Source organism: Streptomyces sp. NPDC050759, from assembly GCF_044456945.1.
GTDB lineage: Bacteria > Actinomycetota > Actinomycetes > Streptomycetales > Streptomycetaceae > Streptomyces.
In genome coordinates, this window is sequence record NZ_JBITGI010000010.1 from 224,994 (window position 1) to 282,664 (window position 57,671).

Annotated in this window: 40 protein-coding genes (2 of these 40 cut by a window edge); 17 read left to right on the top strand and 23 right to left on the bottom strand. The window is 71.7% G+C overall.

Features of this window, described 5'->3' with window-relative positions:
* From ACIBJB_RS28415 to ACIBJB_RS28445, 7 genes are all read right to left on the bottom strand, one after another.
* A protein-coding gene (locus tag ACIBJB_RS28415) for a carbohydrate ABC transporter permease (protein WP_398934428.1) crosses the window boundary here: on the bottom strand, window positions 1–707 show its 5' portion. It extends 232 nt beyond the left edge of the window; the window shows 707 of its 939 coding nt (coding positions 1–707); its start codon is at window positions 705–707; the stop codon falls past the left edge of the window.
* Window positions 704–1,987, bottom strand: coding sequence for an ABC transporter substrate-binding protein (locus ACIBJB_RS28420; protein WP_398934431.1), 1,284 nt, complete (start codon window positions 1,985–1,987; stop codon window positions 704–706). The genes ACIBJB_RS28415 and ACIBJB_RS28420 overlap by 4 nt, the downstream gene beginning before the upstream one ends.
* 71 nt (window positions 1,988–2,058) lie before the next feature.
* A complete protein-coding gene (locus ACIBJB_RS28425; RefSeq protein ID WP_398934433.1) occupies window positions 2,059–2,808 on the bottom strand; it encodes a cupin in 750 nt (249 codons plus the stop codon).
* Window positions 2,805–3,731, bottom strand: coding sequence for a PmoA family protein (locus ACIBJB_RS28430; protein WP_398934434.1), 927 nt, complete (start codon window positions 3,729–3,731; stop codon window positions 2,805–2,807). The genes ACIBJB_RS28425 and ACIBJB_RS28430 overlap by 4 nt, the downstream gene beginning before the upstream one ends.
* On the bottom strand, window positions 3,728–4,840 hold the full coding sequence (locus ACIBJB_RS28435) for a Gfo/Idh/MocA family protein (protein WP_398934437.1): 1,113 nt from the start codon (window positions 4,838–4,840) through the stop codon (window positions 3,728–3,730). Before ACIBJB_RS28435 ends, ACIBJB_RS28430 begins: the two co-directional genes overlap by 4 nt.
* Before the next feature lie 182 nt (window positions 4,841–5,022).
* Entirely contained in the window at window positions 5,023–5,640 is a 618-nt protein-coding gene (locus ACIBJB_RS28440) for a TOPRIM nucleotidyl transferase/hydrolase domain-containing protein (protein WP_398934439.1), read from the bottom strand.
* Between the two features lie 236 nt (window positions 5,641–5,876).
* Window positions 5,877–6,662 (bottom strand): class I SAM-dependent methyltransferase, encoded by a 786-nt coding sequence (locus tag ACIBJB_RS28445; protein ID WP_398934441.1) that lies wholly within the window; start codon window positions 6,660–6,662, stop codon window positions 5,877–5,879.
* Window positions 6,663–6,821: 159 nt separating this feature from the next.
* Between ACIBJB_RS28445 and ACIBJB_RS28450 the strand changes: the two genes are divergently transcribed.
* The 5 genes from ACIBJB_RS28450 to ACIBJB_RS28470 all read left to right on the top strand — a co-directional run bounded on the left by ACIBJB_RS28450 (window position 6,822) and on the right by ACIBJB_RS28470 (window position 12,821).
* Complete coding sequence (locus ACIBJB_RS28450; RefSeq protein ID WP_398934443.1) at window positions 6,822–8,036, top strand: sensor histidine kinase; 1,215 nt, start codon at window positions 6,822–6,824, stop codon at window positions 8,034–8,036.
* Window positions 8,033–8,680 carry a response regulator gene (locus ACIBJB_RS28455; RefSeq protein WP_398934445.1) on the top strand — a complete coding sequence of 216 codons (648 nt, stop codon included), beginning with the start codon at window positions 8,033–8,035 and terminating at the stop codon, window positions 8,678–8,680. The genes ACIBJB_RS28450 and ACIBJB_RS28455 overlap by 4 nt, the downstream gene beginning before the upstream one ends.
* A gap of 160 nt (window positions 8,681–8,840) precedes the next feature.
* Window positions 8,841–9,983 (top strand): GNAT family N-acetyltransferase, encoded by a 1,143-nt coding sequence (locus ACIBJB_RS28460; RefSeq protein WP_398934447.1) that lies wholly within the window; start codon window positions 8,841–8,843, stop codon window positions 9,981–9,983.
* 89 nt (window positions 9,984–10,072) lie between these two features.
* Entirely contained in the window at window positions 10,073–11,302 is a 1,230-nt protein-coding gene (locus ACIBJB_RS28465; RefSeq protein WP_398934449.1) for a DegT/DnrJ/EryC1/StrS family aminotransferase, read from the top strand.
* Between the two features lie 76 nt (window positions 11,303–11,378).
* Window positions 11,379–12,821 carry a glyceraldehyde-3-phosphate dehydrogenase gene (locus ACIBJB_RS28470; RefSeq protein WP_398934451.1) on the top strand — a complete coding sequence of 481 codons (1,443 nt, stop codon included), beginning with the start codon at window positions 11,379–11,381 and terminating at the stop codon, window positions 12,819–12,821.
* Between the two features lie 12 nt (window positions 12,822–12,833).
* On the opposite strand, the gene eccCb is transcribed toward ACIBJB_RS28470, so the two are convergent.
* The 6 genes from eccCb to ACIBJB_RS28500 all read right to left on the bottom strand — a co-directional run bounded on the left by eccCb (window position 12,834) and on the right by ACIBJB_RS28500 (window position 21,196).
* Entirely contained in the window at window positions 12,834–17,174 is a 4,341-nt protein-coding gene (gene eccCb / locus ACIBJB_RS28475; protein ID WP_398934453.1) for a type VII secretion protein EccCb, read from the bottom strand.
* A gap of 9 nt (window positions 17,175–17,183) precedes the next feature.
* Entirely contained in the window at window positions 17,184–17,570 is a 387-nt protein-coding gene (locus ACIBJB_RS28480) for a hypothetical protein (protein ID WP_398934455.1), read from the bottom strand.
* A 115-nt stretch (window positions 17,571–17,685) separates the two neighbouring features.
* Window positions 17,686–18,306: a DinB family protein gene (locus tag ACIBJB_RS28485; protein WP_398934457.1), complete on the bottom strand. Its 621-nt coding sequence runs from the start codon at window positions 18,304–18,306 to the stop codon at window positions 17,686–17,688.
* A 107-nt stretch (window positions 18,307–18,413) separates the two neighbouring features.
* Window positions 18,414–20,054: a thiamine pyrophosphate-binding protein gene (locus tag ACIBJB_RS28490; protein ID WP_398934459.1), complete on the bottom strand. Its 1,641-nt coding sequence runs from the start codon at window positions 20,052–20,054 to the stop codon at window positions 18,414–18,416.
* Window positions 20,051–20,839 carry a cyclase family protein gene (locus ACIBJB_RS28495; RefSeq protein ID WP_398934461.1) on the bottom strand — a complete coding sequence of 263 codons (789 nt, stop codon included), beginning with the start codon at window positions 20,837–20,839 and terminating at the stop codon, window positions 20,051–20,053. Before ACIBJB_RS28495 ends, ACIBJB_RS28490 begins: the two co-directional genes overlap by 4 nt.
* 159 nt (window positions 20,840–20,998) lie before the next feature.
* Complete coding sequence (locus ACIBJB_RS28500) at window positions 20,999–21,196, bottom strand: hypothetical protein (RefSeq protein ID WP_398934463.1); 198 nt, start codon at window positions 21,194–21,196, stop codon at window positions 20,999–21,001.
* Between the two features lie 303 nt (window positions 21,197–21,499).
* On the opposite strand from ACIBJB_RS28500, the gene ACIBJB_RS28505 reads away from it, so the two are divergent.
* Complete coding sequence (locus tag ACIBJB_RS28505) at window positions 21,500–22,525, top strand: LacI family DNA-binding transcriptional regulator (protein WP_398934465.1); 1,026 nt, start codon at window positions 21,500–21,502, stop codon at window positions 22,523–22,525.
* Here ACIBJB_RS28505 and ACIBJB_RS28510 read toward each other — a convergent pair.
* The gene (locus tag ACIBJB_RS28510) at window positions 22,508–26,437 is read right to left on the bottom strand and encodes a glycosyl hydrolase (protein WP_398934467.1); all 3,930 of its coding nucleotides are present in this window, start codon (window positions 26,435–26,437) and stop codon (window positions 22,508–22,510) included. The two genes, ACIBJB_RS28505 and ACIBJB_RS28510, sit on opposite strands and share 18 nt — an antisense overlap.
* A 240-nt stretch (window positions 26,438–26,677) precedes the next feature.
* Between ACIBJB_RS28510 and ACIBJB_RS28515 the strand changes: the two genes are divergently transcribed.
* Both ACIBJB_RS28515 and ACIBJB_RS28520 read left to right on the top strand, forming a co-directional pair.
* Window positions 26,678–27,976: an MFS transporter gene (locus tag ACIBJB_RS28515; protein ID WP_398934469.1), complete on the top strand. Its 1,299-nt coding sequence runs from the start codon at window positions 26,678–26,680 to the stop codon at window positions 27,974–27,976.
* Between the two features lie 25 nt (window positions 27,977–28,001).
* A complete protein-coding gene (locus ACIBJB_RS28520; RefSeq protein WP_398934471.1) occupies window positions 28,002–29,474 on the top strand; it encodes an arabinose isomerase in 1,473 nt (490 codons plus the stop codon).
* A gap of 6 nt (window positions 29,475–29,480) precedes the next feature.
* On the opposite strand, the gene ACIBJB_RS28525 is transcribed toward ACIBJB_RS28520, so the two are convergent.
* Entirely contained in the window at window positions 29,481–30,191 is a 711-nt protein-coding gene (locus tag ACIBJB_RS28525) for a FadR/GntR family transcriptional regulator (protein WP_398934473.1), read from the bottom strand.
* Window positions 30,192–30,479: 288 nt separating this feature from the next.
* Between ACIBJB_RS28525 and ACIBJB_RS28530 the strand changes: the two genes are divergently transcribed.
* Genes ACIBJB_RS28530 through ACIBJB_RS28555 form a run of 6 tightly spaced genes read left to right on the top strand, consistent with a single transcriptional unit; the run spans window position 30,480 to window position 37,119 of the window.
* Complete coding sequence (locus ACIBJB_RS28530; RefSeq protein WP_398934475.1) at window positions 30,480–31,376, top strand: proline iminopeptidase-family hydrolase; 897 nt, start codon at window positions 30,480–30,482, stop codon at window positions 31,374–31,376.
* A gap of 18 nt (window positions 31,377–31,394) precedes the next feature.
* The gene (locus tag ACIBJB_RS28535; RefSeq protein ID WP_398934477.1) at window positions 31,395–33,116 is read left to right on the top strand and encodes an ABC transporter substrate-binding protein; all 1,722 of its coding nucleotides are present in this window, start codon (window positions 31,395–31,397) and stop codon (window positions 33,114–33,116) included.
* Window positions 33,104–34,129 (top strand): ABC transporter permease, encoded by a 1,026-nt coding sequence (locus tag ACIBJB_RS28540; RefSeq protein WP_398934478.1) that lies wholly within the window; start codon window positions 33,104–33,106, stop codon window positions 34,127–34,129. Before ACIBJB_RS28535 ends, ACIBJB_RS28540 begins: the two co-directional genes overlap by 13 nt.
* 2 nt (window positions 34,130–34,131) lie before the next feature.
* Window positions 34,132–35,100 carry an ABC transporter permease gene (locus tag ACIBJB_RS28545; protein ID WP_398934480.1) on the top strand — a complete coding sequence of 323 codons (969 nt, stop codon included), beginning with the start codon at window positions 34,132–34,134 and terminating at the stop codon, window positions 35,098–35,100.
* Window positions 35,093–36,100, top strand: a complete 1,008-nt coding sequence (locus ACIBJB_RS28550) for an ABC transporter ATP-binding protein (protein ID WP_398934482.1) — start codon at window positions 35,093–35,095, stop codon at window positions 36,098–36,100. Before ACIBJB_RS28545 ends, ACIBJB_RS28550 begins: the two co-directional genes overlap by 8 nt.
* Window positions 36,097–37,119, top strand: coding sequence for an ABC transporter ATP-binding protein (locus ACIBJB_RS28555; protein WP_398934484.1), 1,023 nt, complete (start codon window positions 36,097–36,099; stop codon window positions 37,117–37,119). The genes ACIBJB_RS28550 and ACIBJB_RS28555 overlap by 4 nt, the downstream gene beginning before the upstream one ends.
* 72 nt (window positions 37,120–37,191) lie before the next feature.
* Here the strand turns inward: ACIBJB_RS28555 and ACIBJB_RS28560 are convergent, their stop codons facing one another.
* From ACIBJB_RS28560 to ACIBJB_RS28570, 3 genes are all read right to left on the bottom strand, one after another.
* Window positions 37,192–37,662 carry a carboxymuconolactone decarboxylase family protein gene (locus ACIBJB_RS28560; protein ID WP_398934486.1) on the bottom strand — a complete coding sequence of 157 codons (471 nt, stop codon included), beginning with the start codon at window positions 37,660–37,662 and terminating at the stop codon, window positions 37,192–37,194.
* Window positions 37,663–37,761: 99 nt separating this feature from the next.
* Window positions 37,762–38,454: a restriction endonuclease gene (locus tag ACIBJB_RS28565; protein WP_398934488.1), complete on the bottom strand. Its 693-nt coding sequence runs from the start codon at window positions 38,452–38,454 to the stop codon at window positions 37,762–37,764.
* 148 nt (window positions 38,455–38,602) lie between these two features.
* On the bottom strand, window positions 38,603–39,661 hold the full coding sequence (locus tag ACIBJB_RS28570) for a glycoside hydrolase family 5 protein (protein WP_398934490.1): 1,059 nt from the start codon (window positions 39,659–39,661) through the stop codon (window positions 38,603–38,605).
* Window positions 39,662–39,806: 145 nt separating this feature from the next.
* Between ACIBJB_RS28570 and ACIBJB_RS28575 the strand changes: the two genes are divergently transcribed.
* The 3 genes from ACIBJB_RS28575 to ACIBJB_RS28585 are packed head-to-tail and all read left to right on the top strand — an operon-like array spanning window position 39,807 to window position 42,724.
* Window positions 39,807–40,853, top strand: a complete 1,047-nt coding sequence (locus ACIBJB_RS28575) for a LacI family DNA-binding transcriptional regulator (RefSeq protein ID WP_398934492.1) — start codon at window positions 39,807–39,809, stop codon at window positions 40,851–40,853.
* A 47-nt stretch (window positions 40,854–40,900) separates the two neighbouring features.
* Window positions 40,901–41,431: an AAA family ATPase gene (locus ACIBJB_RS28580; protein ID WP_398934494.1), complete on the top strand. Its 531-nt coding sequence runs from the start codon at window positions 40,901–40,903 to the stop codon at window positions 41,429–41,431.
* A gap of 33 nt (window positions 41,432–41,464) precedes the next feature.
* A complete protein-coding gene (locus ACIBJB_RS28585) occupies window positions 41,465–42,724 on the top strand; it encodes an MFS transporter (RefSeq protein ID WP_398934496.1) in 1,260 nt (419 codons plus the stop codon).
* 3 nt (window positions 42,725–42,727) lie between these two features.
* On the opposite strand, the gene ACIBJB_RS28590 is transcribed toward ACIBJB_RS28585, so the two are convergent.
* The 5 genes in view from ACIBJB_RS28590 to ACIBJB_RS28610 are tightly spaced (at most 23 nt apart) and all read right to left on the bottom strand, a layout consistent with a single transcriptional unit that may run on beyond the window.
* On the bottom strand, window positions 42,728–43,948 hold the full coding sequence (locus ACIBJB_RS28590; RefSeq protein WP_398934498.1) for a cytochrome P450: 1,221 nt from the start codon (window positions 43,946–43,948) through the stop codon (window positions 42,728–42,730).
* A gap of 18 nt (window positions 43,949–43,966) precedes the next feature.
* A complete protein-coding gene (locus tag ACIBJB_RS28595; RefSeq protein WP_328636683.1) occupies window positions 43,967–44,179 on the bottom strand; it encodes an MbtH family protein in 213 nt (70 codons plus the stop codon).
* Window positions 44,176–48,006: an amino acid adenylation domain-containing protein gene (locus ACIBJB_RS28600; protein ID WP_398934500.1), complete on the bottom strand. Its 3,831-nt coding sequence runs from the start codon at window positions 48,004–48,006 to the stop codon at window positions 44,176–44,178. Before ACIBJB_RS28600 ends, ACIBJB_RS28595 begins: the two co-directional genes overlap by 4 nt.
* A 23-nt stretch (window positions 48,007–48,029) precedes the next feature.
* Window positions 48,030–55,676 carry an amino acid adenylation domain-containing protein gene (locus ACIBJB_RS28605; RefSeq protein WP_398934502.1) on the bottom strand — a complete coding sequence of 2,549 codons (7,647 nt, stop codon included), beginning with the start codon at window positions 55,674–55,676 and terminating at the stop codon, window positions 48,030–48,032.
* Between the two features lie 5 nt (window positions 55,677–55,681).
* Window positions 55,682–57,671: the final stretch of an amino acid adenylation domain-containing protein gene (locus ACIBJB_RS28610; protein ID WP_398934504.1), read on the bottom strand. It continues 5,660 nt past the right edge of the window; 1,990 of the gene's 7,650 nt are visible here — the last part of the coding sequence; its start codon lies off the right edge, out of view; the stop codon is at window positions 55,682–55,684.

Here is a 57,671-nt window from a genome sequence, read left to right on the forward strand (position 1 = left end):
TGGATGGTCTGGAGGACCAGGTTGAAGAAGAGCACCGGGGACAGCATGGGCACGGTGACGGACAGGAACTGCCGCCATGTCCCGGCCCCGTCGACGGCCGCCGCCTCGTAGAGCTCGGCGGGTATCTGCTGCAGACCCGCGAGGAAGATCACCATCGGCGCCCCGAACTGCCACACCGTCAGCAGCGCGACGGCCAGCAGCGCCCAGCCGGGCCTGTTGACCCAGCCGCCGGTGCCGAACAGGTTGTCCACGGTGCCGCCGTCGTTGAAGACGGCACGCCAGACGAGGGCGATGGACATGGATGCGCCGAGCAGCGAGGGGGCGTAGAACGCGGACCGGTAGAAGGCCTTGCCGCGTTTCATGGACTTCAGGGCGAGCGCGACGACCAGCGCGAGGGCCAGTTGGAGCGGCACCGCTATGACGACGTACATCAGGGTCGTCGTGACGGAACGCCAGTAGCGCGGGTCCTCGGTGAACATCTGCGTGTAATTGCGCAGGCCCACCCAGTGGGGCGGGTCGAAGAGGTTGTAGTCGGTGAAGGACAGGTACAGCGAGACGGCCATCGGCAGCAGGGTGAGGACGCAGGCGCCGAGGACCCACGGGGAGAGGAACACCCAGGCGGCGCCCTGGCGTTCACGCCTGGGGCGGCGCTTCGTGGTGGGGGCGGTGGCGCGCTTCTCCCCCGTCGGGATCGCGGTGGTGGTCATGACCTCAGCTCCGCCTTCGCCTCGGTGACGTAGTTCTCGGCCGCCTCGCGGGGCGTCATGCGCTCGTAGGACACCTGGTCGTAGTCACGCTGGAAGGTGGTCTGCAGGGCGTTGTCGCCGGAGGGCGGGGCCTGTGGCGGATCCTTCAACTTCCCTTCCAGGGACGCCTGGTAGTCGGCGACCGTCTTGTCGAAGTCCTTGAGGAGGGGTGCCGTCTCCTTGCGGATGGTCTCGTTGACGGGGATGCCGCGGGTGGCGCCGAGGATCTTCGCCGCGTCCTGGTCGTTGAGGAGGAAGTCGACGAGCTGCGCCGCCTCCTTGGCGTGGCCGGTGTTGGCGGAGATGCCAAGGAACATCGACGGCTTGAAGTACTGCCCTGGCGTGCCGTCGGAGCCGGACGGCATGGGCGCCAGCGCGATCCCGGTCGGGATGATCGCGAGGTAACCGCTCGACGGAGCATCCCAGTTGTTGTCCGCGGTGGCCTTGCCGCGGCCGAGCGGGGTGTTCTCGACGGAGCCGTCGAGCTGAGTGGTCTGCTCGGCCGGGGAGACGGCCTCTTCGCGCCTCAACTGGTCGGTGAACGTCCACCACTTGGTGAGGTCGTCGGCGGTGAAGCCCAGTCCGCCGCTCTTCGTGTAGAGGGCCTTTCCCTGTCCGCGCAGCCAGACCTCGAAGGCGTCCTCGTTCTGCCCGGGGTCGGTGGCGCCGGGTTGGCCGGTCTTCTTCTTGAGCGCGCGCATGGCGTCGGCCCAGTCGTCCCAGGTCCACCCCTGTTTCGGGAGCGGCACCCCGGAGGCCTTCCAGGTCTTGACGTCGTAGACGACGGTCTCGGTGCCCCGGCCCTGCGGGATCGCGTACTGGGTGCCGTCCACGCGGCCGGTGGCGAGCAGCCCGGAGTCGATCTCGGAGGTGCGCAGTACGGCCTTCTGCTTCGCCAGGTCGAGCAGGACCCCGCCGGAGGCGTACTGGTCGATCTGGCGGTAGTCGAGCTGCATCACGTCGGGTGCGTCGCCGCCCGTGGCCTGGACGGCGAGCTTCTGCTTGTAGGCGTCGTAACCCGAGAACGACGTCTGCACCTGTATGTTCGGGTGCTGTTTCTCGAACCGGGCGACGGCCTGCTCGGTGCGTTCCGCGCGGTCGGGGTTGCCCCACCACGTGTAGCGGAGCACGACCTTGCCGCCGCCGACCGATTCCCCGGAGCCTCCGCAACCGGCCGCCAGCGCGCAGAGCGCGAGTGCGACGGCCGAAGCGCAGAACCCCTTTGTCCTGTGTCCGGGCATGCCGAGGTCACCTCATCCCTTCCTCGGACTTTCTACGGCCCCCCTCGGAACTCCCCCCAGAACAAACGGTGTTACTCGCCGCCGTACGGCAGCGTCGTTCCCGGCAGGTTGTACTCGTCGCGTCGGCCGCACATCCCGAAGCCGCCGAGCCGGGTCGGTGCGGCCTCGTGGGCGGTCGCCTCGCCGAGGTACGACGGTTCACCGGCCGCCAGCGCGTCGAGCTGGGCGCCGGTGCGCTCCGCGGTGGCCAGGGCCCCGGTGCGCCACAGCTCGCGCCAGGTGGCCACCTTGTCCCGTACCAGGCGGGCGGCGGCCCGCTGGAACTCCCGATACGGGCCGTTGTCCCCGGCGACCAGTGCCTCGCGCAGGCCGAGGTAGCCCTCGACGGCGAGGTCCCGGCGCCGGCGGGCGGCCGCGGCCGTCTCCGGTCCCGTGCCGGGCGGGAGCCCGGCGGCCGCGGCATACCGCGCGGGGTCGGCGAGCACCTCCGGCGGGAAGGTGAAGACGGCGTCCCCGGCCTCGGGCAGACCGCTGTTCTGCATCAGCACGGTGATGCGCAGATCGCCGCCCTGGACCATGCGGTGCACGGTGCCCGGGGTGAACCAGGCGATCGAGCCCGGCTCCAGGGGGATCTCCCGGTAGCCGTCGGGGCTGAGGGTCTGCACCGCGCCCCGGCCGCCGGTGACGACGTAGGCCTCCGTGCAGACCAGGTGCAGATGAGGGCTGCCGCCGCAGACGCCGTCGGCGGCCTCCCAGTCGTAGGCGCTCAGGTGGGACAGGCCCACGGCGCCCGGCAGCGGGTGCGGAAGGCCGGGCTTCACCAGGACAGGCCTTCCAGACAGGAGGACACGCGTTCCTCGTCCCAGGCACCGTCGGCCACGACCAGCCGGTAGCGGTACGCGAAGGACTCCCCCGGCGGCAGCTCGAACTCCTCGAAGAACGCCCAGGAGAACGCGACCGTCGGGAAGGGCTCGGAGCGCACGAACCAGTGCGACTCGTGGATCGCTTTCTGCGGGTCCAGGTTCTCGGGGGCGTGCGCGAAGACGAGCGTGGAGTGGGCGTCCACGTCGTCGTGCTCGGTGGTGAAGGCGAGCCAGGGGCTCTGGCTGCCCATCAGCTTGTCCGCGTCGCCGTCCGTGTCCGGGGCGAGGACCGAGCCACCGGTGAAGTCGCGGGGGCCGCGCCACTGGAGTCCGGTGTAACCCGCCATCTCACGGCCCGCGGTGGTGGGGGAACCGAAGGCGAGCGGTTCGGCGCGCAGATTGGTGAGCCGGATCGACCAGTCGAGCGCCCAGGAGCCGGCGGCCTCGTCGACCGAGTGGACGGCCAGTCCCCGCTCTTCCCGGGCCCACTCCTCGCCGCCGTTCTCCACCCAGGTGAGCGCCTCGGTGACGTCCAGCCGGGCCTCGGAGACGGTGAACGCGGTGAAGCCGTCGTGCCGCATCGAGCCGACGCGCTCCGGCAGGGGCAGATAACCCTGCCCGTGCACATAGCAGTTGCCGCCCCAGAAGTTCTGCCCCGACAGATGGCTCGCCGTCATCTGCAGGCCCTTGTGCCAGCGGTGGTCGTTGGGACGGTAGCCGGTCACCGTGCGGCCGCCGAGGGTGCGCACCGGGTGGGCGTAGGGCTTCTGGGCCTCGAAGGCCTCGGGGTCGGGTCGGTAGACGTAGCGGAGGATCTCCGTGCCGTTCGCCGCCTCGACGGCGATGTGCTCGCCGTGGACGTGGCTGACGCGGATGCTCATGCGCGCTCCTTGGGGGCCCAGTGGGGGTGGTCGCCGTGCATGGCCGGGTAGAAGGGGTCGCCCGGCGCGATCTCGCCGGCGTGCACGGGCCGGCCCGTGAACGCGGACTTGTAGAGCGCGGCGGCGAACTCGAGGGTGGCACGGGCGTCGGCGCCGCTGCCGGGAGGCCTGACACCGTTGTCGTAGGCGTCGAGGAGCGCGCCGAGCTGGGCCGCGTGCGAGCTGGGCACGTCGGCGGCGGTCGTACGCCAGGCGTCGACGCGGTCGGCGGCCACGTGGGGGGCGGGTGTGTAGGTCCAGTCCTGGTTGCGGTGCCCGTACAGATGGGTGAGTTCGACGGTCGCGTCGGCGCAGTCGATGCGGATGCGGCTCACCTCGTCGGGTGACAGCACGCTGTTGACGACGGTGGCGAGGGCGCCGTTCTCGAACCGGACGAGGGCCGTGGAGACGTCCTCGCTCTCGGTGTCGTGGACGAGCCGGGCCGCCATCGCGCGGATCTCCGCCCACGGGCCGAGCAGGTGCAGGAGAAGGTCGTACTGGTGGATGCCGTGGCCCATGGTGGGGCCGCCGCCCTCACTGGCCCAGGTGCCGCGCCACGGTACGGCGTAGTAGGCGGCGTCCCGGTGCCAGGTGGTCTGGCAGTGCGCGACCCGGGGGGCGCCCAGCTCGCCGCTCGTGATCAGCTCGCGCGCGTGGACGGCGCCGGAGCCGTAGCGGTGCTGGAAGACCACGGAGGCGTAGGCCCCGGACGCCTCCTCGGCCGCCGCGATCTCGTCGTACTCGGCGAGCGACAGCGTCAGCGGCTTCTCGCACAGCACCCAGGCGCCCGCCTTGAGGGCGGCCACGGTCTGCTCCCGGTGCAGCGACGGCGGGGTTCCGATGAGGACCAGGTCCGGGTGTACGGCGTCCAGCATCCCGGCCATGGAGGTGTACCCGGCGACCTCACCGCCCGCGAGTTCCCGGAAGGCGTCGAGTCTGCCCTGGTCCACGTCGACGGCGGCGACCAGTTCTGTGCGCTCGGCGTGGGCCCTGAGCGCAGGCAGATGGCTGCCGCTGACGATGGCGCCGGTGCCGACCACGGCTACGCGGCGGCGGGCTGGACGGGGCATACGGTCCTCCTCGGACGTCCGGCAAGGGGACGCTGACATGCGGGGAAAGCGCTTGCTCTCCCGGAGTCGACCCTAGATCCCCGGCGATTGTCCTAACAAGACCCCGGGCGGTGATATCGGTGAACACGGCACGCACACAGCAGGTTCACTTGCCTGACTCAAGTACTTCGAGCGGCGGTGGGTCAGAGCGCCGCGAACAGGTCGTCGAGCGGGGCGGGCACGCGGTCGGGGTCGAGGGCCTCGACGAGGACGCGGCCGTAGTGGATCTTGCGGCCCGACTTCGTGCCGAAGAAGCGGCGCACCTGCTGCTCGGCGGTGCGGCCGCGCTGGGCCGGCTGGGACAGGAAGGTCTGGAGTTGCCGCAGCTCGCCCTCCTCGCGCACGAGTTCCTTCACCCGTGCCACACCCAGCGCGCGGATGAGCTCGTCCTCCAGGTCCGCCGCGCAGACGAAGTACCCGTCCGGTGCCGCGCCGGCCCGCTCCCAGCCCCGGGCGTAGAACGGCCGTTCCCGCTCGTCGCACAGTCCCGTCAGACGCAGGCCCAGGCCTGACGGACCGAGCAGGCCGGCGAAGCGGCCGACGCTCATCGCCCCGCCCATCGCCAGGACGCAGAGCCCCTCGGCGGCCAGGTTCCGGCCACGGCTCGCGGCCAGGGCGTCGACCGCCGCCACGTCGCTCGGCCCTTCGAGCAGGACGACGGTCCGGACGGACAGCCGTGCGGCCAGTTCGCGTGCCTGGTCGCCGGGGCCGCCGGCCGCCCACGCCGTGACCGCGTCCCGGAACTCCCCCATGTCAGCCATGGGAGGAGTCTGTGCCCTCACCGGCCCCGGCGACAGGCAATTTCCGCCGGCCTCACCGGCTGGCGCCGCCGTGGGCCATTCGGAATCGTGCATGAGAGGAATCTGTGCCCTGACCGTCCCCGCCGACGGGCAATTCCGCCCGCCTCACCGGCTCGCGTCGCGGTGGGCCATTCGGAATCGTGCATGAGAGGAATCTGTGCCCTGACCGTCCCCGCCGACGGGCAATTCCGCCCGCCTCACCGGATCATGTCCCCGTGGGTCACCCGGATCTTGGACTGGCCGTGCGGGAGTTCCTCCCAGTCCTCCATGAACCGGGCCCGCAGGCCGTGCTTCCCGGCCAGCCCGACGAGCGTCTCGACGCGGTAGTAGAAGTCCTCCCGGAGGACGTGGTGCTCCTCGCCCTCGGTGCGGTCGAAGGTGAAGTCGAACCAGCCGCCCGGGGCGAGCACGCGGCCGACGTTGGCCAGACACTCCTCGATCACCGGGAGCGGCGAGTGCGAGAAGACGCTGTGCGCGTGGACGACGTCGAAATGGGCGTCCGGCAGGAACCGCAGCGTCAGGTCGCGCACCGGGGTGAGGTTCGGCAGCCGCTTCTGAAGGGACATGTCGACGATCGTGTCCTGGGCGGCGAACAGGATGTCGGGCGAGATGTCGATGCCGTGGTAGTGGCCGGGCTCCAGGTGGCGGATGAACCGCCAGCCGCCGCGCAGGTTGCCGCAGCCGATCTCCAGCATGCGGTGCTCGGGGCGCAGCCCGTGGCCGAGGAGGTAGTCGAACTGCATCGCTCCGAGCGCCAGCCAGCGCTCCCGGTTGCGGCTGCCGACGGCCGCGTCCGGGTCGGTCCGGGTGTCGGAGCGCATCACGGCGCGGTAGTAGGAGATGTGGTCCGGGTGCCGGCGGCGCAGCCACAGGTCGCGGGCGGCGCGGGCCACATGGCGGGGCACACGGTCGGGGTGCCGCAGGGCGTAGCCGACGCGGTGGCCGAGGGCGGCGCGGTTGGCGGTGAGGTTCTTGGCGGGCATCGTGAGGCCTTTCGCAGGTCGTCGCTCTGCTGCCAGCCTCGATGCGGAAGCCGGGCCTCCGGCTCGGCCAACGGGCTGCCGCTGCCGAGAGGTTCGGGCGACGGGCATGTCAGCCGATCGGTTGATGCGGTCCTGCGTCCGGCACGTTAGACACGGACCATGAACCACTCCGATCCGGACGAGCGCTGGCTGGGCGCGATCGTGCACGGCGCGTTCTTCCTGCTGCTCGGCTCGTCGTTCGCCCGCTTCCTGACCCGCGACCAGGGCGGAGCGCGCACCGGCTGGGTGGTGGCGCTGTTCGCCTTCTTCTGTGTGCTGTACGTCCTCGGGCATCTGGTGGCCCCGCCGCCCCGCCCGGGACTGCCGCCCACCCGGCGTCATCTGGTCTGGCTGGGCTCGGTCACCGGGGTCTGGGTCGTCCTGCTGGTGCTCGCGCCGAGCGCCACGTGGTGTGTGATGCCCCTGTTGTTCGCCGGGCTGCACGCGTTGCCGCCGAGGATCGCGGTGCCCGCGGCGGCCGTGCTCACCGCGCTGGTCGTGGTCTCGGAGATACGGGTGGCCGACGGGCCGCTCAACCCGAACATGATCGTGGCCCCGCCGGCCGTCGCCGCGGTCGCCACCGCCGTACTGGTGCATCTGCAACGGCAGGGGGCCCGGCAACGCGTTCTGATCGATGACCTGGTGCGCACCCGGCAGGACCTCGCCGCCACCGAACGGCGGGCCGGTGTCCTGGCGGAGCGGCAGCGGCTGTCCGCGGAGATCCACGACACCCTCGCGCAGGGGCTGTCCAGTCAGCGGATGCTGCTCCAGGCCGCGGAGCTGGTGTGGGGCTCGGACAAAGATGCGGCCCGGGAACATGTCCGGGCGGCGGCGGAGATCACCTCGCACAGCCTCGCCGAGGCCCGCCGCTTCGTGCACGACCTGGCTCCCGCGGACCTCGCGGAGCGTTCCCTCGCCGAGGCCCTCGGCGCACTCGCCCGGCGCGAGAGCGGCCCGGGGCTGACCGTGGAGTTCCGGCTCGAGGGAGATCCGGGTCCGCTGCCGGAGCGGGTGGCGGCGACGCTGCTGCGGATCGCCCAGGGCGCGCTGGCCAACGTGCGGGAGCATGCGGCGGCGACCCGGGCCGCGCTCACGCTGACGTGGCTGGAGGATCAGGTCTCGCTGGACGTCGCGGACAACGGGCGGGGGTTCGAGCAGGCCGGGGCCCGGGGGTCCGGGTCGTCGACGCGTGGACACGGGCTTCCCGCCATGCGGATCCGGGCCCGCCAGGCCGGTGGCGATCTCACCGTGGAGTCCACGCCGGGAGAGGGCACCGTGGTGTCGGTCGCCGTCCCGCTCACCGTCCCGCTCGTCGTCAAGGAGGCCGCCCTGTGAGTACGTCGCCGCCCTCGTCCCCCGTCCGGCTCCTGCTCTGCGACGACCATGCCGTCGTACGTGCCGGACTGCGGGCCCTGCTCGCCGGCGCGGACGGCATCGACGTGGTCGGGGAGGCGGCCACCGGCGAGGAGGCGCTCGCCATGGCGGCCCACCTGGGCCCCGATGTCGTACTGATGGATCTTCAACTGGACGACGGCATGGACGGGGTGACGGCCATCCGGCAGTTGACGGCGGGAGGCTCTCGGAGCCCCCGCGTGCTGGTGCTCACCATGTTCGACACGGACGCCGACATCACCCGGGCCATCGAGGCGGGCGCCACCGGTTATCTCCTCAAGGCCGAGCAGCCCGAGGAGTTGTTCACGGCGATCCGCGACGCCGCGTCCGGCCGCAGCACGCTGTCCGCCCCGGTGGCCGACCGGCTGCTGACCCGGCTGCGCAGCCCGCGCCCCGCCCTGTCCGCCCGCGAGCACGAGATCCTCGCGCAACTCGCCCGTGGCCTCGGCAACCGGGAAATCGCCCGGGCCCTGTTCATCAGCGAGGCGACGGTCAAGACCCATCTGGGGCGGATCTACGCCAAGTTGGGCGTCGAGACCCGGGCGGGCGCGGTGGCCGTCGCCAAGGAACGCCGGCTGTTGCCTTGACCGGCCGCGGGAACCAGGAGAGTCCGATCCGCACTCTTCCGTTACGGCAGACACCCTTGACAGCATGCGTACTGTTTGGCGACGTTTGGTCCTTGCCGACATTTCGATCGGCGGGACGCGGACGCCGCGTCGTGGGGGGAATTGGGGGGAACGGTCGCCCATGCGATCCATGAGCAGTGACACGGACATAACGATCCACAGACCCGAAGAACTCGCCGCCTCGCTCCGCAAGGCCTGGCACCGGGCGATGGACGAGTCGCCCGAGTACGCCAACCCGTTCCTGGCACCGGAGTTCGCGGCGGGGATCGGCAGACACCGCCGCGGCGGCACCCGGGTGGCGGTGCTGCACCAGGGCGGAGAGGCCGTGGGCTTCCTCCCGTACGAACGGGGTCCCTTCGGCGTCGGCCGTGCCGTCGGACTCGGACTCTCCGACTGCCAGGGCCTCGTGCACCGCCCCGGAGTCACGTGGGACGCCAGGGCGCTGCTGAAGGCGTGCCGGCTCTCGGTGTTCGAGTTCGATCACCTGGTCGAGGAGCAGGCGCCCTTCGCCCCCTATGTCACGGGGACGTTCGCCTCCCCGGTGATCGATCTCAAGGTCGGCAGCGACAGTTACCCGGAGTGGCTGCGCGGCGCCTACCCGGGGCTCGCCAAGACGACCCTCAAGAAGGAGCGCCGGCTCACGCGCGACCTGGGTGAGATGCGGTTCGTGTTCGACGAGCGCGACCCGAAGGCGCTGCGCACCCTGATGCAGTGGAAGTCCGCCCAGTACCGCCGGACGGGCCGGATGGACCGGTTCGCCCGGCCGTGGATCGTGAACCTGGTGGAGGACCTCTTCCAGGTCCGCGAGGAGCACTTCACCGGGATCCTCTCGGTGGTGTACGCCGGTGACCGGCCGGTGGCCGCGCACTTCGGGCCGGCCTCGCGCACGGTGTTCGCGCCCTGGTTCACCGCGTACGACCCCGAGCTGCGCTACTACTCCCCCGGTCTGATCATGCATCTGCGGATGGCCGAGGCGGCGGGCCGGCGCGGGGCGCGACTCATGGACATGGGGCGCGGCGACAAGGAATGGAAGGACTGGCTCAAGACCCGTGAGCTGCGGGTGGCGGAAGGGTTCGCCACCCGTCCCCATCCGGTCGCGACGGCACACCGTCTGTGGCGCCGGCCGGTGCGGGGTCTGCGCAACACGGTCAACGCCCACCCGGCCCTGCGCGAGCCCGCCGACCGGCTCCTGAAGACCGTCGGCACGCTGCGCACTTCCGGGTACCGCTCGGACTCCGACCGCGCGGGCCCCATGGCGAGCTGAGCCCGTCCCCCCTTTCCGTGGCTTTCCCCGTGGCGAACGCGCCTTGCTCTTCCACGGCCCTTCCCTGCCCGTCGACACAAGGGGTGCCGATGCCCTATGGCTCGCGGCTGGCCGCGACGATGACCCGGCGACTGGGACGCGAGTGCGTCTACACGCCCTCGGCCCGGCTGGCCCTGTACCTGGCGCTCAGGCGCTGGTGCCGACCGGGCGCGCGGGTGCTGATGTCACCGGTGAACGACGACGTGATCCTGTTCGTGGTCCTCGCGGCCGGGCTGCGCCCCGTGCAGGCCCCCGTGTCCGTGTGGGACGGCAACATCGACCCGGCCGCCGTACCGGAGTCGACCTGGCGCAATGTGGACGCGGTCCTGACCACCAACCTGTACGGCGTGCCCGACCGGGTCCTCGAACTGCGCCGCCGTTGCGAGCAGTTGGGGATCCCGCTGTTCGAGGACGCGGCGCACGCGATCGGCAGCCATGTGGCCGGACAGCCGGTCGGGACCTTCGGCAGGGCGGCGGCGTTCAGCCTGTCCAAGCACGTGGCCGGGATGGCGGGCGGCTTTCTCGCCGTCGAGGACGCGCGCACCCGCCGGGAGCTGGAGCTGCTGCGGGACGACCTGCTGACCCCCGGCCGGCTGCGTGAGGACCTGACCACCACCCTGCGCCCGCTGGCCCGGTCCGCCGTCCGCTCGCTCCACCTGGTGCGCCCGGTGTGGCGGACCATGGAGCGCCTCGGGCTGATGGAGCGCGACGCGTTCCGGATGGACCTGCACGCACCCCGGCTCACCGCCTCCGCGCGGGAAGCACCGAGCCTGACCGCCTACGAGCGATGGGTCCGTGTCGATCTGCACGGCTACCGCTCCCGGCACGGCGCGCTGGTCCGCGGCCAGCTGAGCCTGCGGATGGCCCGGCTCGACGAGGACCTGGCCCGGCGCCGGGCCGGGGTCGCCCTGCTGGCGGGCACGCCGTGGGCCTCGCCGGCGCTCCGCGACCGGACGGCGCACGACGGGCCCCTGCCCCTCTTCCGGGTGCCGCTCCTGGTCCACGACCGCGACGCCCTCGTCCAGCGGCTGGTGCGGCACGACGTGGTCTGCGGCTACATCTACGACCCGCCGCTGGACGACTACGCGGGCGCGGAGTTCGTGGAACCCTCCCCCGATCCGGCGCCCGCCCGCTGGTTCGCCGCGCACACGCTGCCGGCCGATCCGCTGCTGGCCCGCAGGATCGTGGGCGCGTTCACCAAGGAGCGGGTGGCCGACGCGCACCCCTCGCTGCTGCGGCCGGTTCCGGACGTCACACCGCCCCGGCTGCTGGGCCAGTGAGCCGTGACACCCCGACGATCGATCAGAACATCAGGGGGTTAGCATATGAGCGCCGCCTAGCTCGAAAGAGAATTCTGTGACTGTCAAGGACGACTCGTTCACCGACTGGAAGAACCGCGAGGAGATCGCGGAATCGATGATCCCGATGATCGGGAGGCTGCACCGAGAGCGTGATGTAACGGTTCTCCTGCACAGCCGTTCCCTGGTGAACAAGTCGGTGGTCAGCATCCTCAAGACCCACCGGTTCGCCCGGCAGATCGCCGGTGAGGAGCTCTCCGTCACCGACACCCTGCCCTTCGTCCAGGCGCTCACGACGCTGGACCTCGGCCCCTCGCAGATCGACATCGGCCGGCTGGCCGAGATCTACCAGGCCGACGACCGCGGGCTGTCGGTGGCCGAGTTCACCGCCGAGGCGGTGGCCGGCGCGACGGGCGGCAACAAGATCGACCGCCGTGAGCCGCGGGACGTCGTTCTCTACGGCTTCGGCCGCATCGGCCGCCTGGTGGCCCGGCTGCTGATCGAGAAGGCGGGCTCCGGCAACGGCCTGAGGCTGCGCGCGATCGTGGTCCGCGGGGGCGGCGACCAGGACATCATCAAGCGGGCCTCGCTGCTGCGCCGGGACTCCATCCACGGCCAGTTCCAGGGCACGATCACCGTCGACGAGGCCGAGAGCGCGATCATCGCCAACGGCAACACCATCAAGGTGATCTACGCGAACGACCCGTCCGAGGTCGACTACACGGCGTACGGCATCGACAACGCGATCCTCATCGACAACACCGGCAAGTGGCGCGACCGCGAGGGCCTGGCCCAGCATCTGCGGCCCGGCATCGACAAGGTCGTCCTGACCGCGCCGGGCAAGGGCGACGTCCCCAACATCGTGCACGGGGTCAACCACGACACGATCAAGCCGGACGAGCAGATCCTGTCCTGTGCGTCCTGCACCACGAACGCGATCGTGCCGCCGCTGAAGGCGATGGCCGACGAGTACGGTGTGCTGCGCGGCCACGTGGAGACGGTCCACTCGTTCACCAACGACCAGAACCTGCTGGACAACTACCACAAGGCCGACCGCCGGGGCCGTTCGGCGCCGCTCAACATGGTCATCACGGAGACGGGCGCCGCCTCCGCCGTCGCCAAGGCGCTGCCCGACCTCAAGGCGCCGATCACCGGCAGCTCGATCCGGGTGCCGGTGCCGGACGTCTCCATCGCGATCCTGAGCCTGCGCCTGGGCCGTGAGACCACCCGCGAGGAGGTCCTCGACCACCTGAGGGACGTCTCGCTGACCTCCCCGCTCAAGCGCCAGATCGACTTCACCACGGCCCCCGACGCGGTCTCCAGCGACTTCATCGGCTCGCGGCACTCCTCGATCGTCGACGCCGGTGCCACCAAGGTCGACGGCGACAACGCGATCCTCTACCTCTGGTACGACAACGAGTTCGGCTACTCCTGCCAGGTGGTCCGGGTCGTGCAGCACGTCTCGGGGGTGGAGTACCCGACGTACCCCGCGGCGGTCTGATCCCGTCCCGTCCTACGGCTCCGGCAGCCAGCCCGTCTGGACGACGAGTGGAGTGCTTCGCCCGCGCGAGACGAACTGACCCCGGCCGGGGGGCATGGGCCCGGGCCGGGCCCCGCCGAGGAGATCGCCCTCGGCGGGGTCGCCCGCCAGGACCACGCCCTGGGCGAGCAACTCCTTCATGCGCTGCACGAACGGTTCGAACTGCGCCCGGGCGGCGCCCGCGGTGCTGCGGGCCACGAGGAACCGCACACCGATGTCCCGGGCGTAGGGCAGGTACTCGGTGAGTCCGCCCAGCAGGCTGCGGCTCGGGGTCGACACCAGGTCGTAGTCGTCGATGATCACGAATGGCGTGGGGCCGGTCCACCAGCTACGGTCCCGCAGCTGCTCCGCAGTGACGCCTTCGGTCGGCATACGCCTGCGGAGCAGCTCCTGGAGCGCGTCCATCTGACGGTCCAGGGAGGTCGTGGCCATGTATTCGGCGAGGTGCGCCTCCGGGACGGCGCCCAGCAGCGAACGCCGCGGGTCGACTACGAGGATCCGCGCCTCCTCGGGTGTGTAGCGCTCGCAGATCTGCTTCGCCAGCAGGCGCAGCAGCGCGCTTTTGCCCGACTCGCTCTCACCGAAGACCAGGAAGAACGGGTCGGTCTCGAAGTCGACGAAGACCGGCCGCAGTTCGCCCTCGTCGATACCGAAGGCGATGCCCCGCTCCGGGTGGTCGCCGCCCTTCGGCAGCCGGTCGGCGGGCAGTTCGCGAGGCAGCATGCGCACCGCCGGCGCCCCGGGGCGGCCCCGCCAGGCCTGTGTGACGTGATCGACCAGGGCGGCTGTCGCCTGGGACAGCCCGTCGCCGGAGGCCATGCCGTCGATTCGGGGCACCGCGGCCATGAAGTGGTATTTCCCGGGCGTCAGCCCCCGGCCGGGGACACCCGCCGGGACGCTCGCGGCGACGGCGACGGAGATCTCGGAATCGGCGGGGTCGGCGAGCCTCAGCTCGAGCCGGAAGAACATCATCTCCTTGAGCAGCGGACGCACGTCCACGGCGCGGTTCGCGGACAGGACGACGTGGACGCCGTAACCGGGGCCGCCGGCGGCGATGCGGCTGACGACCGGCTCCAGCGCCTCGTAGTCCTCGAGGAAGTTCCTCCAGTCGTCGATCACCAGGAAGACGTCCCCCCACGGCTGGTCAGTGATCTCCCCGAGCGCGCGGCGACGGCGGTAGACGGCCATCGACTCGATGCCGTTGGCCCGGAAGTACCCCTCCCGCTGGGTGAGGATCGCGGCGACCTCCGCCACCGTGCGACGGACCTGCTCCGGGTCCAGACGGGAGGCGACGCCGCCCACATGCGGGAGGTCCGCCACGGCGGACATGCCGCCGCCGCCGAAGTCCAGCCCGTAGAACTGCACTTCCCGCGGGGTGTGGGTGAGGGCGAAGGACGACACCAGGGTCCGCAGCAGGGTCGACTTGCCGGACTGCGGAACACCGGTGACCAGCATGTTGCCCGCGGTGCCGGAGAAGTCGGCCCACAGAACGTCACGCCGCTGCTCGTACGGCTTGTCCACCAGGCCCAGCGGCACCACCAGCCCTCCCGGTCCGCCGTGGCCGGGCTGGGTCAGGCCACGACCCTCGACCGCCTTCAGGCCCGGCAGCAGGGCGTCCAGAGGCGGCGCCTCGGCCAGCGGCGGCAGCCAGATCTGGTGGGCCGGGGAGCCCAGGTTCTCCAGCCGCTTGAGGATGAGCTCCATCGGCGAGTCCCCGTCGGCGGCCCGCTCGTCGCGTCCGGTCCAGCCGGAGGAGTAGGCCGCGCGGAAGCCGACCATGTGCTCCATGTCGAACTTCAGATAGCCGCTGCCGGGCACCGACGGGAGACGGTAGGCGTCCGGCACGCCGAGCACCGCCCGTGACTCGTCGGCAGAGAAGGTGCGCAGACCGATGCGGTACGACAGATGGGTCTCCAGGCCGCGCAGCCGTCCCGCCTCGAGTCGCTGCGAGGACAGCAGCAGGTGGATGCCGAGCGCGCGGCCGATGCGGCCGATGGTGATCAGCTCGTCGAGGAAGCCGGGTTCGGCGCTCAGCAGTTCGGCGAACTCGTCGATGACCAGGACCACCGTCGGCAGGGGGGCGAGCGCCGCGCCCGCCGTCCGCGCCCGTTCGTAGTCGCGGACGTTGGCGTAGTTCCCCGAGGAGCGCAACAGCTCCTGGCGGCGGGTGAGTTCACCTCTGATCGCGTCGCCGAGGCGGCCGATCAGGGAGAGGTCGTCGGCCAGGTTGGTGATGACCGCCGCCGTGTGCGGCAGCCGCCTCATCTCGGCGAAGGTGGCGCCGCCCTTGAAGTCCACCAGGACGAAGTTCAGCGTCTCCGGGGAGTGCGTGACCGCCAGTCCGAGGACCAGGGTGCGCAGCAGCTCCGACTTGCCGGATCCGGTGGCGCCGACGCACAGGCCGTGCGGGCCCCAGCCGCCCTGTGCGGCCTCTCTCAGGTTCAGCACGACGGGGCCGCCGCTGTCGTCCACGCCGACCGGGACGGTCAGTCGCTGATCCGGCCGTGAGGTCCAGGCGGAGGCGGGGTCGTCGTCCCAGTTCTCGGGCAGCGCCAGCAGGTCCAGAAGGCCGGGCACGGACTCCTCGCCCTCCCCGAGGGTGCTGAGCCGCTGCGCTCCCGGCAGGCTCCAGGCCGCGCTCACCTTGCCCAGGAGTACGTCGAGTTCCTCGCCCTCGTCCCCGTGCGGGGCATCCGCGCGGGTGCCCGCGGGCCGGGCGAGTGCGGGCACCGCGAGCCGGACGTAGCGCCGTCCCCGGGTCAGCCCGAACCCCGGCTGCCCGGGTGGGATGCCGCCGGCCAGGTCGCTGTCGATTCTCGACTCCCGCGGGTCGGCCAGGGCGAGTTCGATCCAGGTGCCGAGGTGCAGGAGGAGGTCCTCGGGCAGGTCTCGCCAGCGGTCGGCGGAGACCGCGAGGTGGATGCCGTAGTAGACACCCTGCTGGGCGACGCGGAGCAGCAGCCGGGACTCGTCGGGGTAGCGGGCCGCGAAGTCCGGCCAGGAGTCGACGAGGAGGAACACCTCGCCGTTCGTCTCCCCGTCCATGGCCTGCTGGGTGCGCCGCTGCCGGAAGGCTTTCGGGGAGCGGATGCGCAGCCGGTCGCAGAGCCGCTCGCGTCGCTTCAGGGTGGTCATGACTCCCTCGACCAGCTCGCGCACATCGCCGCCGGCGGCGTAGTCCGCGACCATCCCCACGTGCGGCAGCGAGGCCAGCCGTGTCATCCCGTCCGGTTCGCCATGCAGGCCGTAGATCTGCACCTCTTCGGGGGTGTGGGTCAGCGCGAGCGAGCAGGCCAGGGTGCGCAGGACCGAGGTCTTGCCGCTCCAGCGGCTGCCCACGACGCCGATGTGCGGGGCGCCGCCGGACAGGTCGAGGGTGAGAGTCTCCTGGAGGCCCTGGACCGGGTCGTACATCCTGCCCAGGGGCACGGTGAGCTGACCGTTGGGCGGCCAGTCCGGGGCGCACAGGCCGCGCTCGGGGCTGGTGGCGAGTGCCGGAAGCAGATCACCGAGGGGGAGGCTGTCGCCGGCGAAGGGGTCGGTCTCGGCGCTGCGTCCGCGGTGCCACAGCGCGGCTTTGGCGAGCGGGATGTTGCCCTGCACGCCGGATCGGAACTCGGTGGGCGTCTGCGGGGCTCCGCTCTCCTTCACGTGCCGGGCGATGTGCTGGAAGAGTTCGTGCGCGGTGATCACGCCGTCGTTGTCGACGTCGGCCCGCCCGGTGCTCAGGCCGTCGATGACCGCCTCGGTGAACACGGAGTGGAACTCGCCCGAGCGGCTCTTGACCGTCTCGCCCTCGAAGGCGAACTCGAGCACGTCCGAGGCGGTCATGACGTACGTGCCCTTGCCGGCGGCCTGCGCGGACAGTTCGCCGTCGTCGGGCGCGAAGGGTGCCATGCCCTGGACGTAGGCGCCGCCGAAGCAGCAGTCGAGCAGCAGGACCTTGCGCCGGGAACGGCAGCGGCTGAGCTGTTCCTCGATGAAGCGGGCGGAGATGGCCGTGGACTCCGGCAGGTCGCGCTTGGTGCGCAGCGTGGTGAAGAAGAGGCGGCCGTGCTGGTCGCGAATGCCGTGGCAGGAGAGGTAGACCAGCAGGGTGTCGTTGGCACCGAGGTCGCGCAGCACCCGTTCGATGTGCTCCTCGATCTCGGCCTTCGACTCGTTGACCAGGGGGACGACCCGGTCGAAGTAGCCGACCGCCCTGTCCTCCAGGAGCGCGCCGAGACGCCGGGCGTCGGACGCGGGCGAGCGCAGGCGGCGCAGGCCGGAGTCGAGGTAGTCGGTGGTGGCGACGAGCAGGGCGACACGGCTCACGGAAGTCCCCTACGGCTGCGGGTCGTTGCCGCCGGACCGGCGCTGGAGCCACTCCTCGATCAGGGCCTTCTGGTCCTTGGCGGAGACCCCCTCCACGATCAACGTGTCGTCGCCGACGGTGAGTTCGACCCGGCGGGCCTGGGCACGCTGCCGCCACTCGCCGACCAGGCTCACGAACGCGGTCAGCGCGGCCCGCGAGAAGACACCGGTGACGAGCAGCGCCCCGAGCGCGGTGACCGTGCCGCTCTTCGATCCCGGCGGGGCCGCGCCGGTTTCCGGCCGTACGACGGACTCGGCCGCCTCGAGCAGCAGCAACTCCTCCTGGAGCCCGCGGGTCAGCGCGTCGGTCTCCTCGGCGTCACCGTCGGCCGCCGCCACGGCGACGGTGATCTGCATGGGTGGCACGGCGTGGGTCCCCCTGTCGCTGTACGGCGCGTTCGGCACGCTTGGCACTCGTGGCACGCAAAAACCGTTGTCAGCATACTCGTTGACCCCTCGCGCACCGGGTCGGTCAGTGTTGTCGCTCCCGGTACAGGTCGCGCAGCAGGGCGATCTCGGCGCCGTGGTGCAGGACTTCCTGGTTGACCCACCACACGATGTCCAGGAACGGTTCCCCGGGGTCGCTGCCGTGCGGGTAGGTACAGCGGCCGACGGTGTCGAGGTCGGTGTCGTCGGTGTCGCGCAGGGCCGTGCGCCAGGCGTCGGCGGCCGCGTCGAAGGCGGCGATCGCGTCGGCGGCGGTGCCGCTGACGCGGTAGTCGTCGCGGGTGAGGGTGTGGGTGCCCGTCGTGTGGTCGGCGCGCAGGAAGAGCATGTCGCTGAGGTGGCTCAGGCGCCATGCGAGGGTCGTGAACGGCGGTGGAACGGGGTGCGGGTGGGGCGCGGCGTCCCGGCCCCAGTCGCCGGTCCCGGACAGGAAGGTCGCCCGCGCCCCGGGTCCGTCCGTACGCCGCCGGACCGACCAGCAGTCCGGCACCGGCTCCCAGAGGTACTCGTCGTCGGTCAGCGCCCCGACCGGGGTCCGCGAGCCGTCGCCGCTGTCCATGACCGGCCCGGTGAGCCGACCGGCCAGGCGCTCGCAGGACCAGTCGAACTGGTCAAGGAGCGGGGCGAGGCGAGGTCCTGTGGTCATCGGTGCTCCCCTGGACGGTCCGGTCCGGTCCGCCCGCCAGGCTGGCACAGCAAGGGGATTCCCGCTCCTCCTTTTTTGGGCCTCGTCCCCCCCGGACCTTTTTGGGCCTAGTGCCCCCGGAACGCCTCCTCCAGCCACCACGCCCCGCGGTCCCGCACCACCTTCGCGTCGATCAGGAGGGGCGCCGACCGTGGCCCGCCGACCCAGTCCTCCACGGCCTTCAGATCCGTCCGCGTGTGCACGGTCACCGCCTCGAAGCCGTAACCGCGGGCCACGGCCGCGATGTCGGTCGGCGGGAACTCGACCGTGTCGAGCGGATGTCCGTCGGGGCCGAAGTGGTGCACCTCCGCTCCGTAGGCGTCGTCGTTGTACACGACGACGACCATGGGGAGCCCGAGCCGCCGTACGGTGTCCAGGTCGGCGGCGCCCATCAGCGCGCCGCCGTCGCCGAGCGCGGCCACCGGCAGCCGGTCCGGGCGGGCCAGGGCCGCGCCGATCGCGGTGGCGAGGCCGAGGCCGATCGACTGGTAGGCCTGCGTGAAGCAGAAGCCGTCCTGGTCGGGCACCGACAGAAACATGCTCGGGTGGCCCATGAAGTTGCCGGAGTCGACGCCGATCACCCGCTCCGCGGGAAGGATGTCGTCGAGCGCGATGCTGAGCGTGCGGGGGTCGATCCGGTCACGGGTGCTCGTGTCGTCGTACGGCACGTTACGCCAGCGCACCCGCGTGGCCACGGCCTCGGCGATGCCGGGCGTCCGCAGGCCCTGCCGTTTCCCGCCGGGGGCCGCCAGGACGTGCCGCGCGGTGAGTTCGACATCGCCGGTGACCCCGAGGTGCAGCTTCCGGTGTGCGCCGAGTGCCGAGGGATCGTCGTCGACCTGCACCACGGCCGTGTCCGCACCGATGAGGGCGCCGTGCCGCATGGTCCACATGTTCAGCGCGCAGCCCCAGCCGACGATCACGTCGGCGCCGCCGATGAGTTCGGCCGCCAACGGCGACGCGAAGCCGCCGGACACGTCGAGCGACCAAGGGTTGTCGTGGAACAGCCCGCGCGCCACGGCCGAGGTCGCCAGGAGGGCGCCGTAGCGCTCAGCGAGGGCTTCGAGGGCGTCCCTGGCCCCGGTGGAGCGCGCACCGCGTCCGGCCACGAAGACCGGCCGCCGGGCCTGCTCCAGCACCTGGGCCAGAGCCGCCACTTCGTCGGCAGACGGCTCGACCGCCGTGCGCGGCGGTGGCGGTGTGGCCTGGGCGAGGGCATCGCCGGGGACGTCCGCCGCCTGTACGTCCAGGGGGAGGTTGAGGAGCACCGTGCGGCGTTCGTGCAGGGCCCGTCGCACCGCCGCACACGCCTGCCCTACGGCGTCCTCGGGCGAGGCGACCCGCATCGGGACCGCGCCCACCGCCGTCCCCAACGCCTCCTGGTCGACATAGAAGTTGGAGGTCGGCCGGGTCACCTCGGCCGCCACCACGACGAGCGGTGTGCGGCTCTTGGCCGCCTCGGCGATCCCCGTCATCGCGTTGGTGAGCCCGGGCCCCTGGTGGACGCTCACGGCGGCCGGCGTGCCGCTCACGCGCGCGTACGCGTCGGCCATCGTCGCCGCGCCGCCCTCGTGGCGGGCGGCGACGAAGCGGGCGCCGGCCGCGACCATGGCGTTGGTCAGATGGAAGTTGCCGGATCCCACGACGCCGAAGACCTGCTCGACCCCGGCCGTGTACAGGGCCCGTCCGACGGCCTCCGCGACCTTCATGACCGCTCCACGAGGGCCAGCACGCGCGCGGGCGAGCCGGAGCCCGCGACGATGGGCAGGGGTCCCGCGACGACGACGCTGCCGGTCGCGGGCAGCGCGGCCAGGTTCTGGAGCTGGGTGAGGCCGTACTTGCCGCTGCCCATCAGATGGGAGTGGCAGGGAAAGGCGGGGTCGAAGGAATGCCCGCGCCCGGCGTCCGTGCCGACCGTCTCCACGCCGAGGCCGATCACGGGCGACTCCTCGGCCACCCAGCGGGCGCACTCCGGGGACAGGCCGGGCGTGTGGGGACCGTTCTCGTCGGCGTTGAGGAAGGCCTCCTGGGAGTGCGAGCGGGCGTCCCAGCCGGTGCGCAACAGCAGCCAACCGCCGTCCGGCAGCGGTCCGTTGTGTTCCTCCCAGGCCTTGACGTGGTCCACCTCCACGAGGAAGTCCGGGTCCTTGGCCGCCTCGGCGGTGAAGTCCAGTACAACGGCGGGGGCGATCAGCCGCTGAGCCGGGACGGACGCCACGTCGGCGAGGTCCTTTCCGGTCACCCAGTGGTTCGGGGCGTCGAAGTGGGTGCCGGTGTGCTCGCCGCTGCGGAAGTTGTTCCAGTACCACGCCGGGCCCCGGTCGTCGTACCGGCTGATCTCCTCCAGCTCGAAGACGGCCGTCTGGCCGAACTCCGGCGGAAGCTGGATCACGGGTGTGGACGACGACAACGGCGAGGTGAGATCGACGACTTCGATCGAACCGGCCCGCAGGGCGGACACCAGCGCGGCGAGAAGGGACGGCTGCTCGTGCATGAGGGCCTCCTGAAACACTCCGAGACCGACAGCATGGCACCGACCGCCCGGCCGAGACCCGGCTCCCCGCACGTGTCCGGCAATCCCACCCGGGCACCCCGCCGGAGACCACGACGGGCCCAGGATCGTCCGATCCAGGGCCCGGCAGCAGGTGTTCGGTCAGTTCACGCCGACGTGGGCGTTGACGCTCGCCGCGACACCCTCGGTGGAGACGAGGGCGTCGACGTCGGCGCAGACCTCGAGGTGGGCCAGCTGGAGGTGCAGACCGGCCGTGGTCGCGGCGGCGGCACCGCCGGAGACGTTGTCCAGGTCGGCATCGGTGAGCTCGGCCGCTACGAGGTGGGGGGCGACGTTCATGGCGCGCGGTTCCTTTCGCATGAGCAATCCTCGAGGAGGAGGGACACCGGATGGAAGCACGCCGGGCATGAACACGGCCAGCCAGTCGGCCACCCTCCACAGGACGTTCCCGTTCCCGGCCTCACCGCTCGCAACATGGTCACCCAATCCGCCGGTTCCTTCACAGAATTTGCTGCCGCAGCGACCGACCCTCCATCGCAGTGCCGTTCCGAAGGCGGAGACTCCACCACCGAAGAGCGGTGCGGAAAACGTTTTATCCGCGGCCGGGGTAGACTTGCGTCGCCTGCGTGGAACAGCGAGGGGGTGGACGTCATTTCGGTTCGCCCCGCCCGTATCCAGGACGTCGCGGCCGCCGCCGGAGTCTCGGTCTCCACGGTGTCGAACGTCCTGAACCGGCCCGAGCGGGTCAACGCCCGCACCGCCGAACGGGTCCGCGACGCGGTCGCCGCCCTCGACTACGTCCCCCATCCGGGAGCCGCAGGACTGCGCACCGGGCATTCCTCGTCGATCGGCCTGGTACTGCCGGACGTGGCCAACTCCTTCTACTCGCGCATCGCGCGCGGCGCCGCGGACGCGGCCTACGAACACGGCTACTCCCTCGTCCTGTGCGACAGCGGGGACGCCCCGGAGCGGGAGCAGGGCTACTTCACCATGCTCATCGAACAGCGGGCGGTCGGCGCGGTCGTGGTGCCGCTCAGCGCCGACCCCACCCGGCTGTCACGGCTGCGCGAGCGCGGTATCCCGCTCGTGCTGGCGGACCGTGCCATGCCCGCCCAGGACGGCTGTTCCGTCTCCGTCGACGACATCGCCGGCGGCCGCATCGCCGTGCAGCACCTCCTGGACCGCGGGGCGCGCGACGTCCTCGTCGTGAACGGCGAGCGCACGATCCGTCAGTGCGCCGACCGCTACCAGGGCGCCCGGCAGGCCGTGCGCACCCGGCGCGAGGCCCGCCTCGACCAGGTCGTCGCCGAGGAGATGACGGTGGCGTACGGCAGCGAAATAGCCCACAGTCTGGACGAGTTGCCCGACGGGGTGTTCTGCACCAACGACTTCCTCGCGGCGGGTCTGTGCCGTGCGCTCGGCGAACGCGGGGTGAAGATCCCGGAGGACGTCCAGGTGGTCGGTTACGGCGACCTGGACATCGCCAGCTTCGTGGGCACGACCCTGACGACGGTCCGCCAGCCGGTCGAGGAGCTCGGCCGGGCGGCCGTGGAGATGCTCCTGGACGAGGTGGAGGCCCGCGCGGAGCACGCCCACGAGGCACGGGTGTTCGCGCCGGGGCTGGTCCTGCGGGACTCCACCCGGGCTTCCTCAGACGCGCCGTTCTAGCGTCACCGGCCCCAGCAGGCCCGAGGGGAGCTGGGAGGGGAAGGCCCAGGCGGTCGGCGTGGCTTCGGCGAGATACGGCGCCAGGGTGTTGTGGACGGTCACTTCGAGGCGGACGGTACGCCCGGCGGTCCCGCCCAGTTCGAAGCGGTACGGCGCGCAGAACGCCTCGCCGACGAGCTCGCCGTCGACGCACACCGCGACGCTGCCGCGCACCCTCCCCAGATCCAGCACCGGGTCCGGCCCGGCCGGCACCTCCAGCGTCCGCGCATAGGTCACGCCCCCGCTCCAACCGCCCAGCCCCAGTTCGCCCCACTCCCCCAGCGGCAAGGGTGCCGGTACCGTGCGCACCCGCACCGGCCCCCGCCAGGCGGAGCCACCGCGCAGCACGGCCGTCGGGGCGGTGACGACTTCGAACTCGGCGGCCGCTGGCAGAGGTGGATTCAGCGTCAGTTCATCGCCCTCAAGGGGGAGTTCAGGCCCGCCGCTGATCCTTACTCGTGCGGGAAGCCTCAGTGGCAGGTCGAGCGACACCGTCCCCGCCGGTACCACGAACCGGAAGCGCTGCTCGATCTCCAGGAGGTCGTCGGTGGACCGCAGCGGCAGTACGGCGGACCCGAGCACCGGAGCACCGGCCAGCCACTCGGCGTCGGGCAGCGGGTGCGGCCGTACCGCCGCGCCACAGTGCTGCAACTCCCCCCACCGGCCCGTGTGTTCGATGGTCGGCCCGCTCCACTCCCCCGTCCCGGCCGCCCAGCCCGAGCCGCTGACCAGGGCGGTCGGGCCGGCCACGAGGTCGACGTAGACACCGTCCCGCGCGTCGACGCTGTCGGCCACGACGTCGAGGACGTGGTCGCCGCCGCTCAGCGTCAGTTCGTGCCGGAAGAACATCGGCACCGCGCCCCAGTCGGACTCGTAGTACTCCACCTTCTCCTGCCGTGCCACGACGGCTCCGTCGAGCAGGACGGTCACGCCCACCGCGGCACCTACGACGAGGACCGCGTCCGCCCCCTGCCCCGGGACGCCGATCCGGCCGCGGTAGGTCACGCTGCCGTCCGGTCGTACGCCGTCGGGCAGGCGCATGAACAGCGGGCGCGGCGCGAACCCGTCCGGGCGGGACAGACAGAAGTAGCTGCCCAGCGGGGTGTCGGCGGCGCCCGAGATGGTCTGCGGCCGGTCCTGGGCCTCGGACAGCTCGTACTCGAGCACATTGCGGGCCCGTTCGACGTCCACCCGGGCGGACGCCAGATAGCCGCCGCCGGTCTCCAGCGGGCTGCCGTTCCACCACACGCGTTTGACCGCCGCCGCGCCGACATGGAGATCGGCGGGTCCCCGGTGGTCCGTCTCCACGACGGCCCTGACCCGGGCGACGGTCCCGCTCACGGGTACCGGCACCCGCACGAACTCCTCCGGCACCAGCCCCTTGTTGCCGAGCAGACCGTACGGGTCCGGGATGCCGCGGCTCGACGAGTACAGCGAGACGGCCCAGCCGGTGGGCGCCAACTCCCGCTTTCCCGCGAGGACTTGCTCGACGGCGGCACGGTCCAGAGGGGCCGGGGCCTGTGCGGAGGGCACGGGCGCCAGGACGCGGACCCGGTTGCCGTAGGTCGCCCGTGTCCGCTCCCAGGAGTCGCCGCTCTCGGTCCACCGCATGGTCCAGATCTGCGGTTCGGTGACGGAGGCTCCGGCGGGCAGGGCCAGGTCGCCCCAGGTGTTGTCCATGGTGGGAGCAAGGCGGCCCTCCCAGCCGGTCGACAGGTCGGTCGTCTCCGGCGGGTTCGTGGACGACAGGGGCACAGCGTCCGCCGGAGGGCCCTCGCGCCATACGACGAGGGCGGCAGGGGCGCCCTCCAGGGGCACCTCGACGGTCGAGACGCCGTCGGCGAAGGTGACGTGTCCGGGGCGGCGGGTGCCGGTCGCCGGGTTCCAGATCTCGGCCTCGGCGATCTGGGCCCGCACGGTGACGGATGAGGTGCGGGCGTAGCGGGCGGGGTCGATCTCGTGGTGGCCCCTCGGCGGATGCGTGCGGGCGTCGGGGAACGCCCCCGTGACCAGCGCGACCGCAGCGTCGCCCTTCCGCCTGACGAGCAGCGGCACCTCGCCCGTCGCGTATCCGGCGGCCTCGGCGACCGCGGCCGCAGCGGCCTCGGCGTCGGTCACCCGTTCCAGGCGGGGGTGATCCAGAAGTGCGGCCACGACGGAGTCGTCACCGGCGAGCCCGGACGCCTGCGCCGGCGGGCGGCCGACGACCACGACCCGTCCGCCGGCGTCGAGGAGTTCGGCCAGTCGGCGGGCCGTCTCGTGCTCCAGAACGCTCGCCGAGGGCAGCAGGACCGCGGTGTACGCCAGGTCCCTGACGCGCAGGGCCCCGTCGCCGGCCTTGGCCCCCTGGACGGAGGCGTCGTCGATGACGTCGAAGGAGACACGGTGGCGGTCGAGGGCGCCGACGGCGGGCCTGAGCCAGTTGTTGGTGCCGCACAGCTCCAGGTAGTGGCGCTGGGTCTCGTCGACATCGGCGTGGGCCTCGCCGAGGCGGCCGTCGCCGAAGTGCTGGACGGGGGCGTCGAGGGGGATGAGGGCCTGCATGGTGGCGGTCGGATGCAGGACCGCCACGTCGGCGCTGTAGGTGCCCCAGGACAGGATCGAGCAGATCCGGGCGACGGCCCGGGAGAAGGCGGGGTACTGCCGCCAGTAGGGCTGGCGCCAGTCGGTGGACGGCGGCGCCCACTCGAACCAGCCGCCCGCGGTGCCGAAGTAGCTGGCGTGCGGGTTGTACAGGTTGGCGCCGCTGCGCAGGAACGGCAGCAGCCAGTCGTAGGTCTCCTCCAGGGTGCCGCCCCAGCCGGAGGAGTGGAACGACTCGATCCAGACGCGCTCGTGGCCGTAGAGGTGGGCCATCGAGGAGTGGACCTTGGCGTCACCGTGATGGTCGCTGCCGGCGGCGCTGTACCAGCGGTGGGTGCGGAAGTAGTCCGTGTAGAGCTGCGTCGACTGGGCGGGGAAGCCGGAGCGGGCGGGGTGGCTCTGGTCGCAGCCCAGGAGCAGGCCGCGCTCGTCGTGCCAGGCGGCGAGGGGACGGAACAGCGCCTCTTCGGTGAGCTCGGCACGGACGGCGTAGTAGTCGGCGCGGATCTTCCGGGCCCGGGTGGTGTCGCCGCCCGTTTCGCCGAAGAGAAGGGGCAGGTGGTCGAGGAGGTCGTAGCCGCGTCGGGCCCGGAACTCCTCGGGGAAGCGGCCGGTCCAGGAGTTGGTGGCAGGGAGTTCGTCCTGGAAGCTGCCGGCGATGACGTTGCCCAGGTACTGGGGCACGCGCCGGTCGTACTCGCGATGGATGGCGTCAAACAGGAGATCGACGGACGCCGGGTTCAGGTAGTCGAAGGCGGTGGGGACGGCGAGGACCAGGCGCACCTCGGTGCCGTCGGCGGCCTCGACACGCGCCGGACCGGTGACCGGCAGCCGCGCGCCCCCGCCGTCGTACGCCCCCAGCAGCGTCTCCGTGCCCTGCAGCGCGACCGTGCCGGCGGAGACGACGGCCAGGCGTGACCGCAGTGCGCGGCCCGCCGCCTCGGGGTGCTCCCGGGTGATGCTTCCCTGCACGTTGGCGCCGGAGAAGCCGATCTGGTCGTAGAACCACAGGCGCATGCCCAGGTCCCCGGCGATCTCGCAGGCGTCCGTGAAGCGGGCCCACCACTCCTCGCCGAACCACACCGGGTCGTCGGTGCGGGCGCCGAAGGTCGGGCCGGCCGGGGCCAGGTTGATCACCACGAGGTTGTGGACGCCGCCGTCCGCGAACCGGCGCAGCTGCCAGGCCAGGCGGTCACGGGTGACCTTCGCGCCCGACCACCACCACAGCGGGGTGGGGCCGAAGTCCCGAGGTGGGTTGTCGAACAGCTGTCGCAGGGCTGGAGAGATCACGGATGGGTCCTTCCGACGACGGCCCGGACACTCTCACGGATCAAAAACGTTTTACATCAGCCTCACCGTAGGACACCCCCGCGGCACCCACCAGATCTGCGGGGCCGTCAGGTCGTTGCCACGGATGGCCGCATGACGTCTTGTTGGAACGTTTTTACGCTCCTATAGTCGCTGGACATCGGCCGAGAACAGCGACGTCCCCCTCCGCTCGGAACCCCTCTCCCCAGACGGAGCCGCATCATGGCCCGAACCTCGCCTGCCCCGAACCAGCCGGAACCGCCCATCGAGAAGCGCCTGTGGAAGGTCGCGACCCTCTCCGGCATGGCGTCCTACCTCGACGCCGCACTCATCGTCAGCATCGGCGTCAACCTGGCGATCTACCGCGACGCCTACGACATGGGTGTCTGGATGGCCGGTGCGATCAGCGCGATCGTCACCATCTGCATCGCGGTCGGCTCCCTGGTCGGCGGACGGCTCGCCGACGTGTTCGGCCGACGCCGCCTCTACAACCTGGACATCCTCTGCTACGCGCTCGGGGCGGTCATCATCACCCTCGCGCCCGACGACATCACCCTTCTGGTGGGTGTCCTCCTCGCCGGTCTCGCGGCCGGCGCCGACCTGCCGACGTCCCTGGCCGTGGTCTCGGACGCGTCCCCCGACCACGCCCGAGGCAGGCTCATCGCGTTCACGCAGGTCATGTGGATGCTGGGCATCATCGTCGTGGTCTTCGCCGGCTTCGCCCTGTCGGACACGGGCATGCTCGGCGCACGGCTCATCACCGGCCATCTGGCGGTCGCCGCTCTGGTCACCTGGCATCTGCGCTCGCGGCTCGAGCTGGCCACCGGACCGGATCCGGCACAGGACCAGGTCCCGACGGAGAAGCCGGCCGAGCAGCAGGGTGTCGCGCTCAGGAACGTCTGGACCCGTGCCGCGCTGGTGCCCATGCTCGCGACCTTCGCCTTCTACGTCACCTGGGGACTGGGCGCCAACACCATGGGACAGTTCACGACGTATCTGCTGGTCACCGTCAGTGGTGCCTCGCAGAGCGTGGCCACCGGCATCAACCTGGCCTGTCTCCCGATCGGTCTGCTGCTGACCCTCGCCTTCGTCCGGATCGCCGACGGCCCGCGGCGCGACCGGATGTTCTACGTCGCCACGCTCGTGCAGATCGTGGCCTTCGCGATCGGCACGCTCACCCTGGGCGCCATCGTCGGCTTCCTCGTCTTCTACGTCCTCTACCAGCTGTCCTATCCCTTCGCGGGCGAGGCGAACTACAAGGTGTGGTCGCAGCTGACGCTGCCCGCGGACACCCGGGGCACCACGCAGGGGATCACCTACGCCGTCTCGCGCGGGGTGTTCGCGGGCGTCGCGTTCGTCACGCCCGCCCTGCTCGACCGGAGCCCCAGTCTGCTGCTCTGGGTGATCACCGGCTGCATGGCGCTGTCGGCCCTCGCCGGTCTGTACATCGTCCGCGTCCTCATTCCGCGCGCGTCCCCGGTCGCCACCGCACCGGCGGACGTCAAGGTCGCGCGGACCTGAACCGACCCCCGAAGGAGCGCCGACCATGGCGACGACCGAATCCACCACGACGCGTGCCGGTGCACGGGAAGCCGTGCTGGGCGAGTTGCTTCCGCCCGTGGCGCGCCGCCGACCACGGATCGGGCTGGTCTCCGGCGGGCTCGGCACCTACTGGCCGCAGTTCCCGGGGCTGCTGCCCCAGTTGAAGGAGTCGTCCGCGTATGTCGCCGATCGGCTGGGCCAGTTGGACGCGGAGGTGACGGACGCCGGGTTCGTCTCCGACGCGCAGGAGGGCGCGGCCGCCGCCGAGCAACTGAGGCGGGCCGACTGCGATCTGATCGTGCTGTTCCTGACGACGTATCTGACCTCGTCGATGGTGCTGCCGATCGCGCAGCGCACCCACACCCCGGTGCTGGTCGTCGACCTCCAGCCGTCCCAGCGGATGGACCACGCCTCCTTCGACACGGGTGACTGGCTGGCGTACTGCTCGCAGTGCTCGGTGCCGGAGGTCGGCAACGTCTTCCGCCGGGCGGGTGTCCCGTTCCGTTCGGTGTCGGGCTGGCTGCGGCAGGAGTCGGCGTGGCGGCGCGTCGAGCGGTGGGTGCGGGCCGCGCACGTCCGGGCCGCGCTCCGGCACGCCCGGCACGGACTGATGGGGCACGTGTATCCGGGGATGCTCGATGTGCAGACCGATCCGACGCTGCTGTCGGCGACGTTCGGCTCGCACGTCGAGGTGCTGGAGTTCGACGATCTGCGGCACCGGGTGGAGAAGGTGACCGAGGCTCAGACCCGGGAGCGGGTGCAGCTCGCCCGGCGGATCTTCACCGTCGACGACAGCGTGGTCGACGAGGACTTCGCGTGGGGCGCGACCGTGTCGGTGGCTCTCGACCGGCTGGTGGAGGACTTCGGTCTCGACACCCTCGCGTACTACCACCGGGGCCTCGACGGCGAGTTGCACGAGCGGCTCGGCGCCGGGATGATCCTGGGCGCCTCCCTGCTCACCGCCCGCGGTGTGCCCGCGGCCGGTGAGTTCGAACTGCGCACCAGCCTCGCTCAGTTGGCCTCGCAGAGTGTCGGTGCCGGAGGCTCCTTCACCGAGATCCAGGCGCTCAACTTCGAGGACGGCGTGGTGGAGATGGGCCACGACGGGCCGGCCCACCTCGCGCTCAGTGCCCGGGACCCGCTGCTGCGCGGCCTCGGTGTCTATCACGGCAAGCGCGGCTGGGGTGTCAGCGTGGAGTTCGACGTCCGGCAGGGGCCGGTCACGCTGCTCGGTCTCGGCCAAGACGCCGACGGCAGCCTGTCGTTCATCACGTCCGAGGGCACGGTCGTGCCCGGTCCGCTGCTGGAGATCGGCAACACCACCAGCCGGGTCGACTTCGGCCGGGATCCCGGTGAGTGGGTCGACGCGTGGAGCGCCACGGGGGTGGGGCATCACTGGTCGCTGGCGGTGGGGCACCACGGCGCCGATTTCGGGGCGGCGGCGAGTCTGCTGGGGATCGACCACCGGGAGGTGTAGCCCCGGTCAGGGAGCCTCGGTTGCCCGGACCCGGGCCAGGACGTCCCGGATCAGCTCGGCGCTGATCATGAAATGCTCCCGGGCTGTCTCCTCCGCACGCTCCGGCTCACCCGCCGCGACGGCCTCGTAGAGCGCTGTGTGCCCGTGACCGGCCTGTTCGTGGTGGGAGCGCTCGCCTTTCCCCCAGGGTTCGATCGGGAAGCCCAGACTGATCCGGGTCAGCAGGTCCCGGCTGAGCTGGGCGATCTGCGGATTGTGGGTGGCCGCGCAGATCGCCCGGTGGAACGCGCTGTCGGCGGCCTGCTCCTGGCGGGGTGTGCTCGCGCCGAGGTGCGCCTGGAGCGCCTCGCGCATCGGCTCCAGGTCCTCGGGGCGCCGGCGTCGGGCAGCCGTCGCGGCCACCATGCCCTCCACCAGCCCACGCAGATCGAAGAGTTGCTCGAACTCCGCCCAGCGGGGCAGCAGCGTGCGGCGGACCGCGGCGCCGGAGGACTCGGTCCAGCTGTCGCGGACGAACGCTCCGCCGTTGCGGCCCCGGCGGATCTCGATGACGCCCAGCGCCAGGAGGCGTGCGACCGCCTCGCGCACGGTGGGACGGCTGACGTGCAGCAGCGCGGTGAGCTCGCGTTCGGCGGGCAGCCGCTCACCGGGCAGGAAGTCTCCGACGGCGATCGCGGTGAGCAGCCGGTCGGCGACCTCGTCGACCGCCGAACTCACCCGGACCGGACGCAGCGAGGACGACGGACTGTCGCCGAGCAGGACACGGTCGAGAACGCGAGAGAACTCGTCACCGGGTTCAGATGCGGATGTCAGTTGTCCTCCTGCGAGTCGCCGTTTCTGTTAACGCGCACGGGCCACGTGAACCCGCTGTTACGTCTTGCACTCACCCCACCAAAAGGTCTTGTGGACTGACCTTTTGCCCCCTCACTATCGCATCCATCCGTCACATCCCAACTATTTTCAGACGGCGGTCGGCTGGTTCCGACCGGTCTGGGAGGCTTCCCCGTGGCGATCCCCGAACCGAACCACACCGGAACCGTCGACTTCAACGGCCATTCCACCTGGTACCGGATCACGGGCGAACCGGGCAGGACACCCCTGGTGGTCCTGCACGGCGGGCCCGGTGCCGGTCACCACTACACGCTCAGCATCGCGGGCATCTCCGAGCAGGGCCGCCCCGTGATCCACTACGACCAGCTCGGCACCGGGTTCTCCACCCATCTGCCCGGCGAGGGCGCCGACTTCTGGACGGTCCAGCTCTTCCTCGACGAGCTGGACAACCTGCTCAAGGAGCTGGGCATCGCTGACGGCTACCACATCCTCGGCCAGTCCTGGGGCGGCATGCTCGCCGCCGAGCACGCGGTACGCCGCCCGCCCGGGTTGCGCGGACTGGTCATCGCCGACTCCCCCGCGTCCATGAAGCTGTGGCTCGAGGCGGCGGCCGAACTGCGCGCCGAGCTCCCCGAGGAGGTCCAGCACACCCTGCACGCCCACGAGGCTGCCGGGACCACGGACCACCCCGACTACCGGGCGGCCGAACAGGTCTTCAACGAGCGCCATGTGTGCCGTCTGGTGCCCAACCCGCCCGAGGTGCAGGCCACTTGGGACAACATCGCGGCCGATCCGACCGTGTACCACACGATGAACGGCCCCAATGAGTTCCATGTCGTCGGCACCCTCAAGGACTGGTCGGTCATCGACCGGCTGCATCTGATCGAGGTGCCGACCCTGCTGGTGTCCGGGCGCTTCGACGAGGCGACCCCCGAGACCGTCCGCCCCTTCGCCGACCGCATCCCCGATGTGCGCTGGCACATGTTCGAGCATTCGAGCCACATGCCGCACGTCGAGGAGGAGCAGCTCTACCTCCGGGTCGTCGGCGAGTTCCTCGACGCCACCGACTGACCCCGGGAGTTCCCAGCCATGTCCCGCACTGCCAGACGGGGCGCGCTCGCCGCCGCCACCGTCGCCCTCACGCTCACCGCGGCCGCCTGTTCGTCCTCCTCCGACCCGGGCTCCTCCTCCGGCCCGGGCGCCTCCTCCTCGGGCTCCTCCGCCTTCCAGGCCCAGCACAAGGGCGGCACCCTGAAGCTGGTCGCCCACGCGGCTGCGGGCAGCTTCGACCCGCAGGTCAACTACACGCTCCAGTACTGGCAGTTGTTCCAGTCGATGTACGACGGGCTGCTCGCCTTCAAGAAGGTCAACGGGCAGGAGTCCTTCACCGTCGTCCCCGACCTGGCCACGGCCATGCCGAAGGTGACCAACGGCGGCAAGACCTACACCTTCACGCTCCGCAGGGGCGTCACCTTCTCCAACGGCAAGGCCCTGACCACCGACGACGTGGTGGCGTCCTTCCAGCGCATCTTCAAGGTCTCCAGCCCCACCGCGGGCACCTTCTACAACGGCATCGTCGGCGCCGACGCCTGTCTGAAGACGCCGGCCTCCTGCACCCTGTCCAAGGGCGTGATCGGTGACGCCAAGGCCAACACGGTCACCGTCAATCTGACGGCCCCGGACCCGGAGTTCGAGTACAAGCTGGCCGTCCCGCACGCCGTCGTCGTACCGAAGGACTCGCCGACGAAGGACGCCGGGACCAAGCCGCTGCCGTCGACCGGGCCGTACATGGCGGCCTCGTACGACCCCAACCGGGCGCTCAAGCTGGTCCGCAACCCGCACTTCAAGGAGTGGTCGCGGCAGGCGGAGCCGCAGGGCTATCCCGACGCCATCGACTACACCTTCGGCCAGACCGTGGAGTCCGAGGTCACCGCCATCGAGAACGGCCAGGCGGACTGGATGTACGACGCGCCGCCCGCCGACCGCCTCAACGAGATCGGCACCAAGTACGCCTCGCGGGCGCACGTGAACCCGCTGACGGCGTTCTGGTACGCGACGCTCAACGTCAACATGGCGCCCTTCAACAACAAGTTGGCGCGTCAGGCGATCAACTGGGCCGTGGACCGGTCCGCCGTGGTGCGCCTGTACGGCGGCACCAACCTCGCCTCTCCCGCGTGCACGGTCCTGCCGCCCGGCTTCCCCGGGCACGTCGAATCGTGCGCCTACACCAAGGGCGGCGGGACGACCTGGAAGGCCGCGGACCTCGCCAAGGCCAAGGAGCTCGTGAAGCAGTCCGGTACGGCGGGACAGGAGGTCGGCATCGTCGTCCAGGACGACGACGTCAACAAGTCGATCGGTCAGTACCTGCAGAGCCTGCTCACCCAGCTCGGCTACAAGGCGACCCTCAAGCCGCTGTCGGGGAACATCCAGTTCACCTACATCCAGAACACCAAGAACAAGGTGCAACTCGCCCTGACGTCCTGGTACCAGGACTATCCCGCGGCCTCCGACTTCCTCAACGTGCTGCTCTCCTGCGCGAGTTACCACCCCGGCAGCGACTCCAGCATCAACATCTCCGGGTTCTGCGACAAGGGCGTCGACGCGAAGATGCAGGCGGCGCTGAAGACCTCGCAGACCGACAAGGCGAGCGCCGACAAGCAGTGGGGTGCCATCGACCAGACGGTCATGGCCCAGTCGCCGGTGGTACCGCTGATCAACCCGAAGATGATCGACTTCACGTCGACGCGGGTCGGCAACTACCAGTTCAGCAAGCAGTTCTACATGCTGGTCGGGCAGTTGTGGGTGAAGTGACCCTGTCCCCGTCGGCCGGGGCCCGGCGCTCGCCGGGCCCCTGGCGGACCGCCGCCGGCGACCTGCTGCGCAACAGGACGGCGCTGGCCGCCGCCGCGGTCCTGCTCCTCGTCGTGCTGGCGACCCTGTGCGCCCCGCTCTACGCGGACCACATAGCCCACACCGACCCCTTCCAGTCCCATGTCTCCGGCACCACGGTCGTGGACGGCAAGACCGTGCCGGTGCTCACCCCGAGCAGCACGGGCCTCGGCCTGGGCGTCACCCCGATCGGCCCGACCTGGGACCCCGGCCACTACTTCCTCGGCGCCGACAACCAGGGCCGGGATGTGCTGGCCCGGCTGCTGTACGGCGGTCGTACGAGCCTGTTCATCGGGTTCACGGCGGCGCTGCTCACCTGCGCAGTCGGTACGGCCGTGGGGGTCGTCGCCGGGTACGCGGGCGGAATCGTGGACGCCGTCATCTCGCGGGTCCTGGACGTCGTCTGGGCGTTCCCGGTGTATCTGCTGGCCATCTGTCTGTCGGTGGTGCTGCTCACCAACGGACTTCGTCTCGGTCCCCTGACCGTCGACGCGGGAAGTCTCTGGCTGCCCGTCACGATCATCGCGGCGATCTACGTGCCGTACATCGCACGGCCGTTGCGCGGTCAGGTGCTGGTGCTGCGCAACAAGGAGTACATCCAGGCGGCCGTCGGCTCCGGCGCCCCCACCCCGCGCATCCTGCGCCGAGAGGTGCTGCCGAACGTCGTGCCGACGGCGATCGTGTTCGTCCCGCTGATGACCGCGCTCGCCATGCTCACCGAGTCGGCGCTGTCCTTCCTGTCCGTCGGTGTCCAGCCACCCGACGCCAGCTGGGGCACGATCATCGAAGACGGCCTGGGGCTCCTCTACACCCGGCCGGCCGTGACGATCGCGCCCGGTCTGCTGATCGCCCTGACCACCGGCGCGCTCAACGTCCTCGGTGACGGGGTGCGTGACGCGCTCGACCCGAGCGCCCGGCTGCGCGGAGGGGTGTGACCATGCTCGTCTTCGCCCTCAAGCGCTTCGGCTCGGCCCTGCTGGTGATGTTCGCGATCAGTGTGCTGGTGTTCCTGATCTTCTTCGCCACTCCGGGAGTCGACCCGGCGGCACGCATCGCGGGCCGCAACGCCGACCCGGCCACCCTCGCCCAGGTGCGGCACTCCTTCGGACTGGACCGGCCGATGCCGATCCGCTATCTGCTGATGATGCGTCACCTGCTCATCGACCGGGATCTGGAGTCGTTCGTCAACCGCGGCTCCCGGGTCATCCCGCAGATCATCCAGGCCACCCCCGTGACCCTGTCCCTGGTCATCGGCGCGGCCCTGATCTGGATGACGGCCGGCATCCTCATGGGCACGGCCGCGGCGACCCTGCGCGGCCGCGCCGCCGACCCGCTGATCATGCTGGTGGGCGTGGTCGGCGTCTCGCTCCCGGCCTACTGGCTCGGCGAGGTCGTCAACCTCCTCACCCAGAAGCAGCTGCACGACTCGCTCTTCTCCTGGGTGCCCCCACCCGGCTACGTCGGTCTCGGCCAGGACCCCGGCCAGTGGGCGCTGCACATGCTCTTCCCGTGGCTGACGCTCGCCCTCCTGTACGCCGGGATCTACGCCCGGCTGCTGCGCGGCGAGGTCGTCACCGCACTGAACGAGGACTACGTCCGTACGGCCCGCGCCAAGGGTCTGTCCGAGCGGCGGATCCTGCTCCGGCACGCCCTGCGCTGCTCGCTGATCCCGATCGTGTCGCTGTTCGGCCTGGACTTCGGAGCGCTCGTCGGCGGGGCCGCGCTCCTGACCGAGGTGGTCTTCGGCCTGCCCGGCATCGGCAAGCTCACCTTCGACGCCCTGCAGAACCTGGACCTGCCCGTGATCATGGGCACGGTGCTGTACGCGGCGTTCTTCGTGGTCCTCGCCAACGCCCTGGTGGACATCCTGTACGCGCGACTCGATCCGAGGGCCCGCCATGCCTGAACCGCTACTGGACGTACGTGACTTGCGCGTGCGGTTCCGTACCCGCCAGGGCCTCGTCACGGCCGTCGACGGTCTCTCCTTCTCGGTCGCTCCGGGCGAAGTCCTGGGCGTGGTGGGCGAGTCGGGCTCCGGTAAGAGCGTGTCGATGCTCGCCGTGCTGCGGCTGCTCACCAACCCGAACGTGAGCGTGTCGGGTGAAGTCCTCTTCCGGGGCCGTGACCTGCTCACCCTGCCCGACAAGGAGATGCGTGCGGTGCGGGGCCGCCAGATCGCGATGGTCTTCCAGGACCCGATGACCGCCCTGACCCCGGTGTACACCGTGGGCTGGCAGATCGCCGAGGCGATCCGGGCGCACGAACAGGTCTCCCGCAAGGAAGCACACGCGCGTGCCGCCCAACTGCTCTCGGACGTCGGCATCCCCGACGCGGCCTCGCGGGTGAACGCCTACCCGCACGAGTTCTCCGGCGGGATGCGGCAGCGCGCGGTCATCGCGATGGCGCTCTCGTGCAGCCCCTCACTGCTGATCGCCGACGAGCCGACGACGGCACTGGACGTCACTGTCCAGGCGCAGATCCTCGATCTGATGCGGGAACTCAACGCAGGGGGCTCGGCGATGGTGCTCATCACCCACGACATGGGCGTGGTCTCCCAGATCGCCGACCGGGTGCTGGTCATGTACGGCGGCCGGGCGGCCGAGGAGGGCCCGCGGCGGGCGGTGTTCCACGATCCGCGGCACCCGTACACCTGGGGTCTGCTCGACTCGGTGCCCCGGGTGGGCGGTCCCCGGCTGCGGCGGCTGCCCACCATCGCGGGCGTGCCGGTCGCACCGGGTGGCGTTCCGGAGGGGTGCGCGTTCGCGCCGCGTTGCCGGCTGCGGCACGACCGGTGCGAGGAACGGCCCGTTCTGTCGGGTGACACCCACCTCGACGCCTGCTGGCTGCCGTCCGGCGACCGGGCCGGCCTGCGAGTGAGCGCGAGAGACACGGAGGCGGCGTCGTGACGGCACAGGACATCGTGGCGGTGGACACGGACGCACCGCCCGCCGGAGAGGTCCTCCTGAGGGCCACGGACGTCACCAAGCACTACCCCGTGCGCGGCAGACGCCAGGTGCTGCGTGCCGTCGACGGGGTCTCCCTGGCGGTGCGCGGCGGCGAAACCCTCGGCGTCGTCGGGGAGTCCGGCTGCGGCAAGTCCACGCTGGGCCGGTGCCTGGTCCGGCTCACCGAACTCACGGGCGGACGCGTCGAGTTCGACGGTCAGGACATCTCCACGCTGTCCGCGCGACGGCTGCGTCCGGTACGCCCGGGCATGCAACTGGTCTTCCAGGACCCGCAGGCCTCGCTCAACCCCCGCCGTCGCGCCGGGGACATCGTGGCCGAGCCGCTGCTGGTGCACCGGTACGGCGACGCGTCCGCGGTCCGCCGCAGGGTACGGGAACTCTTCGACGTCGTAGGACTGGCGGCGGCCCATCTGGACCGGTATCCGCACGAGTTCTCCGGCGGTCAGCGCCAACGCATCGGTATCGCACGCGCCTTGGCGACGAATCCGAAGCTGATCGTGGCCGACGAGCCGGTGTCGGCGCTGGATGTGTCGATCCAGGCGCAGGTGCTGAACCTCTTCGCGGATCTCCAGGAGGAGTTCGGACTCACGTACGTCTTCATCGCGCACGATCTCGGTGTGGTGCGTCATGTCTCGGACCGGATCGCCGTCATGTATCTCGGTGAGATCGTCGAGCTCGCCGGCACGGAGGCGTTGTACGCGGACCCGGCCCATCCGTACACGCAGGCCCTGCTGTCGGCGGTACCGGACATCGACGACGGGACGTTCGCCGAGGACGGGCCGCCCCGGGAGCGCATCGTGCTGACCGGCGAGGTGCCCAGTCCGGCGGACAAGCCGACGGGATGCCCGTTCCGCACGCGTTGCCCGTACGCCCGGGATGTGTGTGCGGTGGAACGCCCGCGGCTCACGCCGAACGCCTCCGGCCGTCAGGTGGCCTGTCACTACCCGCTGGCCGGCTGAGGTGGTGAGGTCGGGCCCGGGGTCTGCAGCCCCCGGGCCGGTCACCCGGCCGTCAGGTTCAGGTCCTCAGGTTCAGCCGAACTGACCGACCACGTAGTCGCCGGCCGGCTGCTGGGTCATGACGTTCAGCCGGTTGAAGGCGTTGATGACGGCGATCAGGGAGACCAGGGCGAGGAGCTGCTCCTCGTCGTAGTGCTTGGCGGCGTTCTCCCAGACCTCGTCCGGGACACCGGACCCGTCGGCGAGGCGGGTGCCCTGCTCGGCCAGCTCCAGCGCGGCGCGCTCGGCCTCGGTGAAGACCTTGGCCTCACGCCACGCGGCGACCATGTGGAGGCGCTGCGCGGTCTCCCCCGCGGCGGCCGCCTCCTTGGTGTGCATGTCGAGGCAGAACCCGCAGCCGTTGATCTGGCTTGCGCGGATCTTCACCAGTTCCTGGGTCGTCATCGGCAGTCCCGAGTCCGTGACCACCTTGCCCGCGGAGGCGAAGTGCTTCAGCAGCTTGCCGGCCAGCGGGCTGGCGAAGACGTCGAGTCGGGCTTCCATGGTGTGCTCCTTCTGCCGTTGTCGATGGCTACACACCTACGACGGAACGGCCCGGCGGATTGTGACGCCCACGAATGTGACCTGCGTCTCCCCAGCGCGTCAGCCGCCGTACGCCTTCTTCCAGCGGGCCCGATGCCGTGCGTCGCCCTGGCCCCGGCCGTTCACCGGGCCCAGCGACACGAGGGAGGTCCCGTTGTTCCACAGGCCGAGGAGGTCGCGGTGCACGGCGAGGATGTCGTGCTCCAGCGCGAACTTCTCGGAGGGGCCTGTGAAGCGTGAGGTCGTCACGAAGACGGCCACGTCGGCGCGGAAGTGCACCCGGGCGCCCAGCAGATCGCGCAGTTCGCGATTGGGGATCGCCCTGCTCGGTGCGTACCGCTTGCACTGGACGACCATCGTGCGGCCGTCCGGCAGCCGGCCCAGGACATCGGCGCCGTTGTCACCCGCACCGCCGACCCGCCGGACCTCCGTGCACCCGTCCCGCCGGCACAGAGCCGCGACCAGTTCCTCGAACTCGGTGCCCGTCATGACGTCCACCTCGGCGAGGGTCCGGCGGCCCGCCTTCACCGCCTCCTCCTGCCGCCAGCGACGGTCCCCGCCCCGGAGCAGCCGGTCCGTGTGCCACAACCACCAGACGACCGCCGCGCCGGCGGCGACCGACAGCACGCCCAGGAGATACGGCCACACGCCCGCCCGGAACAGCACCACGAGGACCAGCGTCACCGCGCCGCCCCACCACCACCGCCGCGCCCGCCGCCCGCGAGCGGCCGTACTCCGTCGACGCCTCGCCACAGCGCCCTCCCCCCTGTGTTCCTGCCAACGAGTCTGGGCAGCTCAGGAGGGCGTGAGAAGGGCGCGAGTCGGCCATGTCCGAGTACCGCCGTTGAACGCCGGTCGGCCGCGGCACCGAAAGGCACCGCGGCCGAAGCAGGGGGAAACCTCAGCCCTTGACGGGCGTTCCGCGGCCCCAGGCCCAGGCGAGGCGGTCGGCGCCCGACTGGTTGGTGGTCTCCAGCCACGGCCGGTTGGCCGGGCCGACGAGCTTCTGCACCGAGTAGATGTCGTCGGTGCGCAGGCCCGGCCAGTACACCGAGCCCATCTTCAGCTCGCGGAAGGTGTCGGTGACGGCCTGGACGTAGTTGACGAAGTTGTCGTCCGGGGTCTTCACGTTGTAGTTCAGACCGGTCGTCATCGGCGCGCCGAACTCGTCCGCCACGGTCCGGTTCGCGCAGTCGCCGATGCGCACCTTCAGGTCGGCCACCCACTCGTCGTAGGTGGCGTACGACTTCCAGAAGCCGTAGTGGTGCAGCGACAGGTAGGTGCCCTTCAGGCGCGGGTCGGCGCACACGGTCGTGACGTGGTCGTTGTAGCCGGCGCCGCTGACGAAGACGCGGTTGCGCGGCACGGACTTGTAGGTGTCCAGCCACTTCGCGGCGATGTCGGCCCACTGGGTATCGGTGTAGCCGTGCGGCTCGTTCATCGGCTCGAAGTAGACCCGGGAGTTGCCCTTGTAGGCCTTGACCACGGTGTTCCACATCGGCCAGTAGGTGGCCTCGTCGTCGATGAAGCCGTCCTTGCGGTCGCCCGTGCCCTCCCAGTAGGACACGATGACCTTGAAGCCGTGGGCCGTCGCGGCGTCGATGACACCCCGGTACGACTTCCAGTAGGAGCCGTTGACGGTGTACGGGTTGATCGGCAGCCGGACGGTGTTGGCGCCGAGGTTCGCCCGGAACGCCGAGATGATGCGGCTCGCCTTGGTGTACGTCTGGGCGTAGGTGTCGGAGGTCGACAGGCCCGACAGCTGGAGCTCGTCGTCGGCGAAGTTGTCGCGCGGGTCGGCCCAGTTGACGCCCTTGAACTGGGTCGTGTCGGTGGTCGGCGCGGCGGCGGAGGCGGGGCTGCCGGTGAGGGTGGCGCCGCTGACCGCGGCGATCGCGACGGCGACGAGCGAGGCACGCAGCCTCGGGGCGCGACGGGTGCTGACGGGGGTCTTGCGCATCGACCAAACCCTTTCGGAATGACAGCATGTTTACGTAAACATGACGGCGCCGGAATCGTGGCATCCGTCTCGGCGACCGTCAAGGTTTCCCACACGTAACATCCGGTGCGACACGCAACACGTTCGGCGGACGGAGGAGGCAGCAGTGGTGGAGCGGGGAGGTTCCGGTGTTCCCGGAGGCCGGCGCAAGCAGCGCGTGTCCATGGCCGACGTCGCCAAGCTGGCGGGCGTCTCCTCGCAGACGGTCTCGCGGGTCTCCAACGGTCACCCCGGGGTGGTCCCTGCCACGCGCGAGCAGGTGCTGGCGGCGATGCGGGAACTGGGGTACCGCCCCAACAGTGCCGCGCGGGCGCTGCGGTACGGCCAGTTCAACACCATCGGCGTGATCCTGTTCAGCCTGTCCTCGACCGGCAACAGCCGCACGGTGGAGGCGATCGCCACGCACGCGGCGGCCGAGGGGTACGCGATCACCCTGATCCCCATCGACGTGCCGACGCAGGACAACGTCCTGGGGGCCTTCACGCGGATGGGCGAGCTGGCCGTGGACGCGGTCATCGTCATCATGGAGATCCATCTCCTCGACACCGGGACGGTCAAGCTGCCGCCCGGGGTGCATGTCGTCGTCGTGGACTCGGACGCCGGCGACCGCTACAGCGTGGTCGACACGGATCAGGCGGACGGCGCGCGTCAGGCCGTACAGCATCTGCTGGATCTGGGGCATCGGACCGTCTGGCATGTGACCGGTCCGCAGGCCTCCTTCTCGGGACAGCGGCGGGCCCAGGCCTGGCGTGCGGTCCTCGAGGAGGCCGGGCGGCCGGTGCCGCCCGCGGTGTACGGGGACTGGTCGGCGGAGTCCGGTTACGCGGCAGGGCTGGTACTCGCCGAAACGCCGGACTGCACGGCCGTGTTCGCCGCCAACGACCAGATGGCGCTGGGGCTGCTGCGCGCGTTCCACGAGCGCGGGCTGTCCGTGCCGCACGACGTCAGCGTGGTCGGTTTCGACGACATCCCCGACGCGGCGTTCTTCGTGCCGCCGCTCACCACCGTCCACCAGGACTTCGCGGAGGTGGGTCATCGCTGCGTGCAGAAGGTGCTGCAGCAGATCCGCGCGCACGAAGGCGGCCGGCCCGGTACCGATCTCGTCCCGACGCGTCTGGTGGTGAGGGGGAGCAGCGGGCCGCCGCGGGGCTGACGGTACTGTCACTCGTTCGGAGTTCGTGGGAACCGGGGGAACCTGCTGTGATCGTATGGATGAACGGCCCGTTCGGCAGCGGGAAGACCACCCTCGTGGAGGAACTGCGCCCGCGATGGCCCGAAGCACTGGTCTTCGACCCGGAGATGGTCGGCTATGTGCTGCGGGAGATCGTGGAGGTGCCGACCGGTGATTTCCAGGACCTTCCGCTGTGGCGGCGGCAGGTCGCCGACCTGGCCGTCGGTCTCGTCGAGGAGTACCGGCGCCCGCTCCTGGTCCCCATGACGCTGGTGGACCCCGGCTACCTGGGCGAGATCTTCGGCGCCCTCAGGGCCGCGGACATAGTGGTCCACCACTTCTTCCTCAAGGTCCCGCCCGAGGTCCTGGTGCGGCGGATCGACGCACGGAGCTTCTTCCCCGACGACCCCGCCCGGGAGGAACGGGTGCGGGCGTGGTGCAAGGCCCGCATCGAGGCGTGCACGGCGGCGGTCGACACCTTGCCCGGCGACACGGTGTTCCTCGACGGCGAGTCGACCCCGCGGGAACTGGCCGACCAGGTGCTCGCCCACGTCGGTTGACCTTGCCCCAGGGGAAGCCCGCAGCATCGCCCCATGGTGCGAGAGAAACAGCTGCTGGTCGACGTACGGCCACTGCGGGCGGGCGCGTTCCGGCGCTTGTGGGCGGCCGGGATCGTGACCGCTCTCGGGGCTCAACTCACGGCGGTCGTCGTGCCGTTGCAGATCTACGAGTTCTCCGGTTCGTCGGCCTACGTAGGGCTGGCCGGTCTGGTGGGCCTCGCCCCGATGGCCGCGGCGGCGCTGTGGGGAGGGGTGCTCGCCGACGTACGCGACCGACGGCGGGTGCTGCTGACGACCACGGTCGGCATCGGGGTGACGTCGTTGCTGCTGTGGGCGCAGGCGTGGGCGAATCTGCGGTCGGTCGCCGTGCTGCTGGTGCTGGTGGCCGTGCAGCAGGCCTTGTTCGGCGCCAACTCCACGGTGAGCAGGGCCGTGACACCCCGTCTGGTGCGGCCCGAGTTGCTCGCGGCCGCCAACGCGCTGCAGTCGACGGTGCTCCTGTCCGCCGGGATCGCCGGTCCGCTGCTGGCCGGTGGCCTGCTGCCGGTCGTGGGCAGCCGGACGCTGTATCTGGCGGACGCGGTCGCCGTCTGCGCGACGGTGTGGGCCGTGTGGCGACTGCCGGCTCTTCCCCCGGACGGCGGCGGTGAGAGAGGACAGAGCGCGGTCCGAGGGCAGATCGCGGACGGCGTACGGTTTGTGACGAAGCATCAGATTCTGCTGGTGGTCTATCTCGCCGACTTCGCCGCGCTGTCCCTCGGTCTGCCCACCGCACTGTTCCCGCAACTGGCGGCGGAGACCTTCCACCCTTCGGACATCGGGGTGTTGTACGCCGCTGTCTCGGCCGGCGGTGTGCTGGCGGGGCTGTTCTCGGGGGCCTTCACGCGCGTCGGCCGCCACGGTGTCGCGGTGGCCGTGTCGGTCGGCGTGTGGGGTCTGGCGGTCGCGGGGTTCGGCCTTGCCCCCTCGCTCGTCGCCGCCGTGGCCTGGCTGCTGCCGGCCGGCGGTGCGCTCCTGGCCCTGGGGGTCTTCCGGAAGACGGTGCTGCAGAGCGCCGTGCCGGACGGGATGCGCGGTCGGCTCCAGGGGATCGACACCGTGGTGGCCGTCGGAGGGCCACGGCTGGGCGACCTCCTGCACGGCACGGTCGGCGCCGCCCTCGGCGTCACGTGGACCGTCACGGGCGGCGGTGTCCTGACCGTCGTGGTGGCACTCGCCCTCCTCCTGCTCTTCCCCGGGTTCCGGCGCCATCGGGCACCGGCCGGGACCGGGCAGGAGGTGATCAGCGGATGAGCCTCACTTCAGGACCAGCGGCAGCGAACCGAGGCCGCTGAGGAAGTTGGAGTAGACCGGCTTCGCCGGGCCGGTCCGTTCCATGTCCTCCACGAGATCGCGCAGCCCCTCCAGGACCGCTCCGATCTCCGCGCGGGCCAGGTAGGCGCCCAGGCAGAAGTGCGGGCCGTAGGCGAAGGTGCAGTGTTTGTTGGGGGTGCGGTCGAGGCGGAGCCGTCCGGGGTCGGCGAAGACCTGCTCGTCGTGGTTGGCGGAGGCGTTCCACACCGTCACGATGTCCCCGGCGCGGATCGGACGGCCCGCGATCTCGGTGTCGGTCGTGGCCGTGCGGCCCGAGTGCAGCGCCGGGGTGGTCCAGCGCAGGATCTCCTCCACGGCCGTGTCGACACCGGCGTCGCCCTGCTTGAGGGCCTGCCACTGGTCGGGGTGCTCCACCAGGGCCAGGGCGGCGCCGACCATGGACAGCCGGGCCGTCTCGTCACCGCCGAGGATCAGGCTGTAGCAGTTGAGCATGATCTCGTCGTCGTCCAGCGGAAACCCGTTCACCGTGCTTCCGGCGAGGAGCGCGATGACGTCCGCGTGGCCGCTGTCACGGCGGTCGCGGGCGAGGTTCGCGAAATAGAGCAGGATCTCGCTCTTGGCGATCCACGCGTCGGCGGCGGTGCCGTCGGCGTCGTGGGAGCCGAGGGCCGAGGAGGTCAGGCTCAGGACATGGGCGCGGTCGCTCTCGGGCACGCCGAGCAGGTCGCAGATCGCCCCGAGGGGGATGCCGGCGGCCACGTCGGCGGCGAAGTCGCAGTTGCCCTTGTCGATGGCCTCGCGCAGCAGCCGGTCGACCGTGCGGCGCACGCTCGCCACGACCGGCTGGAGGGCGCGCGGGGTGAACGCGGACATCAGGACGCGGCGCAGTTCCCGGTGCCGGTCCCCGTCGGTGATCGCGAGCATGCGGCCGGCCGCCGAGTCGCCGCCCGCGAGCAGGGTCTCCAGGACGTTGCCGCCCTCGGAGGTGAAGGTGGTGTTGTCGCGGTACACGGAGGTCACGTCGGTGTGCCGGGTCACCACCCAGAAACCGGGAGCCGTTTCGGTGGCCGGGTTCCAGTGGACCGGCTCGTGCTCCCTCAAGTGACGCCACACGGCGGACAGTTCGTCCTCGGCGTGCAGCCGCGGATCCGCCAGGTTCAGCGTGTCGAGCTCTTCCGGACGGATCGTCCGCCGCGTGGTCATCGTTCGACTCCCCCTGCTCTATTCGCCCATGGCCCGGATCAGGCTCTTGGGCCGCATGTCGGTCCAGTGCTGCTCGACGTACTCCAGGCACTCCTGGCGGGCCGCCCTGCCGTGGACGACCGTCCAGCCGGCCGGCACCTCCGCGAAGGCGGGCCACAGGGAGTGCTGGCCCTCGTCGTTGACCAGCACAAAGTGCTCGAGGGTGTCGTCGTCGAACGGGTTGGCGCTCATGCGGGGTTCCTTCCCTGGGTTGCGGTGTTCAGGACGTGGCCGATCCGCTCCAGCGGGCCGGGCCGGGTCATCTCCCCGTGGACGCACGGGAGGTCGTGGTTGTCGACGCGTCCGTCGACGTACGGCTGCCAGGCACGGTGGCGGTCCGGGTGTGTGTCCGGATCCTGTGCGGCCGTGAAGAACAGCAGGTCACCGCGGTACGACGTGGGGACGAACTCCTCCATCAGCCGTCGGTTGCCGGCGGTGACCTCGACCAGGGCGGCGAGTTCGGCGTCGTCGAGGCTCGCGGTCATGTCGGGGACGCGGCGCACGAGTTCGGCGAAACCGGTGTCGGTGAGGGGCTCCGTGTCATCGGGTCGGGGGCGGCCCAGGATGCCGAGCAGGCTGCGGAGCAGCGCGGACCGGTCCCTCGCGCGGGCTCCCCGGTCGATCCAGATCCCGGGGAAGGCGTCGAGCATCGCCAGGAGGGCGACGTCGTGGCCCTGCTTCTGGAGGGTGACGGCGACGTCGTACGCCACCAGGCCGCCCATGGAGTAGCCGAGCAGGTGGTAGGGGCCCTCGGGCTGGATCTCGCGGATGCGGGCGAGGTGGTCGGCGACCGTCACCCGAAGGCTGTCCGTACGCGGGCGGCCGGGGATCAGTCCCTGCGACTGGAGACCGTACAGCGGGCGTTCGGGGTCGAGGTGGCGGGCGAGTCCGGCGAAGCCCCAGGCGAGACCGGAGGCGGGCGGCAGACAGAAAAGGGGTTCCTTGTCGCCCCGGGTGCGTAGGGGCAGTACGGCGTCCAGGGGCGCCGCGCCCGACGTGCCGCCCCGCAGTCGCCGGGCCAGTCCGGCGACCGTGGGGGTGTCGAACACCGCGCGCAGCGGCAGTTCGGCGCCGAGGTCGGTGCGGACGCGGGCGGTCAGGCGGGGGGTCAGCAGGGAGTGGCCGCCGAGGTCGAAGAAACTGTCGTGGATGCCGACGCGGGACGGCACCAGGCCGAGGACGTCGGCGACGATAGCGCGCAGCCGTTCCTCGTGCGGGGTGCGCGGGGCGCCGATGGTCTCGGCAGGTGCGGACGGGTCCGGCAGGGCCGTGCGGTCGGTCTTGCCGCTGGCGGTGCGCGGGAGGGCGGTGAGCGGCACGACGGTGGCGGGGACCATGTGCGCGGGCAACGTGCCGGCCAGGTACTCGCGCAGGCGGTCGGGGGCGGCATCACCCACGACGTAGGCCACCAATTGCTGGTCCCCGCGACTGTCTTGACGCGTCGTCACTGCGGCCTCGGTCACGGCGGGGTGTGCGGTGAGCGCGGCCTCGATCTCGCCGAGTTCGACGCGGAAGCCGCGGATCTTCACCTGCTGGTCGACGCGTCCGACGAACCGCAGCCGTCCGTCGCGGCCGCGGACCGCGAGGTCCCCGGTCCGGTACATCCGCTCCCCCGGTGCCCCGAAGGGGTCGGCGACGAACCGCTCGGCGGTGAGTGCCGGGCGGCCGAGGTAGCCGCGGGCCGGGCCGCCTCCGCCGAGGTGGATCTCACCGACCACTCCGTCGGGGACGGGCCGCAGGGCCTGGTCGAGGAGGTAGAGGCGGTTGCGAGCGAGGGGGCCGCCGAGGGGCGGTGAGCCCTCCACGGGGTCCTCGTCGGAGCGCCAGGCGGTGGCGTAGATGGTGGCCTCGGTGGGGCCGTAGAAGTTGACCAGCCGGGCTCCGGGAAAGGCGGCCCGGAGGCCTTCGCGGAGCCGGGCGGGGACGGGCTCGCCGCCCAGGGCGACGGTGTGCGGCTTGACGTGCGGGCGTTCGGTGACGATGCCGGCCATCACCGACGGCACACCGCTGATGAACTCGGCGTCCGAACCGGACGCGGTGAGGGACAGCAGATTGTCGACGAGCTCGACGCGCCCGCCGCACAGCAGCGGGGCGAAGATCTCGAACACCGAGACGTCGAAATTGAGCGAGGTGGAGAAGAGGACCTTCCGCAGAGCCTCGTGGCCGAAGGCGCGGTGGGTCCACTCCACGAACTCGACGGCGTTGCGGTGGGTGGCGAGGACTCCCTTGGGGCGCCCGGTCGAGCCGGAGGTGTAGGTGATGTAGGCGAGGTTGCCGGGCAACAGCGGGCGTTGCGGCGGACGCCGTGGACTGTCCGTCATGTCATCACCGGGCGAGACCAGTTGAATCCCCGCCGGAAGCACTTCCGCCGTGTCCACCGTGGCCAGTGCCGCCACCGGTCCGGCGTCCTCGACGATGTAGGCGAGCCGGTCCTTGGGGTACGCGGGGTCGAGCGGCAGATAGGCGGCCCCCGACTTCAGTACGGCGAGGACGGCCACGACCAGGTCGGGTGTGCGGGGCAGGGCGATACCGACGACCCGTTCCGGACCGGCGCCGAGCGCGGTGAGCCGGTGGGCCAACCGCTCGGCCCGCGCGTCGAGTTCGCCGTACGACAGACTCGTACCGCCCGCTCGTACGGCCTCCGCGTCGGGTGTGGCCGTCGCCTGGGCCGTCCAGAGGTCGATGAGGGTGCGGGTCGCGGGGGCGGGTTCGGTGGCCGGGTCGGGGCGGGGGTCGCTCTTGGGGTCGAGGAGGCCGAGGCGTCCGAGCGGGAGGTCCGGGTGGGTGGCGAGGGTCTCCAGGATGTGGACGAGGTGGGCGAGTCGGGCGTCGGCCCAGCCGTCCTCGAAGAGGTCGCACCGGTGGGCGAGGCGGAAGCGCAGGCGGGGTCCGGGGAAGGCGACGAGGGTCACGGGGTAGTGCGTGGCGTCACGCCCGCTCGTGCCGGTGATGCGCAGGCTGTCGGCGGGAGCCGTGTCGTCCATCGGGTAGTTCTCGAACACGACGAGGGTGTCGAAGAGTTCGGGCAGGCCGGTGGTGCGCTGGATGTCGGCGAGGCCGAGGTGGTGATGGTCGAGGAGGCCGACCTGGCCGTCCTGGACGTCCCGCAGCAGCTCGCTCAGCGAGCGGTCGGGCCGGAGCCGTACGCGAACCGGCACGGTGTTCACGAACAGCCCGACCATCGACTCGACGCCGGGCAGGGTGGCGGGGCGTCCGGAGACGGTGGCGCCGAACACCACGTCGTTGCGGCCGGTCGTCCGGCTGAGCAGGATCGACCAGGCGGTCTGCACCAGGGTGTTGGCGGTGACGCCGAGCCTGCGGGCGAGGGCGGTCAGGGCGGCCGCGGTGGTCTCCGGCAGTTCGGCGCGGGCCTGGGCCAGTGGGCCGGGCCCGGGGTGGGGCGGGGCCAGCCGGGTCGGTTCGGTCACTTCGTCCAGGGCCGTCCGCCAGGCGGTCTCCGCGGCGGTGCGGTCCTGGCGGCCGAGCCATTCCAGGAAGGTGCGGTAGGCGGGGGCGGGCGGGAGCTCGGCCTCCGCCTTGTAGAGCGCGAGGAGTTCGCGCACCAGGACGGAGACCGACCAGCCGTCGAGCAGGATGTGGTGGTGGGTGACGAGGAGCCGGTGCCTTCCGTCGGGCAGGCGGGCCAGGGTGCAGCGGATCAGGGGCGGGGTGGCCGGGTCGAACCCGCGGTCGCGGTCCGCGTCGAGGAGCCGGGACCAGCCGCCCTCGGAGTCGACGTCGGTCTCGGTCCACGGCAGGGTCGCGCGGTGTGGGACGACCTGCACGGGCGCGCCCCCCTTGCGGCGCCGGAAGGCGGCGCGGAGGTTGGGGTGGCGGTCCAGCAGGGCCTGCCAGGAGGAGCGCAGCCGGCCGGGGTCGACCGGGCCCTCCAGGTCGAAGACCAGCTGCACGAGGTACACGTCGGCGGCGTCCCGCTCGTGCTCGTACACGGCGTGGAAGAGGAGCCCCTCCTGAAGGGGGGTCAGGGGCAGGACGTCGGCCAGCGCGGGCTGGGTCATCACATCGTCTCTTTCCGTGCGCGTCAGCCGTCGAGGCCGGCGGCGAGTTCGTCGAGTTCGTCCGCGTCGAGCTCTGCCGACAGCAGGGCACCCGGGGCCTGCGGTGCCATGTGGGCGGCACGGTCGGTCAGCGCGGTGAGCGCGGCGAACCAGGCCTCGGCCAGCTCCCGTACCTCGGACTCGGTGAGCACCCCGTCGGGCCAGGACCAGTCGGCGACGAGCCGGGGGCCTGCCGGGGTGTCGTGGACGACCGCGTTGAGGTCGAGGGCGTGGGCGGCGGCGAGGCCGGGGTCGGTGCCGCCGCCGAGTGCAGGGGACTCCGGGGCGAACGACCACGGGCTGTCGCCGGCCGGGGTCGTGGCGAACCGGCCGAGGTAGTTGAAGCCGATCGGGGGTACGGGCTGCTGGGCCAACTCGCCCGCGGTGTCGGGGTTCAGGTACCGCAGGAGGCCGAACCCGACGCCACGGTCGGGAAGTTCACCTGTCCGGTCGGCGACGCGGCGCACCACGCCCTCGGCGGTGGGACCTGCGGCCAGCGCGTCCCGCAGGTCGAGGCCCTCCAGGTCGACATGGACCGGGTAGAGGGAGGTGAACCAGCCGACCGTGCGGGACAGTTCGAGGCCGGGGGCGATTTCCTCACGGCCGTGTCCCTCGACGTCGACGAGGACGTGCGGGACGTCCTGGCGTGCGGCGACCGCCAGGGCGAGCCCGGCGAGCAGCACGTCCTGCGGTCCGGCGCGGAACGCGGCGGGCACGCTGCCGAGCAGCGGGCCGGTCACGTCGGCTTCGAGGGTCAGGCGCAGTGACCTGGCGGTGGCCGCGGTGTCCTTCGCGGGGTCGAGCGGTCTGGCGCCGAAGGGGGCGCGCGGGGCGTCGTTCAGCCGCCGCCACAGCTTGGCTTCCGCACCTCGCCTGCGCGCCTCCTGACGCAGCACGGCCGACCAGGCTCCGAACGACGTGCCGACGGGCGGCAGTCGAGGCTCGCGCCCCTGCGTGACCGCCTCCCAGGCCGCCTCCAGGTCGGGCACGAGGATCCGCCAGGACACTCCGTCCACGGCCAGGTGGTGGACGACCAGCAGCAGCCGCCCGGGGCGGGCCCGGCCCGCGTCGAGCCATACGGCCCGCAGCATCGCGCCGGTCGCCGGGTCGAGCGTGCCGAGCGCGCGGTCGAACTCCTCGGCCACGGCTGCGTGGAGATCGTCCGCACCGCTGACATCCCGGTGGTCCACGCCGACGGTGACCGAGCCCACCGTGCCGACCTCCATCGCACGCTCACCAGTGAGCCGGGACCGGAGCATGTCGTGGTGGTCCACGAGCGCCTGGAGGCTGCGGGTCAGCCGGGGCACGTCGGCGTCCGCGGGCACCGTCAGCAGCACCGACTGGCTGAGCCGGCCGATCGGACCGCCGCGCTCGACCAGCCAGTGCATCACGGGCGTGAACGGCACCGGCCCGACGCCGTCGTCGGCGCCGCCGACGTTCGAGGCGCCCACGGGACCGCGGGCCACCGCCGCGAGGGCGGCCACCGTCTGGTGCTCGTACACATCGCGCGGGCTGATCACCACCCCGGCCTCGGCGGCCCGGCTCACCAGCCGGATCGAGGAGATGCTGTCGCCGCCGAGCGCGAAGAAGCCCTCGTCGAGGGTGAGCCCGGGAAGCTTCAGCAGGTCGCGGAAGAGTCCGGCGAGCACCCGCTCGGCGGGCGTCCTCGGCTCACGGTCCGCTTCCACGGCCGTCCGCGTCCCGGGGGCGGGCAGGGCTTTGCGGTCGAGCTTGCCGTTGGGGGTGAGCGGGAGGGCGTCCAGAACGACGACGGCCGAGGGGACCATGTACTCCGGGAGCAGCTGCTCGGCGCCCAGGCGCAGTGCGGCGGGGTCGGCGGGCGGGTGGCCGGGGCGGGTCGTGACGTAGGCGATCAGGCGCCGCTCCCCCGGTACGTCCTCGCGCAACACGACGGCTGCCTGCGCGACCGCGGGGTCGCGGGCCAGCGCGGTCTCGATCTCGCCGGGTTCGATCCGGAAGCCGCGCAGCTTGACCTGCTCGTCGGCGCGGCCGAGATACTCCAGCTGTCCGTCGGGCGACCATCGGGCCAGGTCGCCGGTGCGGTACATGCGCTCGCCGGGCCCGCCGTGCGGGTCGGCGACGAAGCGCGCGGCCGTCAGGCCGGGGCGGCCGAGGTAGCCGCGGGCCAGGCCGGTTCCGGCGAGGTAGAGCTCGCCGGCCGTGCCGGGCGGCACCGGGCGCAGCCAGGCGTCCAGGACGAGTGCGCGGGTGCCGGTGACGGGGCGCCCGATGGGCGGGGCCTGGTCGCCGCTGAGCGGGACGGCGATGGTGGCGCAGACCGTGGACTCGGTGGGCCCGTAGGCGTTGGCCATACGGCGGCCGGGCGCCCAGCGGGCCACCAGCTCGCCGGAGCAGGCCTCAGCGCCGACGACCAGGGTCTCCAGGTCGGGCAGCTCGCTCGGCGGCAGCGTGGCGAGGGCCGTCGGCGGGATCAGGGCGTGGGTGATCCGCCCCCGGGTCAGCTCCTGTTCGAGTTCCTCGCCCAGCAGCGGCCCCTGTACGTCCGGCACCACCAGGGTCCCGCCCGACGCGAAGGCCATCAGGAGCTCCATCACGGACGCGTCGAAGCCGGGCGCCGAGAACTGCAGGACCCTGCTGTCGGGACCGAGCCCGAAGCGCTCGGTCTGGGTGCGCGCGAGGGCGGCGAGCCCGCGGTTCTCGACGACCACGCCCTTGGGGGTGCCGGTTGAGCCGGAGGTGTGGATGACGTAGGCGGCGTGGTGGGGCTGGTGTGCGGTGGGCAGTTCGCCGACGGGGCCATCCGTCGTGAGGTCGGTCAGGACGTGTGCCGGTCGGGCGTCGGCCAGCAGGGCGTCGATGCGGTCGGCGGGCAGTGCCGGGTCGATCGGAAGGAACGCGGCGCCGGACAGGGCGACCGCGAGCAGGGCGACGATCCGGTCCACGGACCGGGGAAGTCGTACGGCGACGAGGTCGCCGGGGCCGATGCCGCGCCCGGCGAGGTGGCGGGCCACCTTCCGCGCTTTGAAGTCGAGTTCGGCGTACGTCAGGTCGTTGAGCGCGGGGGCGTCGGGCCGTTGCCGCACCTGCCGTGTGAACATCTCGGCCAGGGACTCGGACGGTACCGGTCCCGGGTTCGCGTTCCAGTCGTCGAGCCGGGCGTGCTCGTCCTCGTCGAGGAGGTCGACGTCGCCGATGCGCCGGTCCGGGTCGGTGGCGACGGCTTCGAGGAAGTGGATGAGCCTGTGGGCCAGTCGGCGGGCGGTCTCCGGCTCGAAGAGATCCGTGCTGAACTCGGCGACGCCGTCGATGCCCGCCGGGGAACCGTCGTCGTGGCGGTGCTCGGTGAGATACAGGGAGAGGTCGAAACGGGCCGCTCCCGTCACCACCGGTTCACGGACGACGCTCAGGCCGGGCAGGGCGGGGACGGGGTCCGCGCCATGGCCGGTGTAGGCCAGCATGACCTGGAAGAGAGGGTGGCGGGCGAGGCTCCGCTCGGGGCTGACGGCGTCCACCAGGAGGTCGAACGGCACGTCCTGGTGGGCGTAGGCGGCGAGGTCGAAGTCCCGTACACGGCCGAGGAGTTCGCGGAAGGTGGGGTTGCCGGAGGTGTCGGTGCGCAGGGTGAGGCTGTTGACGAAGAAGCCGACGAGGTCGTCGAGCCGTTCGTCGCTCCGGCCGGCGACGGGGGTGCCGATGGGCACGTCGGTGCCGGAGCCGAGGCGGGTCAGGACGGCGGCGAGTCCAGCCTGGAGCACCATGAAGAGGGTCACCCGCTGTGCGGCGGCCAGGTCCGCGAGGCCGGCGTGGAGGGCCGGGTCCAGGGCGACGGCCGTGCGATCGCCCCGGCCGCTGGGTGCGGCGGGCCTTGGGTGGTCGGCGGGCAGCGGGAGTTCCTCGGGGACGCCCTCCAACGCCGAGCGCCAGAAGTCGATCTGATCGGCCATCAGGCTGCCGGGGTCGTTCGGGTCCCCGAGCGACTCGCGCTGCCAGTGTGCGAAGTCGGCGTACTGGACGGGCAGGGGCGGCCACTCGGGCGCCCGCCCCTCGCGGCGGGCCGTGTAGGCGCTCTCCAGGTCGCGGGTCAGCGGCCGCATGGACCAGCCGTCGACCGCGCTGTGGTGGGCGAGCAGGAGGAGGACGTGGGTGTCGTCGCCCAGGTCGTACAGGGTCACCCGCAGGGGCGGTTCGGCGGCGAGGTCGAAGCGGCGGCCGGCGGCCGCCTTGAGCAGCCCGGGAAGTTCGGCCTCGGTGGTGCGGACGACGTCCAGGCGCGGCTTGGCCTCCTCGGGGGCCAGGATCCGCTGGTACGGGGTGCCCTGGGCGTCGGGCTGGAGGGTGCGCAGCGGCTCGTGGCGGGCGACGACGTCGGCGAGCGCCTCGGTGAGCGCCTGCCTGTCCAGGGAGCCGGTCAGCCGCAGGGCCGCGGGGACGGTGTAGGTGGTGTGGCCGCCGTCGAGGCGGCTCATGAACCACAGCCGCTGCTGGCCGTAGGACAGGGGTATCGGGTCGGGACGGTCCGGCAGCGGGAGGAGGGCTGGCCGGTGCGCGTCCCGCGTCTCGCCCAGGCGCCCGGCGAGTGCCGCCGGGGTGGGGGCCTCGAAGACGGCCCGTACCGGCAGCGCGGTGCCGAAAGCGGTCCTGATGCGGTCGGTGAGGCGCATGGCGAGCAGGGAGTCGCCGCCGAGGTCGAAGAAGGCGTCGTCCGCGCCGACCTGGTGGGCGTCGAGCCCGAGGACACCGGCGAACAGGCCGCGGACGATCTCCTCCTGCGGGGTGCGGGCGGCGCGGCCGGCCCCGGTGACAGGGGTGGCCGCGGCCGGCATCGGGAGCGCCGCGCGGTCCAGCTTGCCGTTGGCGGTCAGCGGGAGCCGGTCCAGGACGACGACCGCGGAGGGCACCATGTGCTCGGGCAGGGTCCGTGCGATGTGGTCCCGCAGCGACACCGGGTCGGGCGCGCCGTCGGACACGGCGTACCCCACCAGTCGCCCCTGACGGACCAGGACGACCGCGCGGGACACCTCAGGATGGGCCGCCAGTGCCGCCTCGATCTCGCCCGGCTCGATCCGGAAGCCGCGGATCTTGACCTGGTCGTCGGCCCGGCCGGCGTACTCCAGCTGCCCGTCCACGGTACGGCGTGCGAGGTCGCCGGTGCGGTACATCCGGTCGCCGGGCCCGCCGAAGGGGTCCGCGACGAACCGGCCGGCCGTCAGTCCCGGGCGGCCCTGATAACCACGGGCCAGGCCCGCGCCGGCCACGTACAGCTCACCGGCCACGCCCGGCGGTACCAGCCGCAGACCCGCGTCCAGGACGTGGGCGCGCAGATCGGGGAGGGGCTCGCCGATGCCCTCGCACCGCTCCCGGGCGAGCGGGAGTCCGGTGACGTGGACGGTGGTCTCGGTGATGCCGTACATGTTCACCAGGGCGGGGGCGTCCTCGGGGTGCCGGGTGAACCAGTCCGCGACGGGCGTGATGTCGAGCGCCTCCCCGCCGAGGACGACGTACCGCAGGCTCAGTTCGCCGGAGATCTGCGGTAGTTCGGCGTCGGCCCGCACCAACTCACCGAAGGCCGAGGGGGTCTGGTTGAGGACCGTCACCCGCTCCCGGGCCAGCAGCCGCAGGAACTCACGCGGATCCCGGCTGACTTCGTGCGGTACGACGACCAGCGTGCCGCCGTGCAGCAGTGCCCCCCACAGTTCCCAGACGGAGAAGTCGAAGGCGTAGGAGTGGAACAGGGTCCACACGTCGTCGGGGCCGAAGTCGAACCAGTGGCGGGTGGACTCGAAGAGGCGGGTCACGTTGCCGTGCGGGACGGCGACGCCCTTCGGTCGTCCGGTCGAACCGGAGGTGTAGAGGACATAGGCGAGATGATCGCCCGTCAGCTGCGGGAGATCCGCAACGCGCGGGGAGGTGTCGTGATCGTCCAGGGTCAGCACGGGTACGGCGGTGTCGGGCAGGGTCGGTGCCACTTCCCGCGTGGTGAGGAGCAGGACGGGTGCGGAGTCGCCGAGCATGTACGCGAGCCGCTCGGCCGGATACTGCGGGTCCAGCGGGACGTAGGCCGCGCCGGTCTTCAGCACCGCCAGGATCGCGACGACCAGGTCCGTGGAGCGGGGCAGGGCGAGGGCCACCAGGCGTTCGGGGGCGGCGCCCCGGGCGGCCATCGAGCAGGCCAACTCCGTGGCGCGGGCGGTCAGTTCGGCGTAGGTGAGACGGGTGTCCCCGTGGACCACAGCCGTCGCGTCGGGGGTGCGGGCGGCCTGGCGGGCGAAGAGGTCGGTCAGGGCGACGGACGGAGCGGCGGACTCGTGCGCGGGGCCCCTCGCCGGGCCGCCCGTGAGCTGCTCCCGCTCCTGTGGCAGCAGGGCCTCCACGTCGCCGAGGCGGCGTGACGGGTCGGCCGCCAGCTGGGCCAGGACCGTGGCGAAGCGGTCCAGGAGGGTGCGGGCGCCGGTCTCGTCGTACAGGTCGGGCCGGTAGGACAGACGCAGGGCCAGGCGGCGGCCGGGCAGGACCGCGAGGGTGAGGGGGTAGTGGGTGGCGTCGCGGCCGGTGAGCTGAGTGACGCGGTCCTCGCCCGGGCCGGTGGCCGTGGGGTGGCTCTCGAAGGCCAGCAGGGTGTCGAAGAGGTCGCCGGTGCCGGTGGTGCGCCGGATGTCGGAGAGACCGAGGTGCTGATGCGGGAGCAGGGCGGCCTGGCGTTCCTGGAGAGCGTTCAGGAAGCCGGTGACGGTATCGGCGTCGTCCCAACACACTCGCATGGGAACGGTGTTGATGCAGAAGCCGACCATGGAGGCCACGTTCCGCAGTTCGGGCGGGCGGACGGTGACGGTCTGGCCGAACGCCGTGTCGGTGCGGCCGGTGAGGCGGCCGAGCAGCACGCCCCAGGCGCCCTGGACCAGGGTGTTGAGGGTGATACCGAGGCTGCGTGCCGCGCTCTCGGCGTCGGTGGTCGCCGGCTCGGGGAGTTCGACGACGAGTTCGTGCGGCAGCACCGTCGTACCCGCCGCCGCCCCGGGGACCAGAAGGGTGGGCTCCTCGACGCCTTGCAGCGCCTTCCGCCAGGCGGTCTCGGCGGCGGCGCGGTCCTGCCGGGAGAGCCAGCCGAGGTAGTCGCGGTACGGCGGCGGGGGCAGGGCGGTGGGGTGCTCGCCCGCGAACAGGGCGGTGAACTCCCGTACCAGCAACTGCTTCGACCAGCCGTCGAGCAGGATGTGATGGTTGGTGACCACCAGGCGGTACCGGTCGGCGGTCCAGCGCACGAGCAGGTACCGCAGCAGCGGGGGCCGGGCCAGGTCGAAGCGGCGGGCGCGTTCCCCGTCCAGGATCCGCTGCCAGGCACTCTCGCGTTCGGCGTCGTCGAGGCCGCTCAAGTCCGCTTCCAACCAGGGCAGTTCGACGTCTGCGGGGACGATCTGGAGGGGGGCCGCGGACTCCCGGCGGCGGAAGCAGGCACGCAGGTTCGGGTGCCGGTCGAGCAGGGCCTGCCCTGCGGCGCGTACGGCGGCGGGGTCGACGTCACCGGTCAGTTCGAGGACCTGCTGGGCGGCGTAGACGTCGGGTGCCCGGTCGTCGTCGTAGAGGGCGTGGAAGAGCAGCCCTTCCTGCAACGGCGACAGGGGCAGGATGTCCGTGATTCCGGACCGGGTCACCTGGGTTACCTCCACTCGCTTCCGAACTCGGCTTCGAGTTCGTCGATCTCCGCTTGGGACAGGGACACCAGGGGCAGGTCGGACGGGGTGTGCCCGCCGTCCGTGCCGGTGTCTTCGAAGGCGGCCAGGGCCTGGAACCACCCGTCGGCCAGGGCGGTCACCTCGTCCTCGTTCCAGAGGCGCGGCACCCAGGACCAGGTCGCGGTGAGCGTGCCGTCGGTGTCCGCCACGGCTGTGATCTCCAGGCCGTGGGCGACGGGCTGCGCCGGGTCGTGGGCGGCCCCGAGTGCCGTGCCGGGCAGGGACTCGGGCGCCGGCGACCAGGGGGTGTCGGCGCCGGGGACGCTGCGGCCCAGGTAGTTGAAGCCGACCTGCGGGGCGGGGAGTTCGGCGAGGAGCGGGCCCGTCTCGGGGTTGAGGTGGCGGAGCAGGCCGTGGCCGAGACCGTGGTCGGGGGCGGCCCGCAGGTGCTCCTTGACGGTCTTGAGGATCTGCGCCGGGTCGCCGGGGTCGAGCCCGCGCAGATCGAGGCGGGCCGGTACGACGCTGGTGAACCAGCCGACCGTCCGGGTCGGGTCGACTCCGTCCGCGAACTCCTCGCGGCCGTGCCGCTCGATGTCGAGCAGCGGCGCCGGGCGGCCACGACGGGCGAAGGCGGTCGCGAGCGCGGCCAGCAGGACGTCCTCGGGGCCGGCGTGGAAGGCCGCGGGGAGGGTGGTGAGCAGGCCGGAGGTCGGGAGCTGTCGGGTGAGGTGGCGCAGCCGGCCGACGACGTCCGTGGACCGCACGGCGGGCAGCGGATCGGGGCCCTGCAAAGCCCCTCTCCACAGGTCGAGTTCGGTGGTCCTCGATACGCTCTCGCGCTCCAGCAGACGGGCCCAGGCCCGGAAGGACGTGCCCTGCGGGGTGAGTTCCTCGCCTCGCCAGGCCGCGGCCAGGTCGGTGCGCAGGATGTGCCAGGACACCGCGTCCACGGCGAGGTGGTGGATGGTCAGCAGCAGCCGTCCGCGACGGCCGGGGCCCGCGTCGAACCAGACCGCGCGCACCAGTTCGCCGCGGTGCGGGTCGAGCCGAGGGGCCGGCCGCTGGAGGTCCAGGGCGGTGGCCCGTTCCAGCAGGCCGGTGGCGTCGAGGGAGCCGGGTGGCGGGATGACGGCCGTACCGTCGCCGTCCAGGCGCAGCCGCAGGGCGTGGTGGTGGTCGATCACCGCCTGGAGCGCCTTGCGGAGGCTCTCCTCGTCGGCTTCTTCGGGGGTGACGAGCAGCATCGACTGGCTGAACGCCTCGATGGGGCCGCCGCGTTCGACGAGTCGCCGCAGGGCCGGTGTGAGGGGCAGTTCGCCCGTCGGGGCGTCCTGTGTCACCGACGTCAGGGGTGGCGCGGCGGCCGCCACCGCGGCGAGGCCGGCGACCGTGCGCTGTTCGAACACATCCCGGGGCGTCAGGCGCAGTCCCTCCGCGAGTGCCCTGCTGACGAGGTGGATGGAGGTGATGCTGTCGCCGCCGAGATCGAAGAAGCCGGTCTCCAGGCCGACTTGGCGGGTGGGCAGTCCGAGCACCTCGGCGACGAGGGCGCGCAGGGTCTCCTCGTGCGGTGTGCGCGGCTCCCTGTTGCTCGCCGCGGAGCGGGTACCAGGGGCGGGCAGGGCGGCCCGGTCGAGCTTGCCGTTGGGGGTCATGGGCAGGGCGTCGAGGACCACGAGTGCCTCGGGGACCATGTGCGCGGGCAGGTTCCGGGCGGCATGGGCGCGGATCTCGTCGAGGTCACCGGCGGCGGCCCCGACGACATAGCCCACCAGGCGCCGTACGCCAGGAGTGTCCTCGCGCACCACCACCGCGGCCTGGGCGACGGCGGGATGACCGGTCAGCGCGCCCTCGACCTCGCCGGGCTCGATCCGCAGCCCCCTGATCTTCAGCTGTCCGTCGGCCCGGCCCCGCAGTTCCAGCACGCCGTCGGCGCGCCGCACGGCCAGGTCGCCGGTGCGGTACATGCGT

Bases quoted from the DNA above. Each gene is read 5' to 3' on its own strand.
- ACIBJB_RS28420 (WP_398934431.1), bottom strand. From the start codon at position 1,987: ATGCCCGGACACAGGACAAAGGGGTTCTGCGCTTCGGCCGTCGCACTC.
- ACIBJB_RS28430 (WP_398934434.1), bottom strand. From the start codon at position 3,731: ATGAGCATCCGCGTCAGCCACGTCCACGGCGAGCACATCGCCGTCGAG.
- ACIBJB_RS28435 (WP_398934437.1), bottom strand. From the start codon at position 4,840: ATGCCCCGTCCAGCCCGCCGCCGCGTAGCCGTGGTCGGCACCGGCGCC.
- ACIBJB_RS28440 (WP_398934439.1), bottom strand. From the start codon at position 5,640: ATGGCTGACATGGGGGAGTTCCGGGACGCGGTCACGGCGTGGGCGGCC.
- ACIBJB_RS28445 (WP_398934441.1), bottom strand. From the start codon at position 6,662: ATGCCCGCCAAGAACCTCACCGCCAACCGCGCCGCCCTCGGCCACCGC.
- ACIBJB_RS28450 (WP_398934443.1), top strand. From the start codon at position 6,822: ATGAACCACTCCGATCCGGACGAGCGCTGGCTGGGCGCGATCGTGCAC.
- ACIBJB_RS28460 (WP_398934447.1), top strand. From the start codon at position 8,841: ATGCGATCCATGAGCAGTGACACGGACATAACGATCCACAGACCCGAA.
- ACIBJB_RS28465 (WP_398934449.1), top strand. From the start codon at position 10,073: ATGCCCTATGGCTCGCGGCTGGCCGCGACGATGACCCGGCGACTGGGA.
- ACIBJB_RS28480 (WP_398934455.1), bottom strand. From the start codon at position 17,570: ATGCAGATCACCGTCGCCGTGGCGGCGGCCGACGGTGACGCCGAGGAG.
- ACIBJB_RS28485 (WP_398934457.1), bottom strand. From the start codon at position 18,306: ATGACCACAGGACCTCGCCTCGCCCCGCTCCTTGACCAGTTCGACTGG.
- ACIBJB_RS28490 (WP_398934459.1), bottom strand. From the start codon at position 20,054: ATGAAGGTCGCGGAGGCCGTCGGACGGGCCCTGTACACGGCCGGGGTC.
- ACIBJB_RS28495 (WP_398934461.1), bottom strand. From the start codon at position 20,839: ATGCACGAGCAGCCGTCCCTTCTCGCCGCGCTGGTGTCCGCCCTGCGG.
- ACIBJB_RS28500 (WP_398934463.1), bottom strand. From the start codon at position 21,196: ATGAACGTCGCCCCCCACCTCGTAGCGGCCGAGCTCACCGATGCCGAC.
- ACIBJB_RS28515 (WP_398934469.1), top strand. From the start codon at position 26,678: ATGGCCCGAACCTCGCCTGCCCCGAACCAGCCGGAACCGCCCATCGAG.
- ACIBJB_RS28520 (WP_398934471.1), top strand. From the start codon at position 28,002: ATGGCGACGACCGAATCCACCACGACGCGTGCCGGTGCACGGGAAGCC.
- ACIBJB_RS28535 (WP_398934477.1), top strand. From the start codon at position 31,395: ATGTCCCGCACTGCCAGACGGGGCGCGCTCGCCGCCGCCACCGTCGCC.
- ACIBJB_RS28545 (WP_398934480.1), top strand. From the start codon at position 34,132: ATGCTCGTCTTCGCCCTCAAGCGCTTCGGCTCGGCCCTGCTGGTGATG.
- ACIBJB_RS28550 (WP_398934482.1), top strand. From the start codon at position 35,093: ATGCCTGAACCGCTACTGGACGTACGTGACTTGCGCGTGCGGTTCCGT.
- ACIBJB_RS28560 (WP_398934486.1), bottom strand. From the start codon at position 37,662: ATGGAAGCCCGACTCGACGTCTTCGCCAGCCCGCTGGCCGGCAAGCTG.
- ACIBJB_RS28570 (WP_398934490.1), bottom strand. From the start codon at position 39,661: ATGCGCAAGACCCCCGTCAGCACCCGTCGCGCCCCGAGGCTGCGTGCC.
- ACIBJB_RS28585 (WP_398934496.1), top strand. From the start codon at position 41,465: ATGGTGCGAGAGAAACAGCTGCTGGTCGACGTACGGCCACTGCGGGCG.
- ACIBJB_RS28590 (WP_398934498.1), bottom strand. From the start codon at position 43,948: ATGACCACGCGGCGGACGATCCGTCCGGAAGAGCTCGACACGCTGAAC.
- ACIBJB_RS28595 (WP_328636683.1), bottom strand. From the start codon at position 44,179: ATGAGCGCCAACCCGTTCGACGACGACACCCTCGAGCACTTTGTGCTG.
- ACIBJB_RS28600 (WP_398934500.1), bottom strand. From the start codon at position 48,006: ATGACCCAGCCCGCGCTGGCCGACGTCCTGCCCCTGACCCCCCTTCAG.